A 57,671-nucleotide genomic window follows, 5' to 3' on the forward strand; every position below is an offset into this window, starting at 1 on the left:
ATCTGGCTGCGGGCGCACTGGCCTCTGTCAGGCAGGTGAGGGCACATCCGGAACAGCGTTTCCGGCAAGCCACCAATGCAAGGGTCCTGCGATCCATGCTGAAGAACGCGGGACTTCCGGTTCTTGACACCCCAAGTCATATCCTGCCTGTCATCGTGGGCGACGCACATCTGTGCAGCCGGATCAGCGAACGCCTGCTGTCGGACCATGGCATCTATGTCCAGCCCATCAACTATCCGACCGTACCTCGCGGACAGGAGCGTTTGCGGATCACGCCCACGCCCTTTCACGCCCGGACCGACATGTACCGACTTGTCTCGGCACTGCTGCACGTCGGTTTTGAACTGGGATGGGACGCAACTCCCTCGGCACCGGCAAAGCAGACGGATCCCGCATGGGAAGAATGGCTGGACCGCCAGACCTGCCCGGAGGAGGATCTTTTCGCACCCAGGCAGCGTGGGCACCATCATCTTGTGGCAAACATCTGAAAGCCGCATTGCAAAAAGAAGGCATGTCGACATGGCTGAAGACCACAACGAGAAGAAGGCTGTCATCCGGGGCTTTTTCAACCGCTGCCCCAATTGCGGCGAGGGCCGGATCCTGCAGGGATATCTGGCGGTGATCCCCGAATGCGAATCCTGCGGGCTGGAGTTCAAGCGCTATCCGGCCGCTGACGGACCGGCATTTTTCACGATGACAATCATGCTTTTGCTGCTGATCCCTTTGCTGGGGTATACGTGGGTGGTCTTCCGGCCCAGCCCGCTCATGCTGCTGGCGATCGTTTCGGGGGCCACGGCACTGATCACCATGGTACTGCTGCGCTTCGTCAAAAGCGCCTTCATCGGCTATCTCTGGGCGCATAACGAGCAGGACCGCGGAGCCTGAGAAGGGAGTGTGGCAAGGCGGTTCCGAAGGTGATAGCGGGCGATCAGTCGCCCGATCGCCCGAAGGGTACATAACCGCCATCCCGACCGCCTGAGAGAGATATCGATCGTGAATACGGACAGCGCTCATCGCCTCAACATCCAAGGCGCCGCTTGGATGATCACCGCCATGGCCGCCTTCGCGGTCGAGGACGCCTTGGTCAAGGCCGTGTCGCATCATCTGCCGGTCGGGCAGATCCTGACCCTTTTCGGCATGGGCGGGGCCACGATCTTTGCGGCCATCGCCCATCGTCAGGGCGACGCATTGCTGACCCCCGACGTGTTGTCGACAGCCATGAAGATCCGGGTGCTGTTCGAGATCACGGGTCGTCTCTTCTACATTCTCGCGCTGGCACTGATCCCCTTGGCGACAGCGACCGTCATCCTGCAGGCCACGCCGCTGGTCGTGGTCGCATCGGCCGCCCTGATTTTCGGCGAGCGCGTCGGCTGGCGCCGTTGGACCGCCATTGGCATCGGCCTTGCCGGGGTGCTGATCATCCTGAGACCGGGGACGGAAGGTTTTTCGCCCCTGTCGATCCTGGCCGTGATCGGCATGTTTGGTTTTGCAGGGCGCGATCTGGCAAGCCGAGCTGCGCCGCGCAGTCTCAGCACCGCCATTCTGGGCCTTTACGGCTTTCTGGCCTTGGCGACGGCTGGCCTGATGTTCTCGCTCTGGCAGGGGCAGGCATTCCGTATCCCCGATGGCTGCCATCCTTTTAATGACGGGCGCGATCCTTGTGGGGCTCTGCGCCTATTCATCCCTGATGAAGGCGATGCGAACAGGCGACGTATCGGCCGTGACGCCCTTCCGCTATACGCGCCTGTTGTTTGGCGTCGCCTTTGGACTGATGTTTTTCGACGAAAAACTCACGACCAACATGCTGATTGGTTCAGCGTTGGTTGTGCTGTCGGGACTGTTCATCCTGTGGAGAGGCAAACAAAAGCGCGATTGAAAATAAGCTTTTGCCTAGGTTCACGAGCCATGCGGATGCGCAGGAAAAACCGGGGCATTGGAGCAGGCACTGCAGGATGCACCGACCCCATAGCGCGATTGCCCTTCATGATTTGGGTGGTCTAGGCAGCCTGTTGCCATGGTCGGGCTGGCAAGCGTCGGGCTTTGGCATCCTTCTTTTGGATTGGGGTTCAATTTTGTGGGTCAGTATCCTTGTATTGGCAGGCGAATTCGGCGCATTCCTTCCTGCACTTTTTGCAAGGGCTCCAGAAAGCGCGGCACGAGGTCCTGTGCCTCCACCTGGGCGGCCGATACGCCAATATTGATGGCCGCCACCGCCGGTCCCTGAGCGGAGAAAAGGGGTACTGCGATCGACCGCAGTCCAATCTCGACCTCTTGGTCAATGACGGCATAGCCATCACCACGCGCGGCCTTCACACGCGCCATGATCTCGGTCGGAGTGGTCAGGCTGAAGCGGGTGCGTGGCGTCAGATCGGCGCTTTCCACCAGGGCCTGCGCCTGATCGGACGGCAGGGCCGCCAGCAGCACCCGACCCATCGAGGTGCAATGTGCGGGCAGGCGCGATCCCGGCATCAGGTTGATAGACATGACTCGCCGCTGCGCCGCGCGTGCCAGATAGACGATCTCGGAACCATCGAGGATCGAGACCGATGTCGATTGCCCAACCTGTTCGGACAGCTGATCCAGCCAAGGCTGGACGATCTGCGGCAGCGGCATGGCCGACAAGGCCCCCATGCCAAGGCGCAGGACGCGCGCCGTCAGCGTGAAGAATTTGCCGTCGTAATCGGCGTATCCGGCCTCGTGCAGGGACAGCAGCAATCGGCGGGCGGTCGCGCGATCAAAGCCTGTCACCTTGGACATGTCGGTGATGGACATGCGCGGATGTTCGGGTGTGAACGCTTCGATTACGCACAATCCCTTGATAAGCGAAGCCACGATGTCGGACCTGTTTGCCATGCGAACGAGTTTGATCGCAATGCGAACAAAGATCAAGATGCGAACGATTGCAGTATGCCCCCTGGCGGCATCGGCCTAAATCCAAAGGACAGAATACAGGAGGAGACATGGACAAGCGGATTTCCACGCCGGCTGATGCCGTCGCCGGAATTCAGAACGGGGCAACGGTGATGATCGGCGGCTTTGGCGGATCGGGTGCGCCGATCGAGCTGATGCATGCCCTGATCGACCGATATCTGGCCACGGGCAGCCCCGCGCGGCTGACGATCATCAACAACAACGCGGGCAACGGCCATGTCGGCATCGCCGCCATGATCGAACAGGGGATGGTCGCGAAAATGATCTGTTCATTCCCGCGCTCGGCCGATCCGCGCGTCTTCACTGAGCGTTACCTGTCGGGCCAAATCGCGCTGGACCTGGTGCCGCAGGGCACCTTGGCCGAGCGGATCCGCGCCGGCGGTGCCGGCATCCCGGCCTTCTACACGCCGACGGGTTTTGGCACCGATCTGGCCCAAGGTAAGCCCGTCGCCGAATTCGACGGCCAGTCCTATATCCAGGAACGCTGGCTGAAGGCGGATGTGGCGCTGATCAAGGCCGAGACGGGCGACCCTTTGGGCAACCTGACCTATCGCATGGCCGCGCGCAACTTTGCGCCGCTGATGGCGATGGCGGCCACGCGCACCATTGCCCAGGTCAGTCATCTGATCGAGCCGGGCGGGATTGAACCGGAAACTGTCGTGACGCCCGGCATCTTCGTCGATGCCGTCGTGCATGTTCCGAACCCCGCCCAGGAAGAGGACCTGAACCGTTTAAAAGCGCATTATCCCGAGGTGACAGCATGATCCAGAAGTTGACCAATGCCCAGATCGCCTGGCGCGCCGCGCAGGATATCGAGGACGGCGCCTATGTGAACCTTGGGATCGGTTTTCCCGAAATGGTCGCCCGCTTCCAGCCTGAAGGGCGGCAAGCGATCTTCCATACGGAAAACGGCATCCTGGGTTTCGGCGAAGCGCCGCCCCCGGGGCAGGAGGATTGGGATCTGATCAACGCGGGCAAAAAGGCCGTGACCATTCGGCCCGGCACCGCCTTTTTCCACCACGCCGACAGCTTTGCCATGGTTCGCGGCGGTCATCTGGATGTGGCGATCCTTGGCGCCTATCAGGTGGCGCAGACCGGGGATCTGGCAAATTGGTCGACCGGTCCCAAGGGCGTGCCTGCGGTGGGCGGCGCTATGGATCTGGTCCATGGCGCTAAGCGTGTCGCCGTCATCACCGATCATGTCACCAAGGACGGAAAGCCGAAACTGGTCGACCGCTGCACCCTGCCACTCACCGGCGTCGGCTGCGTGACGCGGGTCTATACCTCGCTTGCCGTCATCGACATCGAGGACGGCCGTTTCGTGCTGCGCGAAAAGTTGGCGGGCCTCAGCCTCGACGAACTACAGGAGCTGACCGGCGCCCCCCTCCATCTGGACGGTGCACCCGCCGATCTAACTGTGCCCGAGGTGTGAGATGATTGAGACAGCCAATGATGGTGTCACGCCGGATTACATTCCGGGGTGACATGCCCGCGAGGGCCCGAATGATGGCACTATGGCGTTCCTCTGAGCATCTAGGCGGTGAGAACAACCACGAGACATCTGGCCTTTGAGGGGCTGACATTTGCCTGCTTCACCAAGTTCTTCGTGACCGTCCGGAGGGGCAAGTATCAAACAAGGCATCCGACGGCCATAAAGCGTCCGAGCCTACCTGCTTGCGTTGAGAAAATCTGCCGATCCTTGTGTTTCACGGACATAGGATCGGCAGAAAATTCATATGCTGATGTCGTTTAGTCGCAGCGCACGCTCATGCCGCCATCGACCACGATTTCGGTTCCGGTGACGAAGCGCGCTTCATCCGAGGCGAGAAACAAGGCTGCATTCGCCGTATCGCGCCCATCGCCCATCCAGCCCATGGGAATGCGTTTGAGGCGCGACTGCAAAAGCGCATCGACGTCGCCTCCGGCGCGTTGGCCGGCCAGCCGCGTCTCGACCATCGGCGTGTGCAACTGTCCCGGCACGACCGTGTTCACCCGCACGCCCCTTGCCGCGAACTCGACCGCCGTGACGCGCGAGAATTGGATGATCGCTGCCTTGGCCGAGGCATAGGCCACCTGTGGCGCCCCGGTATAGCGCAGTCCCGAAGTCGAGGATGTGTTCACGATCGCGCCCGACTCCTGCTGGACCATGTGAGGCAGCACGGCCTTGCAGGTCAGGAACACCGATTTCAGGTTGAAATCCAGCTGTTTGTGCCAAGTGGCATCATCCAGTTCGGTGGCGCCGCCCTTGGCCGATCCGCCGACATTGTTGACAAGGATATCGACCCTGCCGAAGCGCGCGATGCAGGCCTCCACCATGGCGGTGACTGCATCGAAGTCAGTCACATCGCACAGGTAGGGCTCGATCTCGCCGCCCGCCTCGCGGGTGCGGGCGATGGTCTCCTCCATCGTGTCTGATTTCAGGTCGACGGCAAAGATCTTCGCCCCTTCCTCGGCAAAGCGCACGCAGGTCGCGCGTCCGTTGCCCCAGCCCGGCCCGACGCATCCCGCACCGGTGACGATTGCGACCTTGCCTTCCAGACGTCCTGTCATGTCCATTCCTCCTGTGATGTTCACGCGTCGGCCAATTCGGCCGGATGCCCACCCATCGGCGGGATGCGGAATATGTTGATCGTCAATGAAATCAATGTGTAATACCCTAAAATCCCGACCAGATCGACCATGCGCTCTTCGCCCAGAACCTGGATCCCGCGGGCATAGAGGTCGTCGTCGACATCGCGCGTCTCATGGGCGGCGCGGGCGATGTCATGGACGACTTGCTGTTCGGCGTTGGGAAACTCGGGAGGCAGGTTCAGACGGATCGCTTCGATCACGTCAGGCAACAGACCCGCATTCAGGGCATGATCCTTGTGAATCTGCCATTCGTATTCCGATCCGAAGACACGACCGGTGACCAGGATCGCGAGTTCGGACAGGGTCTGGTCGAGCGCGCTGTCATAACGGCAATAGCGCCCCAGATCCTGCGCCCGCGCGGCAAGGTCAGGGCGGTGCAGCCAGACGGCCAACGGGCCGCGTACGCCCCCCCGGGGGCCGCTGGCGATGGCGTCGTGAATTTCCTGCTGACGGGCGGAATATGCGGCGGGGTCGGGCGCGCCGAGGCGCTGTTCGGGCCATTCGGTCATCGTTGAACCTTTTTTCTTTGGTTTCGGGCAAGGCTCAGGTGCGGCTGCCACGCCCCTCTAGGCGGTGCATCCAGCGTCCGAGCGTGGGAATGAAGGGTACAATCAGAAAGATGCGAACCAGATGGAAGGCGGTGATCAGAGCGACGTCCAGATCCATGAACTTGGCCGTCAGGGCCATTTCAGTGACGCCGCCGGGTGCCGCACCCAGAACCATGTCTTCCCAGTGCAGGTTCAGAAGCTGCGAGGCGATCAGCCCGCAGGCTGTGCTGAGCATGACGAAAAGCAGCGTGGATACCGCGATGGCACCCACCGTCCGCCCCGCCGACACGAAGAGCGAACGGCGGAAGGTCGAGCCCAGCCAGGTGCCGAGCAGGATCTGTGCCATCGACAGGATCACGGCGGGGAAGGGGGCCGGGGTCACGCCAGCCGCAGTCATCCCGGCTGATGCGGCCAAGGCCCCCAGAAAAAACGGGTTCGAGATCCGCAACGCCCGGAAAGCCATGGCAACCCCGACCGCGGCACCGAACAGGATGAGGGTGCGCAGCGGCTCGAACGGGCCCGTGGCCAGGGGAGCACTGCGATCTGGCCAGCCGTCGATCGCGTAGATAGCGATCGGTACCAACACCACGATCGACGCGATGCGCAGGGTCTGGGCGAAGATGACAGGACCGGCGGGCAGCGCCAGCCGTTCGGCGATGACCGAAGCCTCGACAGGGCTTGTCGGGATGGTGGACAGGAAGGCGGGCACCAGTGCCATTCCGGATATGCGCGACAGTACCCACGCGGTCAGGCACGCGCAAAATGCGGTCGCCACAGCCATGCCGATCAGCAAGGGGGACAGTTCCAGCAACTTGCCGAAGGCCTCGGGAGAAAAAAACAGTCCCACCTGCGCGGCAACGATGATCTGCCCGACGGGTCGGGTCTTGACCGGTATGACATAGGTGGAAAGCCCTGCGACATAGATCGCTGCCGTCGCGATCAGCGGGCCGATCATCCAAGGCAGCGGGGCGCCGATGGACCACATGATCCAGCCACCAACTGCGGCCGCAAGATAGATCAGCGGCAGGATCGCGGGGTGGTCACTGCGCATGCGCCGCCTCGGCAATCCAATGGGCGAAAAAGGATGACAGGGCGCTGTCGAAGGCCTCGGGCTGTTCGATATTGATGGAATGGCCGCCGTCCAGATCGACGATCCGCAGCCCGGACAATGCGTCGCGCGCGGCGTCCCGGTTCGGCTGGAAGGCCCGCTCGCGCTGCCCATTGACCAGGAGCGTTGGCACCGCCGTTTCGGGTAGACGGTCGATGACCGACAGATGCGGGGTGCCATGCGTCATCAGGCGGATCAGACCGGCGATATTGCAATGGTCGGCATCCTCAGCCAGCAATTGTCGAATGTCAGGTGGAAAGCGCCTTGCATGGGCCGGGTGGAAGGCGAAGCGGCGCAGGGCCGCCGCGCCATTCAGAGCCAGATCGTCGATCCGCGCCTGATGTGCGGCCATCCGCTCGGGCGTCCAAGCGGGACGAAGGGCAGCGTTGGCATTGGTGAAGGCCTGCGCGATGACCCGGTCGGGGTAATCAATGGCATAGCGCAGGGTCAAGCCCGCACCGAAGCTCTGCCCGCAAATGAACCAGCGGTTGATGCCCAGCTTCTGTCGCAGAAGCTCCAGCGATGCGACCATCGCGTCGGGCGTATAGGCGGTGTCCTCGGTCGGGGCCGGGCTGAGTCCATGTGCTGGCAGATCGACCCGGATCAGCCGAAAGTCCCGCGATAATGCCGCATTCGGTCGCCAATGGTTCCTGCTGGATAAAAAACCGTGCACCAACAGCAAAGGCGGACGCCCCGCGGGCTCCGCCTCAAAATGAAGGTCCGTCATAAGCCTCTCCCTTGCGGGTCAGGTTGTGCTTGCCCGGCGCCGCGCACAACTGCCTTTAGGCATGGCTGGCCCTGACCTTTGGTTATGTTACAGCCGCGCCACGCTTTTCTATACCGGCATGGATTTCTTGCCCGCGTGGGCAAGGACGGCCTGCGCATACGCGAAACGGCGACACCGCGGACGGAATATGGCCCCGCTGTGGCGCCGATCGGGCCGACATACTTTTCCGGAGGACCCATGCCACCTGTCACGCTGACTATCCGCGACCAGATCGCCCATGTCGTCATCGACAATCCGCCTGTCAACGCGTTGAACCAAGGCGTCCGACAGGGCCTGTCCGAGGCAGCCGTCACGGTCGCGGCCACCAAGGGATTGAAGGGCGTTGTCCTGTCCTGCGCGGGGCGGACCTTCGTCGCGGGGGCCGACATCAAGGAGCTGGGCAATCCGCTGGAACCTTTTCTGCCGGATGTGCTGGCGGCGATTTCTGAATCGCCCGTCCCTTGGGTGGCGGCGCTGAAGGGCAATGTCCTCGGCGGCGGGCTTGAGCTGGCGATGGCCTGTCATCTGCGTGTTGCAGAACCTGCCACGAAGATGGGGCTGCCCGAAGTGACACTTGGGATCCTGCCTGGTTCGGGGGGTACGGTCCGTCTTCCGCGTCTTGTGTCGATGGATCTGGCCATCGACATGGTCACCGGCGGCAAGCCGATCCCCGCCGCCAAGGCACAAGATGCTGGCCTGAGCGATGCGATCTGCGAGGATGACCTCCTGCCTGCCGCCGAGGCGATGCTGGCCGAGGCGACCCTTGGCACGCCGCTTCTGGAGCGCCCGGTAAAGGATGCCGAGGCCATCGACTGGTCCGCGCGCGAACAGGCGATCGCTCGCAAGAGCCGTGGTGCGGTCGCCCCGCTTGAGGCGCTTGCATCGCTGCGGGACGCCACCCGCCTGTCCCCTGCCGAAGCAATGACCGCCGAACGCGAACGCTTTCTGCGCCTGTCGGTCAGCGACGAGGCAAAGGCACTGCGCCACGTCTTTTTTGCCGAACGCGAGGCGGGTCGCAGCCTGCGCGAAGGGGATGGCGTGCCGGTCGATCTGAACCGCGTGGGTGTGATTGGCGGCGGCACGATGGGTGCGGGGATTGCAACCGCCCTCTTGCTGGCCGGATCGCGGGTCGTTCTGATCGAACGTGACACCGAAGCCGCCACCCGCGCCGCCGAACGTGTGGGCGAAACCCTTGGTGCCAGCGTGAAGCGCGGCGCGATCTCTGAAGACAAGCGGAAGGCCGCGCTCGACGCGCTGTCCACCGGCAGCGACTATGCTTTGTTGAAGCCATGCCCGCTGGTGATCGAGGCAGTATTCGAAGATATGGGCGTCAAGCGCGAGGTCTTTGATCGTCTGGATGCCGTCATGCCTACCGATGCAATTCTTGCGACCAACACTTCGTATCTGAATGTCGATGCCTTGGCCGAAACAACCGCCGATCCGGGCCGCGTGCTGGGACTGCATTTCTTCTCTCCTGCGCATGTGATGAAGCTGCTCGAAGTGGTGCGGGGAAAAGCGACGAGCGCCCGCGCGATGGCGACCGCCGGCGCGCTGGCCAAGCACCTTCGCAAGATCGCGGTGGTGTCCGGCGTCTGCGACGGCTTCATCGGCAACCGCATCATGAATGCCTATCGCCGCGATTGCGAATTCATGCTGGAGGAGGGGGCATTGCCCCATCAGATCGATGCCGCAATGGAGGCCTTCGGCTTTGCGATGGGCATCTATAAGGTCCAGGATATGAGCGGGCTGGACATTGCGTGGGCGCAGCGCAAGGCACGCGCCGCAACCCGCCCGGCGGATGAACGCTATGCCCATATCGCCGACCGACTGTGCGAAGCGGGCCGTCTTGGTCGCAAGGCGGGGCAGGGATGGTACGACTATGCCTCGGGCAAGCCCGAGATCGACCCAGAGGTGACCCGCATCATCGAGGAGGAAAGCGCCAAGGCAGACCGCAAGCGCCGCGACTTTGCCCAATCCGAGATCATGGACCGCATCCTGTCAATCATTCAGGCCGAAGGGCAGGCTATTCTGAACGAGGGAATCGCCGAAAGCGCCGATGACATCGACGTCGTCATGGTCGCGGGCTATGGCTTTCCGCGTCACAAGGGCGGGCCGATGTGGCTGGCCCACCCCTGATATCGCTTATTTCGGGCGCTGCGAGAAGCTGCGCCCGAAGACATCCTCGGCCACGCGGTTCTTCAGGATCTCGATTGATCCGCCCGCGATCATCCAGCCCCGCGTGCGCCGCAAGCAATACTGCACGGTGCTTTCCTCGCTGAAGCCCAGACCGCCCATCACTTGCAGCGCCTCGTTGGCGGCGAAGAACCCTGCTTCGTTGCAGGCCAGCTTAGCCAGCGTCGTTTCCGAGGCCTTGGGCAACCCGGTCCCCGCATTCGCCGCCGCCCGCATCAGCAGCAGCTGCGCCGCCTCAAGCCGCATCGACATATCCGCAAATTTCCACTGGATGCCTTGGAATTCGCACAGGGGACGTCCGAACTGCTTGCGTTCCAGCGCGTGATCGCGGGCGGTGTTGAAGGCATGGCGCCCCACGGCAACGGCGCGGGCGGCATTGCCCAAGCGTTCGACATTAAAACCCGAAATCTGTTTGCGGAAGCCGCCCGGGCCAAGCAGCACATCCTCGGGGTCGACATAGACATTGTCGAAATAAAGTTGCGCCCATTCCTCACCGTTCATGAAGGCCGAGGGCTGACCGACTGTCAGTCCCGGTGCATCCTTGGCGATCAGGACCGAACCGATGCCGTCCAGCCCCGGCCCGAAACGGACATAGACCAGAAAGACCGATGCTTCGGCGCTGTGAGTGCCGAAGATCTTGGTCCCATTGATACGGAACCCGTCGCCGTCCGGCGTGGCCGATGTCTGCAGGTCGGTCACCGCAGATCCTGCCTCGGGCTCGGTCATGCCAAGCGAAATGACCGCCTCTCCGCGCAGGATGGGGCCGAGATACCGCTCCTTCAGCGCGGGCGTCGCGAATTGCGCGAATGTGCGGACGGGGCCGAAGTTACCGGCCTGGATCGCGTCGGCGCTGCGTGGGCAGGCTTCGGCCACCGCCTGGATCGCGATGATCGAATCCAGCAATGTGCCCCCCATTCCGCCGTCCTCCTCGGGCAGGGCAATACCCATCAGCCCCATCTGCGCCATTTGCCTTGCCACATCCCACGGGTATTCGTGGCTGCGGGCGCGTTCTGCTGCACCGGGGGCCAGTTCGGTGCGGGCAAAACGCTGGACGCTGTCTTGGAACATACGTTGTTCCTCGGTCGGTTCGAAATTCATCGGCTTGTCCTTTGTCGGTGCTTTTGCCACAGTTTAAGCTTGGCAAACTGTGGGAAAACTGCCCAATGGCTGTAGATGACGAAGAAAAGGTTATGGGTGGCCGCCGCCTGAACCTCCCGCTGAATCCGATGCGCGCCTTTTCGGTGGCCGCAAGGCACAAGACCTTCACCGCTGCCGCGCAGGAGATGGGGATCAGCCAGGTCGCCATCAGCCGCCAGATCGCGATCCTCGAGGATTACCTGAATGTCCAACTGTTCGAGCGTGGATCGCGTTCGGCTCGGCTGACCGAAGTGGGGCGTGCCTACGGGGCCGAGATATCCGCCATCTTCGAGGATCTGGAGCGCAGCACCCACCGCATGTTGCGCCACGAGACCGAGCGGACCATCCATCTGCGTCTTTACCCCAGTGTGGCGCATTTCTGGCTGCTGCCGCGCCTGCCCGATTTCTATGCCCGCCATCCGGGGCTGCGGGTGCGCATGGACACGACGGTCGCGCCGCTGGACTTCCGTGGCACCCATCTGGATGCGGCGATCCAGCTTGGCGGTGGCCCTTGGCGCGAGGCGCGCAGCCGCCACCTGTTCGATGAAGAGATCGATGTGGTCTGCAGCCCTGCGCAGCTTCAGCGCAGGCCCGTATCGGGGCCTGCCGATCTTGCGGGGGCCGATCTGCTTCATTCGCGTTATCGCCGCCGGGCTTGGCAGGATTGGGCCGAGGCGAACAATGTCGATCTGCCTCATCGCGAGGGGGTTGAATTCGACAGCTCTCTGCTGACCTACAGCGCGGCGCAGCAAGGCCTTGGATTTGCCATAGGCCAGCTGCGCCTGCTTGAGGTGGAGCTCAGCGCCGGCCGGCTGTTCCGGCCGCTGCTGAGGCCCGTGCCGACGGGCGCGTCCTTCCATGTCGTTTGGCCGACGACCTTGTCCGTGGCACCCAAGACCCGCTCCTTCATCGACTGGCTGCTGGATCAGGTCGGCCATCCGCCTGAATTCGTCACGCCGCGAAGATCTGCCTGATCCGGCTTCCGGCATCGGCGCTGGCCGGAAGGGTCCAGACGGCCTCGTCCCATGCCTCGGCGCGGTTACCTGCCAGACCGCGGAACTTGTCGCGTAACGCGGTGTCCGACAGCGGCATCTCGCGGCTGCCCGATGCCTCCAGTCGCGTCTCCTCTAACTGATTGTGCGGCGTGACAATACGCACCCGCGCCGGGCGGTGGCTTGGGTAAAGCTTGTCGATATCGGGCGGAGCGGCGACATGCAGGCGGTCCGCGATCGGCCCCGCCCATGCGCCACGCATGGCATCATCAAACATCGACAGATCGGCGCGCCCGTACCTGACCGCCAGCGCCATGACATAGGGCAGGCTGAGCTGAGCCGAGGCGAAATCGTTCCACCCGACCAGTGCGTGCCGGGCGGCGATCGCATAAGTGTCGATCTCAATGCGCAGGATATCGACCTCCGGGATCTCGTGCTTCTGCACTAGGTGGACCAGAGCCTCGAAGGCGGGTTGCAGATGGCGGCAGCAGGCATGCGGCTTGATGTAGCAATCCTCGATGCGGAAAGAGCCTGAGGGTGGCAGATCAAGGTCTAGGGGCTGTCCAACGGGCCGGTCCGCGAAGGCCCAGGCAAAACCGCTGTCCCGACCGATGATGCCGGTCGGCGCGCTGATCCCTTCGGCGGCGCACAGGGCCGCCATCAGACCCGCCCGCGCGGCCTGTCCGCCGTGCAGTCGCTTGACGTCGCCCCCGCCGCCCAGAAATGCGAAAAGGCCACCCGCCCCCGAGGCGGCTATCCCCAAGGCATCGGACATCTGCCGCCGATCAAGATCCAGCAACAGACCAACAGCGACCGCCGCACCCATTGGACCCGCAACCGAAGTAGGATGAAAGCTGCGCTGCCGCGTCCCCGGATGCATGGCACCTGCCAGCGCACAGACGGTTTCATAGCCCGCGACGACGGCGCGGATCAGAGCCTCGCCCGAGGCTTGGGTCGTCTGCGCCGCCGCAAGCACAGCAGGCACGACCGCGACACCGGGATGGACGGTGCCCTGACGATAACCGTCATCCAACTCGATCCCGTGGGCGGCGGTGCCGGTCAACAGTGCGAAGGCATCAGGCGGCAGGCGCAGATCAGTGCCGGGCAGGGGCAGCCCGCTTGGCAAGGTCGAAGGCTGCAGGACCCGTAGCAGCGCCTGCGAAACGTCTTGGCTCATGCCTCCGGCAATCGCGCCGATGGTGTCATACATGTGCCGTCGCGCGGCATGGCGCGTCGCCGGGGCCAAGTCGGCAGTACGGATGGCTTCGGCCATATCCAGAAGGGCGTCAGTGGCCGGATCGGGGCTAGTCGTGCTGTCTTTCATGTCATCCTCCGCCCGCAACATTGGTCGGGCGGAGGATGTGCAGCAAGCAAGCGTCAGGCAGAGCAGCCTGATCTGAGATCAGGCTTGGACGCCCTCCAGCGCGATGGCGATGCCTTGGCCGACGCCGATGCACATCGTCGCCAACGCTTTTTCGCCTGGCTTCAGCTCCAGCGCGGCGGTGCCAGTGATGCGGGCGCCCGACATGCCGAGCGGATGACCGAGCGCGATGGCACCGCCATTGGGGTTTACGCGCGCGTCGTCATCGGCCACGCCCAGATCGCGCAGGGTGGCGATGCCTTGGGCGGCAAAGGCTTCGTTTAGCTCGATCACGGCAAAATCGTCGATGGTAAGCCCAAGCCGCTTCATCAGCTTCTTGGAAGCCGGGGCAGGGCCGAAACCCATGATGCGCGGCGCGACGCCCGCCGTCGCCCCGCCCAGAACCTTGGCGATGGGCCGCAGCCCGTGCTGCCTGGCCGCATCGGCGGTCGCAAGGATCAGCGCGGCCGCCCCGTCATTGACGCCCGAGGCGTTGCCCGCCGTCACTGAACCCTCGGGGAAAAGCGGGCGCAGTTTGGCCAGCGCTTCGGCCGACGTCTTGCGCGGGTGTTCGTCACGGTCCACGCGCACCGGATCGCCCTTGCGCTGCGGCACAAGAACCGGCGTGATCTCACGCGCAAGACGGCCGTCTTCCTGCGCAGCGGCGGCCTTCTGCTGGCTGGAGAGGGCCATTGTATCTTGCGCCTCGCGCGAGACGCCGAAATCATCGGCGACGTTCTGGCCTGTCTGGGGCATGGAGTCAGTGCCGTAGGTCTTGTGCATCTGCGGGTTCACGAAGCGCCAACCGATGGTCGTGTCATGGATCTCCGCCGCACGGCTGAAAGCGGTCTCGGCCTTGGGCATGACCAGCGGCGCGCGCGACATGGATTCCACCCCGCCCGCGACGATCAGATCCGCCTCACCAGCGGCGATGGCACGAAAGGCGGTAATGACGGCATCCATCCCCGATCCGCACAGCCGGTTGATCGTGGTGCCAGGCACCGTCTCGGGCAGACCCGCCAGCAGCGAAGACATGCGCGCGACATTGCGATTATCCTCACCCGCTTGGTTTGCACAACCAAAGATCACCTCGTCGATGGCGGCGGGGTCGAGGTCCGGATTACGCTCCAGCAAAGCCCGCAGCGGCACGGCCCCCAGATCGTCGGGTCGCACAGCGGACAGGGCGCCGCCATAGCGGCCAATAGGGGTGCGGATGTAATCGCAGATGAAGACGTCGGTCATGGTTTCTCCTCCAGGCGTGGTATTCTGCAGATAGACAGCACGCCGATAGCGCGACAAAGACCAAGTTTGGCCTGATCATTTGTGTCGTCTTGACCCGCCAAGGGATGTCCTGACCCCGCAACTGGGCCATTTCAAGGCTGAATCCCCCAATGTTTATGCTTGCCAAACTTATAATCAGGTTAATTCCAGAGCCTGAACCCTCAGTTTGGCCGGAAGCCGCATCCTGGAGGGGAATCGCGGTCCAAGGGAGGAAAAAATGATCAAATCAAGATTCGGCGCCATTCTTTGCGCGGCTCTGATGGCCGCCCCGGCTATTGCCCAAGATGCAGCTGACTTTCCCTCGAAACCGATCGAGTTCGTGGTCCAGAACGCGCCTGGCGGGGCATCCGACATCTTTGCCCGGACATTGGCACGTTCGGCCGAGCCGATCCTGGGTCAGCCGCTGGTCGTCGTGAACCGCGCAGGCGGCGGTGGCGCGGCGCAGATGGCGGCCGTGAAATCCGCAGCGCCCGACGGCTATACGATTGGCGTGAACACGCTGAGCCATTTCACCGCGATGCTGACCAATCTGAATGGCGTCTTCGCGCCGGAGGATTTCAGCTGGATCGCAATGGTTCAGCAGGATGCTCATGTCCTGTTCGTTCGCGAGGACAGCCCCTATCAGACTTTTGCCGAGTTGGTCGAGGCAAAGGCTGCAGAAGGCACCCCGATCACTGCCGGCGGCTACGGAGCCGTCGGCTCGATCGCCAATATCGCGACCAAGCTAGTCGTGGATGCGGCTGATGCCCAGATGGATTGGGTCGGCTACGACGCCTCGACCGAGGCGATCACCGGGCTACTGGGTGGTCATGTCGAACTGGCTGTGGCCAATCCCGGCGTCGTCGCCGAGTTTGCCGAAGCAGGTCGCGTGCGAATTCTTGGCGTTCTGGCCGAGGAGCGTTCATCGACCTTCCCGGACGTGCCGACCTTCGCCGAACAGGGCTATGACGCCGATGCAGGCTGGCAGCAGATCCGGGGCATCTACGGCCCCGCCGGTATCCCATTGGAGATCCGCCAGAAGCTGGCCGACAGCCTGATCGAGGCGATGCAGTCCGAGGAGTTCCAGCAATATCAGGAGCAGGCCGCAATCACCGGGACCGATCTTGGGCCCGAGGCCTATGCCGAGCGCGTTGATTCGCTGATCAATCTGGCCCGGAACGGGCTCAAGGCGACGGGCGTGCAGGCGCAGTAAGGCGCCTCTCGGCGGCTGCCGGACGCTGAACGCCGGGGCCGCTGAAAAACTTGAAATCCTGGATTATGGAGTGTCTCATGTCTTTGGCATGGTTGAAAAATTCTGTTCTCGGCTGCAGTATTGCGGCCTTCACGCTGGCCAGCCCTGTTTGGGCGCAGGAGGCCGCGACATGGCAGCCCGAGGGGCCGGTGAACCTGGTCCTGCATACCGGACCGGGCGGGGCCTCGGACATCTTCGCCCGCACACTGGCCCGCTCGCTCGAACCAATCATCGGCCAGCCGCTGGTGATCCAGAACGCGCAGGGCGGCGCCGGTGCCAAGCAGATGGCGGTGGTCGGCGCAGCCGAACCTGACGGCCTGACACTGGGCGTTAACACCATGAGTCATTTCACGGCGATGCAGACCAATCTCAAGGGCACATTTGCGCCGGAGGATTTCAGCTGGATCGCAATCTTCCAATTCGATCCGCATGTCGTGATGGCCACGCCTGAATCAGAGCTGACCTCGTTGACAGATCTGGTCGAGAAGGCCAAGGCATCCCCCGACGGACAGATCACCATCGGCGGTTACGGCGCGGCGGGTTCGGTCCAGCATCTGGCAGTATCCATGCTGGCCAAAGAGGCGGGCTTTACTGTGAACTGGGTTGGCTTCGACAGCACCCCGGAGGTCATTACGGCACTGCTGGGCGGCCATATCGATGCTGCCATTTCCAACCCCGGCCCGGCACTGCCGTTTTTCGAGTCCGACCGCGTGGTCGGTCTGGGCCTTCTTGCCAAGGATCGTCTTGAGTCTCTGCCCGAAGTCGAAACCTTCTCGGAGCAAGGATTTGACGTGAACCCGGACTGGCAGCAGCTTCGCGGCTTGTTCGGCCCCAAGGGAATGGATGAGAACCTGCAGGAGCAGATCGCTGCTGCCTTCCACGAGGCGCAGGCTACCGATGAATTCCGTGCGTTCGAGGCGCAGAATGGCGTCGTGGCCTCGGATGCCGGCCCCCAGGGATACCGCGATTACATCACCCAGATGAACGAAGTCGCGGCCGAGACCCTCAAGGATGTCGGTCTGGTCCAGTAAGATTTTTCGTGCGCTCCGGCCCCTCGGGCCGGAACGCTCGTGTGCGAGGAGGAAAAAATGAGCCAAAGCGAAGAGCCGACCGCCCCACTGGTCAAGCATGTGTTATTCCCATTGTTCTGGGCCGAAGTCGTCATCGGCGTTTTGTTGCTGGGAGCGATCGGGTTCTACTTGTCCGAGGCGCTGGCCTTGCCAGGCTCACTTAACCCTTCCGACGTTGGGGCCGGACGATTTCCAACCATCGCGGGCGGTGTGGCCTTCGCCGCAACGGTCGTGATGCTGATCGGTGCCTTTCTTCGCCGAAAGCGCACCCAGCCTGACGATCGGGTCTATGTCGGTCGCCCGCTTTGGGTTCTGATCTGTGCAGGCCTGCTGGTTGGGCAAGCCGAACTGTTCGAAGTCCTCGGCGCAGTTCCGGTCATCCTCATCTCCTCGGTCTTGATCATGCTGACCTGCGGCGAACGGCGACCACTGCATCTGATCCTGACACCGATCGCGATGACCGTCGTCATCTACAGCCTGTTCACCTATGCCCTTGGCATTCAACTTCCCTGAGGTCGCCCATGTTTGACGCTCTCCTTATCGGCTTTGGCACCTTCTCGGACCCCTATGTCTGGCTGGGCCTGATTGTCGGAGCCCTCGCGGGCTATCTGATCGGGGCAATCCCCGGCCTCGGACCCAGCCTGGGCGTGGCACTACTGATCCCCTTCACCTACGGCATGGATCCAGTGGTTGCCATCGTGATGCTTGTCGGTCTTTATGTCGCGGCCGAATATGGTGGCGCGATCACTGCCGTGTTGATCAATACCCCGGGCACGGCGGCTGCTGTCGCGACGGCTTGGGACGGCTATCCGTTGACGCAGCAAGGCAAGGCTGGCGTGGCATTGAACGTGTCCATCATTGGCTCGGGCATCGGGATCCTCGTTTCGGCTGTCCTGCTGGTGCTGACTGCCATTCCGCTTTCGGAGCTGGCGCTGCGTTTTGGCCCGGCCGAGTATTTTGCGCTGGCCCTTGTCGGGCTGAGCCTGGTGTCTGGCCTGTCCGACGGCTCGGCACTCAAGGGACTGATCGCGATGGGGCTGGGCCTGGCCTTCGCGACCGTCGGCCTTGATACGCAAACCGGCATCCCTCGCTTCACCTACAGCCCGGAATTCTTCGAGGGCCTGCCGCTGGTGCCTGTGCTGCTGGGGCTCTACGCACTCTCGGAAGTGTTGTTCATGATCGAGCAGGGTGCTTCGCAGAAGGTCAAGAACAGCAAGATCAGCGGGATCATGGCCGTGCCGATGTCGACCTATCTGGACATGAAATGGCACATCCTGCGCAGCGCCGTTCTGGGCTATGTCATCGGCGTCATTCCGGGTGCGGGTGCCTCGATCGCGTCTTTCGTTTCCTATGCCGTCGCCAAGAAGACCTCGAAATCTCCCGAAACCTTCGGCAAGGGTAATATTGAAGGTGTCGCCGCATCCGAGACCGCGAACAACGCCGCCGTTTCAGGCGCGATGGCGCCGCTGCTGGCCCTCGGCATTCCGGGGTCGGCCACGACGGCCGTTCTGATCGGCGCGCTGATGATCCAGGGCATCCAGCCTGGGCCGCTGCTGTTCACCAAGAACCCGGAAATCCCTTATTCGATCTTCGCCTCGCTGTTCATCGGCGTGCCGGTGATGATCGTGATCGGCCTAGCGGGCGCGAAGATCTGGGCGCAGGTCGCCAACATCCCGCGCCCGGCGATCGCGGCCATTGTCGCCTCGATTTCGCTGATTGGCGCCTACGCCTCCGAGAACTCGATGTACCCGGTCTATGTGATGACAGCCTTTGGCGTCTTGGGATACGTCCTGCGCAAAGGCGGCATCCCACTGGCGCCCATCGTGCTGGCTTTGGTGCTGGGCGAGATGATCGAGACGAACTTCCGCAGGGCGATGGTGATCTCGCGCGGCAGCTATGACATCTTCTATACCCACCCGCTGACGGTGATCCTGCTGGCGATTGCGGTCCTGACCTTCCTCGTGCCCGCCATCGGCCTCCTGCGTCGCCGCAAACGCTCGCCGAGCGTCTGACAGGTTCCTCCCTGAGCGCATGACGGCCCCGCTTCGGCGGGGCCGTCTGCGTTCGAGGGCTACGCATGACGCTGACCCATGAATGATACGCGCTTGGCAAATCTTTCGTTTGTTCAAAGCGCGTACACGGTGGGGTCTAGTTTTGAAAGCCGGTCGGAGGAACCGGTATCGTCTTCAGAGGAGGAGAAGGCATGACGCTTTCCATCACGCGCCGGGCATTCGCGCTGTCGGTCGCCGCGCTTTCGTTTCTGGGCGCCGCGCCCATCCATGCGCAGGACGCTGGCACGGCGTGGAAACCCACCGGGCCCGTCAACATCCTGATGCACACCAAGCCGGGCGGCACCGCCGATATTTTCATCCGCACGCTGGCCGCAGAACTGGAGCCGATGATCGGCCAACCACTTGTGGTGCAGAACCTGCCCGGCGGCAGTGGCGCGCTCCAGATGACACAGGTCCGCAAGGCCGCGCCGGACGGGCAGACGCTGGCCATCAACACGCTGAGCCATTTCACCGGCATGCTGACCAACCTAAAGGGCGTTTTCGCACCCGAGGATTTCAGCTGGATCGCCGGCGCACAGGTCGATCCGATCCTGATGTTCGCACGCGAGGGTGATCCCATCAATTCGATCGACGCGCTGGTTGCACAGGCCAAGGAGCGTGGCGACGGGGTCATCAATATCGGCGGCTTCGGTCCGGTAGGCTCGATGCAGAACATCGGCATCAACATGTTCGAGAAATCCGCCGGCATTCGCCTGAACTGGGTGCCCTTCGAGGCGACCCCCGACATCATGACCGCGCTTTTGGGCGGGCATGTCGATATCGGCGTGTCGAACCTCGGCCCGACGTTGCCCTTCTTTGAATCCGGTCGCCTGACCTCGCTGGCAATCCTCGGCCCTGAGCGTCTGGAGAGCCTGCCCGACATTCCGACCGTCAACGAGGCGGGCTATCCGGTGAATACCGATTGGGTGCAGGTGCGCGGCATCTTCGGCCCCGAGGGCATGGACCCCGAGCTGCAGCAGCAGATCGCCGACGCCTTCCACGCCGCGATGAAGTCCGACAGCTATCAGGAATACGCGAAACGCACCGGGGTCGAGGATTCCGAGATGGGACCAGAAGCCTACTCTGCCTTCGTGACCGAGATCATGACCGTGGCCGAGGATAACCTTCGCGCCCAGAACGTGATCCAGTAACCTCAAGCGAACCCGCCGCCCAGGCTCGGTTCGCCGGGGCGCCGCCACCAAGGATAAGACGCATGACGACAGCATTCGAAGGCCTGAAGGTCATCGACACAACCCATGTCCTAGCCGGGCCCTTTGCAAGTTATCAGATGGCAGTGCTCGGGGCTGAGGTTATCAAGGTCGAGGATCCGAACGATCCTGATCAGGCGCGGCTGCAAGGATCGGACCGGGCGCTGAACGATATGGGCATGGGCACCGCCTTCATGGCGCAGGCCGCTAACAAGAAGGCGGTCGCGCTGGACCTGAAGACCGAAGGTGGGCGCGAGGTGCTGCGCCGGATGATGCAAGGCGCGGATGTCTTCGTCGAGAACTATCGCCCCGGTGCCTTCGAGGCGCTTGGCCTCGGATACGAGGAAATGTCGGCGCTGAACCCGCGGCTCATCTACTGCTCGATCTCGGCCTTCGGGGCCAATGGCCCCAAGCGCGAGCTGACCGGATATGACAACGTGCTGCAGGCCTATTCGGGCATGATGGCGATGACGGGCTTTGATGACGGCAAGCCGCTGAAATCGGGCGCGCCCGTGGTCGATTATGCGACCGGCACCACGGCGGCCTATGCCATTGCGGCCGCTCTCTTCCAGCGCGAGCGGAATGGCGGTAAGGGGCAGTTCATCGATATCTCGATGCTGGATGTGGCGCTGATCCTGTGTTCTTCTCATCTGACCGGTTTCACCTGGAACGGTGCGCATCCCAAGCAGAAGGCGAACCGTTTTCCCTTCGCCACGCTTGGAATGTATCGGGCGCAGGATACGGACCTGATGATTGCCGCGTCGAACCTGCGTCAGCAGCGGCGGCTGTGGACGGCGCTTGGCCGCGAGGATCTAGTCAAGACCGACAATAACCAGCGGCTAGATGCCTACGAAGAAGAATCCGCGATCCTTGCGGGCATCATTGAAACCATGCCCGCCGCCTATTGGGAAGATTTCTTCAACAAGCGCAGCATCCCCGCCGCGCGTATCCGTCGGATGGAGGAGGCGCTTGCCGATCCGCAGGTCGCCGCCCGCCGCGTGATCCAGCAGATCGACGATCCGACAAGCCCGGTTGATGGCATCAGGGTGCCCGTTGCTGGCTTTGACATGTCCGCCAGCCACCCTGCCGTCAGCACGCCGCCGCAACCCGTGGGCGCACAAACCGACGAGGTCCTGCTCGGGCTTGGTTTCGGGGCGGAGGATCTGGAGAGAATGCGCGCCGAAGGGGCCATCGCATGAGCGGCCTGCAGGCGGACGGCGTGCTTGCCGAACTTGCCGGGTCGGCAGGGCAGTGGCGCACACGCGCGCTGACCCCGGACCTGTCGCAGGCCGCGCGCAATGCGGTGCTGGACTGGTTCGCTACGACGCTGCCGGGCTGTGTTCTGCCGCCCGCGACGATCCTTGCCACAGCCCTGTCATCCGAAGCGGGCCCGGGTGGCGCGATCTGCTATGTGGACGGGCGCAGGATGGCACCCCGGACCGCCGCGCTGATCAACGCGACGGCCAGCCACATCGTCGAGTTCGACGACATCTTTCGCGACGGCGGCTATCATCCCGGCAGCCCGACGATTTCGGCGGCGCTGGCGCTGGCCCAGCATCGCGGCGCTTCGCTCGAGGAGTTCCACCGCGCTGTGATTGGCGGATATGAGCTTGGCTGCCGCCTGTCGCTGGCCGTTCAGCCCAGCCATTATCGCTTCTGGCATACGACCGCGACGATTGGCACCATGGGTGCTGCGGCGGCCTCTGCGCTGCTGCTGGGCTGCGATGACGAGGCGATCGCAGCGGCGGTCGCGCTGGCCTCCAGCTTTGCCGGCGGCCATCAGCAGAACCTTCAGGGCGAGGGGATGGCCAAAGCCATCCATCCGGGCCACGGCGCCGAGGCTGGAATGCTGGCCGCCTATGCCGCCGCCAGCGGTGCGACAGCCTCGCCCGATGCGCTGTCGGGAAAGGCGGGCTATGCCGCCGCCACCAGCGACGGGACCGGCAACTGGGACGCCGCGCTGGAGGGGATCGGGACATGGACCCCCATTACCGGGGTGACGGTCAAGAACCATGGTTGCTGCGGGCATATCTTTCCGGCGCTGGACGGGCTGCGCGTGATGCGCGCCGAACACGGCTTCGACCCGGATCAGATCGCGGCGATTCATGTGCAGGGTTACGGCGCAACCAAGTCGATGTGCGACAACCCTGATCCGGGGTCGGCCCAGCAGGCGCGATTCAGCCTGCAATATTGTCTGGCTGCCGATATGATCCTTGGTGGTGTCCGGCTCGCCGCCTTCGCCCCCGAGGCATTGGTCGATTCACGCCTGCGCCGGATCATGCCACGCATCACCCTCTCTGAGGATGCCGAACTGGCGGCTGCCTATCCGCGCCGCCGCATGGCGCGGCTGAGGGTCGAACTGACCGACGGGCGCGTGTTGAACCATTTCCAGCAGACCCGCAAAGGCGATCCCGAAAACCCCCTGTCCCCCGCCGAACGGGTCGCGAAGTTCGATGAACTGGCCGCCGAAGTGCTGTCGGATGCCGATACGCGCACGCTGCGTGATGCCGTTCTTCGGGGCGACAGACTGCCGGATGCAGCCCCGCTGATCCGAGCCTGATTTTTTGTTGGTCAAGCTGTCCGGGATGATCGGTTGAGAGCGGAGGAAGCATTCTTCATCTGGATAGCATGGCCGGGACCGTCTTCGGAGGAGCGACAGCGGCCCGTTGATTTTTGAGGAGAGGAGCCGCCCATGAGCGCCGCTGAATTCATCACCGTATCCAACAAGAACGGTATCGCCACCATCACCCTGAATCGTCCCGATCTGCGCAACGCCATCAACGACCAGATGCGCGCCGAACTGATCGAGGCCTTCAACGAGGCCGGTGCCGACAAGGAGGTGCGCGGTATCATCCTGACGGGCGCTGGCAAGGGCTTCTGCTCGGGTGGAGACATTGGCGGGATGCGTGCGCGCCTGGATGCACCGGCGGGCGAGGTCGCCTTCAACGGCTGGAAGCGCCAACAGAGCACCCATCGCGGCGTCGCGGCCATTCACGGCATCTCGAAGCCGGTGATCGCCGCCGTCAACGGCGCGGCCTTCGGGCTGGGCCTGGACATGGCGCTGGCCTGCGATTTCATCATCGCCGCCGAGGGCGCGAAGATGTCGATGAGCTTCGTCAAGCGCGGCCTCGTCTCGGACGGGGGCGGCATGTACTTCCTGCCGCGCCGCGTCGGGCTGGCCAAAGCGAAGGAGCTGATCCTGACTGCCAAGGTCGTCGAGACGGAGGAGGCGCTGCGGATCGGCATGATCGACCGCGTCGCCACACCAGAGGCCCTGCTGGAGCAGGCTCAGGCCTGGGCCGAAGAGCTGACCATCGGGTCGCCCGCCGCCATCGCGCTGACCAAGGAGATCATCGACCGCACCTTCGAAAGCACGGATGAGCAGGTCTTCTCGATGGGCCGCAAGGCGCAGGCGATCTGTTATACCACGGCCGAACATCGCAAGTCGGTCGAAGACTTCCTGAACAAGACGTCGAAGTGAGGCCTGCCATGTCCGTGATCAACGCTATCCTGAACCCCAAGAGCGTCGTCGTCGTCGGGGCCTCGAACGATCCTGCCAAGCTGACCGGGCGTCCCATCGCCTATCTGCAGAAGCACGGCTATGCAGGCAACATCTATCCGATCAACCCCAAGTCGGACACGGTTGCCGGGCTGAAGGCCTATGCTGATCCGCGCCATCTGCCCGAGGCGCCCGATCTGGCGCTGGTCCTTCTGGGCGCGAACCGGGTCATCGACGCGGTGCGCCAGTTGGCCGAGGCAGGCTGCAAGGCTGCCGTCATCTTGGCCTCGGGCTTTGGCGAGCAGGGCGAGGAAGGCCGCGCCCGCCAAGCCCAGCTGCGCGCGGCGGCGGGCGAGATGCGCATCCTCGGGCCGAACACCATCGGCCTCGTGAACCTGAGCGACCGTATCATCCTGACCGCATCGGGCGCGATGGAGAGTGAGGAGTTCACGGACGGCCCCATCGCGCTTCTCTCGCAGAGCGGAGGCATCATGGGATCGCTTCTGTCGCGGGCGGCGGGACGCGGGATCGGCTTTTCAAAGCTGATCGCCACCGGTAACGAATGCGATTTGGAGGTTTCGGATTTCCTTGAAGCGCTGGCCGACGATCCGGCGACGAATGTCGTTGCGATGTATCTGGAAACGATCCGTAACGTCGACGCCTTCCGGCGCGCAGCTGAAAAAGTACGCGCTGCCGGCAAGCGGATCGTCGTTTACAAGGTCGGTCGTTCGGAATCCGGGGCGCAGTCGGCGGTTTCGCATACCGGTGCGCTGGCCGGGGCCGACGAGGTCTATGACGCGCTCTTCGCACAACTGGGCATCATCCGCGCCGAGACCTTCGCCGATTTGCTGGACATTCCCGCAGCATTGGCTGCCGGACGCATGATGGCCGGCAAGCGCGTAGCCATCGTCACCTCTACCGGCGGCGCCGCAACCGTCGTGGCCGACAATATCGGCCTGTCGGATCTGGAAATGCCCGCACCCGACGCCGATACGGCCGCCAAGCTGCTGGCGCTGGACCTCAAGGAAGCGGTTCTGGACCGCAATCCCATCGATGTGACGCTGGCGGGCTTGCGTCCCGACCTCTTCCGTTCGATCCTGAAGATCCTTGCTGAAAGCTCCTGCTATGACGCGATCGTCGTGGTGGTCGGCTCGTCCTCGATCGGTCAGCCCGAACTGGTCGCGGGTCCGGTGATGGAGGCGATGGCCCTGACCGACAAGCCGCTGATTTCCTATGTCTCGCCAGAGGCACCGGGCATCGTCCGACACCTGAACCGCAATGGCATTGCGGCCTATCAGGCGCCGGAAAGCTGTGCATCGGCACTGATGGCGCTGCAGCCGGTCAAGGCCCTGTCCGCCGCCGCTAAGATGCCGACGGCCGTCGAGACGTCCGACCTACCCTCTGGTGCCTTGAACGAGGCCGATGCCAAGGCGCTGTTCCGCCGCTTCGGCGTGCCCATCACGCGCGAGGCGTCGGGTGCGACACCGGCCGAGGCCGCGAAGGCGGCGGCGGACTTCGACGGTCCTGTGGTCATCAAGATCCTCTCGAACGAGATCCTGCACAAGACCGAGGTCGGCGGCGTCGCGGTGGGCGTGAATCCGAATGACGTGGAGGCCGCCTGCACCCAGATGCTGGAGCGCGTGCGCGCAAAGACCGAGGCCAAGATCGACGGCTTCCTGATCCAAGAGCTGATCTCGGGCGGGGTTGAGATGATCCTTGGTTACAACCGCGATCCGCAGCTGGGGGCCTATGTGCTGCTGGGCGCAGGCGGCGTCACCACCGAGCTTTATCAGGACGTGACGCTGCGCCTGCTGCCGCTTGACCGGCCCACGGCGCGAGGCATGATCGACAGCCTCAAATGCTCGGCTCTGCTGACCGGTTTCCGCGGTCAGCCGGCAGGTGATGTCGAAGCATTGACCGATGCCGTTCTGGCCTTCGCCGAAATGGCGGGCGCGCTGGAAGGCCGCTTGACCGAGGCCGAGATCAACCCCGTCTTCGTACTCCCGCAAGGGCAGGGCGTGCGAGCAGCTGACGGATTGATGGTTCTATCCTGAGCGATCACCGCATGACATGAAGAAGGCGGGGTATTATGCCCCGCCTTCTTGATTTTGGCTCTTCAAGTGCCTGCCAGGTTCGGGCCCAGTTTAGGACTGCAGGGCGGTACCTTCGTGCAGCAGCGCAGCGATGTCGTCCGGTGACAGCCCTGCCTCGGTCAAGATTTCGATCGTGTCCTCGCCCAAGTGTGGGGCAGGGCGGGCGAGGACAGGATTGCCGTCGGTCATCAGGAAGGGCGCAACAGGCGCGGCAAATGGCCGGCCCGAGCCCGGGACCCGTCCTGCGTCCTGAATGACCCCGCGCGATGCCAGTTGAGGATCGGCCAAAGCTTCCTGAAGAGTGCGCACCCGGGCCGCGGGTGCACGGTGTCCATTAAAAAAGATTGCCCAGTCATCGGCGCTGCGGGATTTCAGGATGTCCGTCAGCGCTCGGGCTTCTCCCTCGTGATCGGTAACACTGGCAGCGTGGTCTGGTTTGACCATGTCCGGCCGTCCGAGGGCCAGCCACATCCGACGCTGCTGCCGGTGGTTCGAGGCGCCTAACATCAGCAGGCCGTCCTGCGTGGCATAGGTGCCCATGCAGGCCGTCGGAAAGCGGTTACCCTGCAGCCCGGGGTTTGCGCCGCCCGCCGTGAGCGCAGCGATCGGCGCGGACATCAGCATCAGCGCTGCATCCATCATCGCCAGATCAACATGAGCACCCGCACCCGTCGCCGTCCGCCTGAAGAGGGCTGAAGCGATGGCAAAGGCCGCCATGTAGCCGGTCGCGTAATCCACGACCGGCGCGCCCGCGCGCAAAGGACCGCTTTCTGGAGTTCCCGTCATGGACATCAAGCCCGACATGGCCTGAAACACGTTGTCATAACCGGTCTCGCCACCGCGCGGGCCTTCCTGCCCGAAAGCCGAGATCGAGCAGTAGACAATCCTTGGGTTCAGCGTGGCGATGTCATCGTAACCCAACCCGAGTGCCGCTAGCGATCCGGGTCGAAAATTCTGCACGAAGACATCGGCGCCTTCGATGAGACGGCGCAGCGTGTCTCGTCCCTCGGAGTGTTTGAGGTTCAGCGCGACCGATCGCTTGTTGCCGCCTTGCGCCAGAAACGCTGTGCCCATCGCCATGGCGTTCAAGTTCGGATCGCTGCCCTGCAGGCGCGATTGATCGGGATCGCTCGGATTGTCTATACGGATGACATCCGCGCCCATCACGCCCAGTTGATAGGCGGCGAAAGGACCGGCCAAAACATGGGTAGCGTCGATAACGCGCAGTCCGGCGAATGGCTGGGTCATGTGTGCGTACCCTGACCGAAGCCATACAGCCGTTCGGGGTTTTCAACCAGCAGTGACTGCATGAGGGCCTCGGTCGGCGCGATCCGGGGCAGCAGGTCAAAGAGGTCGCCGTCATCGGGCGGGTCCGCGCGGAAATTCGGATGCGGCCAATCCGTGCCCCACAGGACGCGGTCCGGGAAACGCTGGACCACTTCGCGGGCATAGGGCACGGCGTCGGCGTAGGGGGGGTCCTGCCGCGAGGCGCGCTCGCTTCCCGACACCTTGCACCACAGGTGTTCGTAGTCCAGCAAACGCAGTAGCGCCTGGAACTCGGCCTGATCGCGCGGGCGCGATGCGTCGATGCGGCCAAAATGGTCTATGACGACCGGCACCGGCAGATCGGCCAGCCACGGCGTCATGGGCGCGATCAGACGGTCCTCCATATGGATCTGCAAATGCCATCCCAGATCGGCCAGCCGTGGCGCCAGCGCGCGCAGAGCATCACGATCGGCGCCCGGAGCAAGGTGGCTCATATAATTGAAGCGCAGGCCCCGGAAGCCTTGGTTGTCCAACGCCTTCAGCTGGGTCGCTCCGATATCGGCGGGTGCTAGTGCAATACCCAGATAGCGTCCGGGCCGCGCCGTGATGGCATCGGCAACAACACGATTGTCATGGCCATGACAGCCTGACTGGACGATCACGCAGCGCTCGATCCCCATCTGATCATGCAGGGCGAACAGAGCCTCCTTGGGGGCGTCAGCGGGCTTGAAGCCGCTGGCCGGATCATAGGGAAAGACGTCCTGCGGGCCAAAGATGTGACAATGGCAATCCGTCGCCCCCTTTGGCAGTGTTACCATCGTTTTGCGGGGATCGGGTTTCCAAGTCAGCGCGGCATCCGCCATTGCAGTGCCGGAGAGGGGAGGGGTCATGCGGCGTCCCTTTCGGTTTGCAGAAAGGCCGGGACCGTCCCGGCGAAAGAATGCAGCCATGCAACCAGTCGGGGATGATCTTCCCGCCACATCATGGGCTGGCGCCAGTCCAAGTAGCCAAGCGCGGCTGCCAGCCCGATCTGGACGAGGCCCGGGGCGGGTTCGGGTGGTGCGGCCTCGAACCGAGCCAACGTGCGGGCAATCTTATCGCGCTGATGATCCAGCCAGACTTCCGAAGCCTGGGCGGCATCGCGGAAGCGGCCTTCGTAGACCATCAGCAAAGCGGCTTCGGTTATGCCGTCCGCCAGCCGCGCGCCTGTCATGACGCGGGCCCGTGCCAGCGGGTCGGCGGGAATCAACCCGCCCTGCGCTACGGCGTCCAGCATCTCAATGATGACGCCACTGTCGTAGAACGCCTCGGGGCCGATGATCAGACAGGGGATCTTGCCCAAGGGGTTCTGGCTGCGCAGATCATCGTTCGGATCGCGCGTGTCAGCGGAGCGCAGGGTGGTACGCTCGGATAGGCCCAGAATGATGGCGGCCATGCGGACCTTACGCCCAAAGGGCGAGGTCGTGGTGGTCCGCAGCTCAACTGGCACGGAGGGGTTGTTCCAGAGATCGTTCAGTTCGGACATGGATCTACATCCTCGAGGGCAGGAACAGCGCCATCTGCGGGAACAGATAGAGCAGGAGCAGCATGACAAATCCGGCACCGACGAAGGGCAGAAGGCCGCGGAACACATCCTCGAGCTTCACGCGGCCCCCGGATGCCGCCTGCACGACGAAGCAGTTGATGCCGACCGGCGGCGTAACGGCCCCGATCTCGACCAAAAGAACGACGAAGATGCCGAACCAGATCGGGTCATATCCCAGTTCCATCATCACCGGATGGGTGATGGGTAGGGTGATTGCCAGCAGTGCGGGCGCGTCCATCATCATCCCAAGCGCAAGATAGATGATCGCGACCAGCACGACGATTACCCAGGGCGCGACGTCAAGGCCGATCAGGAACCCTCCCACCGTATTCGCGACGCCCGACAGCGCGAGGAACTTGGAGAACAGCAGCGCCGCGATCAGGATGGCGAAGATCATGGCCGAGGTACGGATCGTCTCGAGCAGGGTGTCGAGGATGCGCACGCCGCGAAATCCGCGATGGCGGATGATGGCCAGCAGGAAAGTCAGCGAGGCGCCGACGGCCCCGGCCTCAGTCGGGGTGAAAATGCCAACATAGAGGCCAGAGACGATGCAAATGATGATCAGCACCAGAGGCCCGGCCAGCTTCAGCGAGGCCAGCTTTTCGCGCATTGTGTAGCGGGTTGTATCGATCGGGGCCAGCGCAGGGTTGCGCCAGACGGTCAGCCAGATCGCGGCGCAAAGGATCAGCGCGAAGACGATGCCGGGGATGAAGCCCGCGATCAGCAGCGCGCCGATCGAGCTGTCGGTCAGAATGCCATAGACAACCATCAGTGCGGATGGCGGGATCATCACCGCCAGCGTACCCGCGATGGCGATGGAGGCCGAGGCAAGGCCCTTGTCATAACCGCGATCAAGCATCTCGGGCAGAGCGAGCTTGGTGAAGATTGTTGCCGTGCCGACGGACGATCCCGACGCCGCGCCGAAGGCTGCCGCCCCCACGGTAGTCGAGATAGCAAGCCCTCCGCGCATGCCCCCCATCCAGCGGCTGGTGGCCTCGAACAAATCCTCGCCAAGGCCCGCGCGCATGGCGAAAAACCCCATCAGTAGGAAGAGTGGGATGACCGAGAAATGGAAAGAATGCGTGGTCTCGAAGAAGACGGTCGACAGAAGCGCAGTCGAGGCCTTGAACCCCACGAGAGAGGCCAGTCCGAACGCGCCCACCAGTCCCAGCACGACCATCACATTGATGCCGATCAGGATTCCGCCGAAAAGACCGGCGGTGCCAATCAGGCCGATGACAAGACTGCTCATTCCAAGATCTCCTTAGAGTCGTTGGGATGGGGGTCCAGGCCGACGGCGGCGCAGACCGCATCGATCAGGAACTGCAACGACAGCAGCGCCATACCGAAGCAGACCGCGTATTTGATCGGCCAGACCGGATAGCGGATCGAGCCGCGCTCGACCTCGCCGATGGAGAGTGACTTGGCAGCGGCCAGCCATCCGGCCCACGCGGCCCATGCGAACAGTACCGCGCCTGCCAGCATTGCCAGCACCATCGCGGCGCGCGCCATCATGGGGCCAAGCCGGTCGGTGATCAGCGTCACCCGAATGTGCCCCCCGTGGTACTGCGTCAGCGCCAGCGAGAAGAAGATGATGATCGGCAGCGCGCCTTCGGTCAGTTCGAACGCGCCCGCGACAGGGCGGTTGAACAAATATCGCGCGACGACATTGACCGTGACCAGCAGCATGATCGCGAAGGTCACGATCCCCGCAATGATGCCGCATAGCGTCAGCAAGCGGCCATAGGCCGACCGGAACCGCAACAGGTTATCCATAATTCCGTTCCCTTTCGGAACCCTGCCCGGCAGGGACAGGGTGGGGGGATGTGCAGGCGAATTGCTTAAAACTGCAGCTTCTCGACGATTGCTTCGGCGGGAAGGCCCGCATCCTCGGCCTTCTGTACCCACTCTTCGCGTACGGCTTGCACGCCCGCATCCTCGATCAGCGGGGTCAGCTCGTCGGCGGGAAATTCGCTGACCGAAACGCCCAGATCACCAGCCCATGCCTCGCGGACGGTCTTTTCGTCCTCGGCCAGCATCTTGGAATATTCGACCATGTAATCCTTGCCCAGTTGGTCGATCACAGTCTTCGTCTCGTCGTCGAGACCGTTGTAGCTGTCGAGGTTCATGGCGAGGATATGGCCGAAGCCCGCGCCGAAAGGCACCTCGCTATAGTGCTTGGCGACCTCGTCATACTTGAAGCCGCGCGCCAGTGCCGGCCCGATGGGGGCGCAATCCACGATCGAGCGCTCCAACGCCTCATACGTATCCGAGGTGTTTAGCGGGACGGGCGTGCCACCCATGGCCTCGATCAGCGCCGGATAGGCGAAGCCGTATGACCGAATGCGTTTGCCTTTCAAATCGGCTAGGCCCGAGATCGGCTCCTTGCACAGCATCCCATAGGCCTCGAGCGCGCGGAAGGAAAAGGCGTGCAGGCTCTGGCTGGTTAGTTCCTCTTCGAACTGATGGTATTCGGCATGCCAATCGACCATAGCCTGCGCGACCTCGTCGGTGTTCATCGGCTGAGGAACGAAAAAGCCGACGGCGTTGTTCAGGGGAAACTGATCCGGGAAGTACGGGGTGACGATGTCACCCATGTCGCCAACGCCGCTGGCCAAAGCATCGGGCGTCTCGCCCACTGCCGCGACCGAGCCACCCCAGAACATTTCGATTTGGTGCTTGCCGCCCGTACGCTTTGCAAATTCCTCGATCAGCCATTTGAGGCTACGGGCATGGGCGTCGCCTGCACCTTCGGGTTTGTAGGTGATGTATGTGAATGTGTCTGCATGGGCCGCCGGCATCGACAGGCACGCCGCCAGCATCGCGACCGAAATCGTCGTTTTCATGATTGTTCCTCCGCTTCCCCCGGCTCCTCCCGAAGGTTCGATGCAGGATGCGGGCCCTGGACGCATAAGGCAAATGCCGTTTCCTTATCCTGCGATGCCGCATCGGCATGGCTTAGCGTAAGGACGCGGCTGCCGGATCATGCAGCGTGGCCCATATGCCGTCCCGCACGAAGGTCATGATGATATCGTGGATCGCGTCTTCGACGATGGCGACGGCTCGCTTGGGCCGCTGTTCGGCTCGTGTGGCAAGACACAGATCCCAACTGATCTGCGGCTCAACGATGGAGCGCGCCTCCAGCAGCCCGGCGCGGATTTCGGTCAGAACGCCGCCGTAGGTCATGACCGAATGCCCGAAGCCTGCCTTCACCAGCGCCTTGAGATGCCACATCCCGTCGACGCGCTGGATAATGTTCGGTTCCAAACCTTGAGCGCGGCAGGCACGGTCGAATACGATACGTAGGTAATTAGGTCGCGACGGCATGATAAGCGGCATGGTCGCCACCTCTGCCAAGGGATAGTGCGGCTGTGTCAGACGTCCGGGTGCAGAGATGACGGTAAGGTTTTCGACCAGCAGATCGCGGCGCAGGATGTCGCTGCGTTCGGGCGGGTCGCGCATCACTGCGATTGCGACATCTCCGGCAAGCAAGGCGCGTTCCAAGCTGCGGCTGAACCCTTCGATGAAGCGCAGCTCTATGTCGGGATAGAGTTGGCCGATCCGTTCTACCAGTGGGGGGATGACCAGTTCACCCGGCGTGGAAGGCATCCCGACGACGACCGTCCCCTTTGGCAGCGAGGAATGGGCACTGATATCGCGATAGCACTGCCCGAAGGTCGAAAAAATTACGTAGCAGTGGCGCAGCAGGATCGTTCCCGCTTCGGTCAGCTCGACGCCGCGTGCGAGGCGCACAAAGAGCGGAGTGCCCAGCTGCTGCTCCAGTGCCACGATCTGGCGGCTGACGGCAGGCTGCGCGATGCGCAAGCCGGCGGCTGCGCGTGTGAAGCTCTTCTCCTCTGCGACTGCGATGAAGTAGCGAAGCGCGCGGGTGTCGGGATGCCACTGGTCATCGGTCAGGCGGAAAGACATCGCGGGACTTTCATTCAGGCTTCGGCAGCCATCTGCTCCTTGATCCATGTCAGGAACTTCATCAGCGGCCCTGACGGAGAGACGTTGCGTGGCCAGGTGATGTAATAAGCCTCGCCTGTATTTAGAGTCAGATCGAAGGGCGCGACAAGCGATCCGTTCTGAAGCTGGCGTTGGACGAAAGGCTTCACGGCGATGGCCGTACCGATGTCCAACAGTGCAGCTTCGTAGGCAAGGGCGGAATTCTCGAAACGCAGCCCTGGGGCCGAATCCACTTTTGCCTTCGATTTGGCAATCCATGCAGCCCAATCTCCGGGGCGGGCCATTGAATGCAGCAGGCGGACCTTGGCCAGATCCTGCGGCATGCGCAGTTGGGCGTTGCTATGCAACAGAGGTGAGCAGACCGGTGTCAGCTCGATATCGACCAACTTCTCGGAATAGAGATCAGGCCAATCGCCACGCCCGGAGCGGATCGCTGCATCAAGGTTCTGCGCGTTGAAATCGACCGGTGCGGTGGATGAAGACAGCCGAACCTCGATCCGGGGATGGGAGTCGTGGAACTGGCCCAACCGCGGGATCAGCCAGCGTTGCGAAAAAGTCGTATAGGATTGGATCGACAGGATGTCTCGACGCCCGCGCCGCGACACCAGGCGCGCTGCCACGGCGATGTCCTGAAAGGCCTGCGTCACCCCTTCGTAAAGTTGCTGGCCTTCACGTGTCACTTCGATGCCGCGGTGCAGACGACGAAAAAGCGCAACATCAAGGTATTCTTCCAGAACACGGACCTGACGGCTGACCGCAACTTGGCTGACGTTTAATTCCTCGGCAGCAAGGGTCAGGCTACTAAGACGCGCCGCAGCTTCAAAAGCCTTCAGCGGGTTCAGCGGTGGCAATTGTTGTGTCATCTCGATCTCCGAACCTCGATCACGCTACTCAGATTAGACAAAAGAAGCCATCAGGATCTGACACGTTTCCATATATGATCGAGATTAGCGCCGTACCTACATGCCGGAGAGGATGGCGGTCTGCAACTTTGCACACGAACGCAGAATTTCTTAAAAGCCCAACCTCTACAGAAACATTGGCAAGATCTGGACATTCGAGCCATACAAATTCATCTTAAATTCGATCTTCTGCATGTCGGAGCCGATCGCAATTTCATCAAAGGACAGCGTTGAATGGGTAAAGAAGCGGAAGATATGCTTGCCCTTGCACGGCAGCGTGGATCACATGGCCGCCAGCAGCAAGAAGGGGTTTTGGTTATCCGTACCATCGCCATGCCAGCCGACACGAATCCAGCCGGGGATATATTTGGAGGTTGGCTGATGTCGCAAATGGATCTTGCTGCAGGTAATATGGCTGGCCGCGTCGCACAGGGGCACTGTGCAACGGTTGCAGTAGAAGGAATGCAGTTTCTTCATCCTGTGAAAGTCGGCGACGAAGTCACCCTTTATGCAACTTTGCGAAAAGCGGGGCGCACGTCCATGTGTATCCATATTGATGTATGGGCGCGCGATCGATATTCAAATAACGCCAAGTCTGTCACCGAAGCAGATTTCGTTTTCGTTGCACTAGATGATCAGGGTGCACCGCGCGCATTTTCAAATAGCACCTAGGCTCAGGACTTCGGTAACGGGGTCGTCTCAGTCAAGCCATTTCACGCATGCGCCGTCGTCCGCGAATTAGCGGTTTCAGGTTTGTTATGATCGTCGCACGTCTGGCACAGCCAACTTCGTCTGAGGTCACCTGGGTGCATGCTTCGGTCCGTGACAGACCACGCAGGCCGCCAACATGATGCTGGTTCAATGCAGGTCCGATGTGCCCATCTCATTGGCGTGCTCGATGTGGTTCGGCAACAGTCCTGACCACGACATCATCGGAACCGCGTCCCATGGGGACCTCGAAGGCCTGCGGTCAGGCAGGCGACGGTGAAGCGCTTGGCCGATCAGGCTGCTTGCGGAACCTCAATCTCGGATCGGAAGGTTGTGCCGTCAGTCCATATCCGGTGCAGGATCACGCTGATGCGCCGGGCAAGGGCGACCATGGCCCGTTTTGCGCCACGACGGCGCGCGACCTGCACTGCCCATGTTCTCAGCCACGTCGAGCGACCACGATGCATCATGACCGTCGCCGCCTGGCACAGCGCACGCCGCAGGTTGACGTCCCCTGCTTTGGTGATCCCGCCGGAGATGTCGCGTTCGCCTGACTGGTTGCGTGAAGGCGTGAGGCCGACCTATGGCCCGACCTTCTTCGACGACGTGAACCGCGAGGGGTCATCAACTGCGGAACGGTAGGTCAGCGCCACGACCGCGCCCACGCCCGGCATCGACATCAGACGGCGACAGACAGGGTCGTCTTGCGCCAACTGACGGACCCGGCGTTCCAATCCTGCAAGCTCCTGTCGAAGGGATGCCCGCGCTCGCAGCATCGGCTCGGTCGCGGCGAACAGCATCGGGTTGTCTACCGTCAGCTCTCGGATGCGGTGCTCGAACCTGCCGCGGGAGATCGCGCCGACCTTCAGCCCGAAGTTCCGCAGCAGTCCACGCAATGCCCTCGGCATCCCGTCGGTCCGTCTTGATCGGCATCGCCTTCAGGGCACCCTTCACCTGCCGGGTCTCCATCAGCACCACACTCAGGCCCGCCTCGGTCATGCCACGATGCAGCCATTGCGACAGGGGGCCGGCTTCGAGACCGACGACGGCGATGGTGCCCTCCAAGTCCCCAATCCAGCGCGCCAGCGCCTCCGGCTCGCTGGCCGCCTGCGCCTCCCTCACGATCTTCCCATGCTCGCTGATGACGCAGATCGCGGTCTTCTCCAGCGACACGTCCAGTCCGACAAACAGCTTCATTCCGCAGTCCTCCCGATGGATCCAATACGGGAATGGCGCCAGATTGCCCTCGGTTTGACAACGGTAACGGGCAGGTCGCAGCGCAGGCCCCGTGACGGCATCTCATTGCCTTTCATAGCCAGAACAGGACGGTTGCGGCCAATGCGATTGCGGAGAGGTAGGTTTCTGGGCACCTGTCGTAACGCGTGGCGACACGTCTCCAGTCTTTCAGACGACCGAACATGATCTCGATACGATTGCGTCTTTTGGTACGCCGCTTGTCGTATTTCACGGTCTTCTTGCGCGACGTCCTGCCGGGGATGCAGGCTTTTATCCCTCTGTCCTGCAATGCTTTTTGAAGCCAGTCAGCGTCATAGCCCCGGTCTGCCAGAAACCAGTCCGCCTTCGGCAGGCTGACGGGCAGTGCTGCCGCACCGATGCAATCGCTGACCTGTCCTGCCGACATGAAGAGGTGAATGGGTCGGCCTTTCGCATCAGTGACGGCATGCAGCTTCGTGTTCATGCCGCCTTTTGTCCGGCCGATCTGGCGATCAGGCCCCCCTTTTTCGCACGCAGGGTGCAAGCCGTGCGATGCGCCTTCAGAGACATGGCATCGATCATGATCGTCTTCGGATCAGCACCCTCGGCGGCCAAGCCGACCATGATCCGGGCGAAGACCCCGTTATCGCTCCAACGCTTCCAGCGATTATAGAGGGTATTCGCTGGTCCATATTCCTTCGGTGCATCGCACCACCGCAAGCCATTGCGATTGATGAAGATAATTCCGCTGAGAACCCGCAAATCATCGACCCGTGGGCGGCCATGGCTCTTGGGAAAGAACGGACGGAGGCGGGCCATCTGCGCCTCCGTCAGCCAGAACAAGTTGCTCATCAGGCGCGCGGATCGCGGTCCGGATCTGGTCCAGCAGGGCGGCATCGGCGGAACCGCGCGCCAGGTCCAGCGTGTCCAGCAGCCCCTGCCGGTCGTCCTGCGCGGGATCTGCGGCCCATTCCTCGCAGGCGTGGGCCAGGGCGATCAGATCTCCGGCCAGGTTGCCGCTGTCCACCGTCGAGACATAGCGCGGTGCCAGGACGCTGCCGTCGGTCGTGTCGTACCAGTTGAACAGATGGCCGTTCAGCTTTTCCAGCCGCGCCACGGTTTGCAGGGTCTGCTGCAGGCGCGTGACGGCATCCCGCAGGCTGATCCATCCGAAATCCCGCGCCGCTACACAGGCCAGCAGATAGAGGCCGATATTCGTGGTCGAGGTCCGCGCCGCCGTCAGCGGCGTCGGCGTTTCCTGGTGGTTGTCGGGGGGCAGGTGGCAATGATCCAGGGTGACGAAGGTGTCAAAGTAATGCCAGGTGCGGCGGGCGGTCAGCCGCAACTGGTCGGCGGCATCGGGCGTCAGGGGCCGCGTGGCGGGGGGCAACGCGCGCCCCGAAGCGCGGGCGATCAGCGGTGCCGACAGCCACAGCAGCAGGAAGGGCAGCGCCAGCGGAACCGAGGCGGGGGCCAGAAGGGCCACCGCAGCGGCGATCCCCAGGCTCAGCACCAGCCCGCCCGCCATCCGGCGTGCCAGCATGCCAAGGTCGGGCCTTGGACCGACCTGATCCTGCGCGGCCGTCGTCCATTCCAGTAGATGACGCCGCGAGATGCGCATCCGCCACAGGGTGCGCAGGATCGCGTCGCCCATCCGCCAAGCCGTGTCGGGCAGAAGGCTGATCGTCAGGCCGACCTGAACCACGGCGGCGCGCGCATCGCCGCGGCATTGCCGCAGATGGCTGGCCATATCAAGCGCCGGGCCGCGCGGAATCATGCCCAGCAGGGTCGGCAGGATCACGGGCAATGCCAGGACCGACAGCAGCAGCAGCGTCGCCATGCCCGCATGCGGCGACAGCCATCCCGCCAGCAGCGCCGCCAGCACGAAAGGCGCCATCAGCGACCGGCGCAGGTTGTCGGCGATCTTGATGCGTCCCAGCATCGGTGTCGCAGGGTCGATGATACGTCCCGCCAGCTGCCAGTCGCCCCGCGTCCAGCGATGCTGGCGTGCGGCCGCCAGGTCATGGCGGGGGGGGAATGCCTCGATCACCTCGATATCCGAGGCAAGGCCCGCGCGGGCAAAGACGCCCTCCAAGAGGTCGTGACTGAGGACGCTGTCGGGTTCGATCCGGCCCTGCATCGCGGCCTGGAAGGCATCGACGTCATAGATGCCCTTGCCCGTGAACGAGCCTTGGCCGAACAGGTCCTGGAACACGTCCGACGCCGCCGAGGCATAGGGGTCCATACCCCCCGGCCCCGATGTCGCCCGCAGATAGGCGGTCGTACCCGCCCCAAGGGCCGGCGTCACGCGCGGTTGCAGGATGCCATGACCCGCGGTCACGACCCCTTGGTCGGGGTCCAGCCTTGGCCGGTTCAGGGGATGCGCCATCTTGCCGATCAGGCGGGCGGCGGCATCGCGGGGCAGGGCCGGATGGGGGGTGAAACTGGTATCGGTCGCCCCCCGCAGCAGGCGGTTCAGCTCGACCAGTTTGCCGCGCTTGCGTTCCCAGCCCATCCAGACCCCTTCATGCGGGTTCCACCGGCGGTGGCGGTGCAGATGGACGAACCGGGGCCCGGCAGGGCCTGCGGCATGGCGTTCGTTCAGGGCGGCGATCCTGTCTGCGGCCAGCGCCAGCAGGTCCGCATCGGCGGGCATCAGGCAATGCGGGGCATCGGCCCCATCCGTCAGCAGGGCGAATGTCAGATCGCCGCCCGTGCCGGACAGGTGGTGGATCTCGAGGCTGTCCAGGTGTCGGCGCAGATCATCGGGATCCGTCATGATGACGGGGACGATGACCAGCGTGCGCAGGTGGCTGGGGATGCCCTTGCGCAGGTCCAGCCCCGGCAAGAGCGCCGCCCCGACCGAACGCGCCACCGTCAGGTCCACCAGGGCGATGGCCAGCCCCGAAAGCGGCAGCGCCATCGCAACCAGCCACGGCCATGTGACACCGCCCCCCATCAACCCAGCCGCCACCGCCAGCAGGGCGGCCGTACCCCCCGCGATCAGTGCCAGATAGCCGGCCAGCCCCGCCGATTTTCCCAGCCTGCGCAACCACAGGCGCGGCGCGGGCCGAAATCCGATGGCGCGTTCCAGTGCCGGCCTGCCCCGGTCGATCAGATGCCATCCGGGGTCCGAGGCCGCCGTCGCGGGCGCGGCCCTGGCCGCCAGTTCCACCGTCATGTCGGCCAGCTGCGTCTCGGGGCTGCCGCTGCCGCGCGACAATTCCTCGATCGCGCTGCGGTAGAGGTTGCGGCTGGCGAAATCCATCGCCGCATGGCCCGGATGGCGACGCAGGCCGGCCTCGACCAGGCTGACATCCTCGAACAGGTCGTTCCAATCCGTGGCCGACAGGCTGCGAAACGCGGTGATGACATTGCGCAGGGTCACGTTCGACGCCCCCAACCGTTCCTGTGCGTGGCGCACGACGCTGTCGATCGAGGCGCCCTGCGCGGTCAACCGGTCCTGAAGCCAGGTGATGGCGGGCGTGGTCCTTGGATCCAGGTTGCGCAGCCGCTCGGCCAGTTGGGCGGCGAACAGCTCGTTCAGCGGCCCGGCGTCGGGACGATCCGAAAACAGGTGCCGATGGCCTTGGGCCGGCTGCAGGAGCCGGTCGGCCAGCAGATCGGCCCTTCGCCGTTCTTCGCGACCGCTGGCCATCTGATCGGTCAGGCGGCGCAGGTTTTCGATCAGGACGATGCGCAGGGTGATGGCCACGGCCCACAGCTCGCCGATGGTCAGGGGTTGGACGGTCTGATAACCTAAACGCCGGTCGGAACAGAGGATTCCTGCAGCTCGTCGACAATTGGGCAATTTGCGTGATCAGGTGCGGATCAAATAGCAGGCCATTACCCCTGCGCAGCAAGAGTGCTGACACATCGCATCGAGGAAACCAGGTGCGCAACAATGGCTGGCCGCCATGCCTGGCAACCACGAATAACAAACCTGCAACGCGAAGGAACATGACCGAGAAACAACCCAGCAACGCTTCATCCTCGATGGGGCGCAGAAATGGATCACCCGGGTCACCTTCTCCGCTGTGGCGATGTCGCTCGTGATCTGCTCTCGCCTCTGCGCGATCGGCTATGCTGACTTGGCACGGGCAGGGCCGGACAGCAGATATTTCGGATAAGCGTTCGAGAAACGTGATGCGGGCCCCAGATGCGTACCGGGTCATCCAGGCGGTCGCGAGTTTCCACCTTGTCCGCGAACCGGTCGACTAGGGCGAACCAATCACCCTGAGCCTTGGATGGTCCGCAGGACCCGCGCAAAAGCCCGCCCTCTAGGTCGGCGGCAAGGAGACGCCCCGGGGCGGGTCACCGTCTTCCTGAGCCTCGAGTTAGACTGTGCCGTCTATGACGATACCCGGTTCTTAGCGGTCATGTTTTTGAGAAAGCCGTGGAGACGAAACCCCGGCGTTCCTCGCGAATGAAGGCTTCCGGTCCGCAAATGCGCCTTATCATCGCGAACCAGCGAGATGCTGGAAACGCGATGAGCAGGTGACATGACGGGTTAGGAAGCAGGTTCAGTTTTGTTTTCGGTAAGTTGATGAGTTTATTGGGTCGCAACCACAAACCTTGTCTCAGGCTCGACCTAACAGCCAGTTAAAAGCAAAACATTTTTTGCTCACCATCGTGCGGAGCATTTTCATAAAGAAACGACATGCGGACATCACCGCAAAACGTGGCCTTTCTGGTCGCGCCGAAAGAGATGTGCGTGCGCCCTATCCCGACAACATCGGGGTCTGGGCCTTTGGCATTGGCCATAACACCGCGGTTGTTTCACCGGTCCCGGCCAGCCAGCCCGTCGCCATGACTGAGGCGGAAAACTCCAGCATCCGGCGGACCAAGGTTGGGGAGCAGCGCACAAACCGGCAGACTCTCGTTATGATCGAGGGACCAATGGGGGGCAGGTCAGAACTAAGTTAAAAGAAATGACCCCAAACCAGAAGACAGATAAAAGCAGAGTGGAGCAAAATACTTTCATACAGGCAATATCGACTTGTTCGGTCAAGTCCGTCGTTTTCGTTTTAACGCTGCGTGGGCACCGATCCGGCCAATATCCCGAACCTGCGTAGCAAGTTTTTGCTCGATCCATTCAATATCGTTGTTGGTTAGAGGCATGCGCTCAATGCTGATGGAACAGTCGGACAGTATTCTCGCAATGTGCGACAAATGCGCTTTTAAAGCTTCTGCCGTTTTGACTTGTACAGCTGACACGGTAACCTCCCATTTGAGACAGTTCTAAACAGACAATGGTTAAGGCAAGGTTAATCCCTCCCCGTGGTTTCGATGGTTCCTTTTTGATCCCATGGTTTGATGGTGCGATCCTTTATCAGGAATGGAAGGATGTCCTATGGGTCAAGTTCGTTACGGAAGCGCCATGAACACATATGCCGTCAGAGCAGCAATACGGCGCTCGTAATCTTCGCTCGCGCCGCGATGATGAGCACTAGGGGATCAACCGGATTTATCTTGAGGAGGGTCTGACTGTGCACAAGCGAAAGGCACGGCGCAAGGCGGCTGGAACACGGGCGCCGATCCTATTCGAGGCGCGGCCGAACGCACCTTGGTCACTGGATTTCGTCCATGGCCAGTTCGTAGGCGGCGAACGCTTCTGGCTGCTCAATATTGTTGGAGACGTCACCCGTGAATGCCTCGCGGCAATCTCGGATACTTCGATCGCGGGGCGCCGTGCCGCGCGTGAACTGTCAGCTCGTATTAAGCTCCCGGGAAAGCCCAGCATGATTGTCAGGGATAATGGGGCGAAACTGACCAGTAACGTGATCCTGCGGTGGTGTCCTGGACATCAGGTTGAACCGCGCCATATCGCGCCGGGCAACCCGATGCAGAACGGCTTCGTCGAGGGTTTCAACAGGCAGATACGCGACGAATTTTTCAACGAGACCATGTTCCGCGACCTAGCCCATGCGCTCGTCATGATCGCCGCATGGGCGCACGAGCATAACAACGACCTCCTGCATTCGGCCTTGGGTTACCAGAGCCCACTCGACTAGGCACAGACCCTGACCACCGCAATCGCTCACACCGCTGCGCGAGATGAAAGCCCTGCGCGTTGGGCGATATTTTAACCCTGACTAACTGGCGTAAACACCAATCGGACTTAGGTCGTTGCTGGATAAATTTCAATGACAGGTCACTGCGCCGCGGGATTTCTATGCAGAATCGCATTCGTACCCTAGTGAAAAATGACAAGCTCTAACACATTTCAGTAGGCCCAATTTGGCGGTTCGCTTTCATCTTATGCGGGTTTCCGGTCGCAGTGATTGGTCGGAGAGCATACGACCACAGTCAGCGCTAAGATACTTGTATCCCTGTTCCTTATGCACCAGGCTCAAAGAGACACCACCAACTCCCATAAACTTTCTTTTAACATCAGTAACTTGCGCTACAAATCACTCTAGTTTTGCAATGTGACGTCAGGTAACAAGAATTTTGAAGAAAAATTCTATGTTGAGAATAAATTTTAGAATACAACCATAGAGGGTCTACGGGGAATCGTATGTTCGTCGTTTTATACTTGTTTTTCGCCTTTGTGGCGGCGCTTTTATTGACGGTTTTGGGGGTTTGCGAAGGTCTGCCGGCCGATACAATCGTACTGAGAATAGTGACGATGTATGTCGCAACCCAAGCTCTGATCATTGCCAGCGTGATTGTTACCGGGAAGGGCTTTGTGGTCCGGGTTCGCTCCGCTCGGGCCTTAGTCCGCAACCTATATCCGTACTTCGCGAGATAGTTCCACTGCGCGCCCTACCTTGCTTGGAACGGCTAGCTACGACCGGCTTAATAGGGCCGCGGTGAAGCTCTACTGGTAACTCATAGTGGTCGCCGAAGCGCAGGCAGTTCTCATCAAATGACTGAACACCGTAGGTGTCGCGGCAGTTGTACTGGTCCCAAACTAGAAATTGCCGGCGGAGGAGGAGACTAGTTGGATTGGTCCTAAACTTCAGGCCCATTGATTTAGCACATTTGCTATGGTTCAGGCTCCGCGAAGAACCTTGACCATGGGATACCTGTTCTTGTTGACGTAGGCACAAATGGCGTGCCTCCGCCCCTTTTTTCCCAAAAGCCACGCCCGACCGCGGGACGAAGAAATACGTGTTCTAAGTGGCAATACTACTATCGATGGAATGATGCGCCGAAGCAATACGGGCAAGCCAAACCACTCTACAATCGTTGGAAGCGGTGGATGGCATAGGAATGCAGACTTGCATCCTTGGCCAGCGGACCCGCAAGAAGCAAGAAGGTCGTTAAAGACGACAAGCTGGGCACCAAAAACGGCGTAACCGCATAGAGATCACGTTCGGCCGCCTCAAGGATTGGTGGCGCGTCGCAACCCTCTACAGCCGAAGTACGGAGACATACTATTCCGCCACCACAGCGGCCGTGCCTGCAACGTTCTGGCTGTAAAACTCAACGAGGTTAAGAGCGAAAGATACGCGTCCTAGAACACCAACACTGTCAAAAACGAAAATTCAGTATAACAGCCCTCGCTAATCATTCTTCAATTATTTCTGCACATAAGCGGAAGTGTGGCTAACTCATTTTCGCAATGTGGGAGGTCACTTCAATTTTCAGAGCGAAGGTGATCGGGATGGTTAAGTCTGATTCTAACAGCGGTTTGAACATCTATGTTCTTGGTCAGCCCAAGCCGCAGGATGGTTGGTTGGTGTCAGATTGGTCCGCGGGCCAGACCTCAATCATGAACTGGTCGGATGACAATGTCCGTACTTCGGCAGACGGCTACGTCGAACTGATTCTGGATCGCGCGCCTGATGGTTCACCGCGACTCTGGGAAGGTGGCGAGATCCAGAACACGACCGCGACTAGGACTGGCACGTGGAGCTGGACGGCTCAAGCGCCCGACATGGCCCCCGGTGCAGTCTTCGGCATGTTCACTTATAAAAGCGACTGGAAGAACGCGCCTTGGACGGAATTTGACTTTGAGTTCGTTGGCGGCGACACGACCAAGGTCGAGCTGAACATCCACATGACCGACACATCTGGCAAGCATGTCACCTTGGCCGCCAATAAAGCCAATAAGACAGTCGTCGATCTAGGCTTCAATGCCTCCGAGGGAGTCCACACTTACGAGGTTTCGGTGTCGGACACAGGCGCGAAATTCTATATCGACGGCAAAGTAGTCGGCGACTTCACCGCTGCAGATATGCCGGGCGGGACATGGAATTTGGCCCCAATGAACAGCTATGTTGATCTCTGGGCGACGCCCGCTTCGATGGTAGGATGGGCAGGAAAATGGGGGGATCCTGGACGTCCCCTAGTGGCAAAGATATTCGACGCAGAGATTAGAAACGGTGAATATGGGAGCAATTATACCACCGCTGCGGATGACGCGGCCGAAACCGTCACCGGTCTGCCTGACTATAACAGCGACGACGCAATGGAAGACGGGCTGGATGGCGCGCCAACGGAAATACCTGAAGATGGCATCGTTGGGGACGACGGAAACAACATGCTTGTCGGAAATGGCGGAGAGAACGCGATTTTCGGACTTGGCGGCAATGACGTGTTGGATGGTCGGTCGGGTGCGGACGCAATGTATGGTATGGCCGGAAATGATACATACTGGGTGGATGATCCAGACGATCATCTTATTGAAAATTCGGGTGAAGGCCATGACCACGTCCATGCGTCCCTGAGCTGGGTTTTGGCGAGCCATCTCGAGGCGCTGACGCTGCAGGACAAGCTGCATATCGATGGAACCGGCAATAACCTAGATAATACTTTGATTGGCAGTGCTGGAAGAAACACGCTTCAGGGATTGAACGGCGATGACGTCCTTAATGGGAAAGGAGGACAGGACATTTTGCTCGGCGGCACCGGCAGAGATACGCTGGTGGGTGGAAGAGGTACCGACATCATGTTCGGCGGTATAGACGAAGACAGCGACACGTTCGTGTTCAATTCTGTAAAGGAAAGTCGTCTTGGTCGCGGCCATGACATTGTTCATGATTTTACTTCAGGGAGTGACAAGCTAGATTTTTCCCAGTTTGACGCGGACAAATTGCTAGCCGGTCAGCAAGATCTGGTTTTTTCCGGATCAACGGCGACTTCAAATGCCATTTGGGCCATCGATGCAGGCACGGATCTGCTTGTCCAGGCTGATATTGACGGAGATACTTTTGTAGACCTTGAAGTTCTGCTGAAGAATATCGTATCGCTCTCAGCTGAAGACCTTTTATTGTAATCTTCTTGATCCTGAGAACTCGGCTGTTTCTGCATGATAGGTTCCAGCTTCATTGAGTTTCACAGCTAGAACGACACAGTCGCGGTCAATGTGGTGGCGGAAAAGTATATCTCCGTATATCGACAGTAGAGGGTTGCGACGCGCCACCACTCCTTGAGGCGGTCGATCGTGATCTCCATGCGGTTACGCCGCTTTTGGTGCACAGCTTGTCGTCTTTCACGACCTTCTTGCTTCTTGCGGGACTTCTGGCTGGGGATACAGGTCTGTATCCCTATGCCTTCCACCGTTTCCAACGATTGTAGATTGGTTTGGCTTGCCCGAATTCCTATCTCGTGCTTGATTTGGGATTCATGGCTCTAACGCTTGGGCCAACGTTCGATCGCCCAGTTGGCCGGGTCGACGCGTTTGACGCCTAGCGGATAGCCCGGCCATTGGTTGGCCTGCATACACTTGTCCCACATCTCGCGGGCGCGGGCGATCTTCTTGCCGGCGATCAGCAGGGTGCCCGCGCCAAGCTCGATGACGCAGACCTCGTGAGGCGCGGTCTTCTCCTGGAAGACGAAGCGGAACACCCGGTCCTCGCCGGTGGCCGCCTGCCAGACCTGGCGGTAGTGCTCGGCCTGCACGTCGTAGCCGTAGTTCAGGATGGTCTTCTGGCAGGCCTCCGGGCTGGCGTTCTCGCAGGTCTTGAAATCGTAGATCGGCAGGCGCGCATCCAGCGGCACATTGTCGATCATCGCGCGGCACCACACGCCCTCAATCTGCGCGATAGCCACCATCTCGGACCGCGCCGGGTCGAGGTCGATCTGCAGGGCGACCAGCTTCGCGGCGGCCTTGTCCGGCATGGCGTGGATCTGCTCGACCTCGGATGCCTTCAGCGGCGTCTGGCCTGCGTCCCGCGCATCGGCGATGAAAGCCTTGGCCTCCCTGGTGCTGGCCGCGCCGTTGCTGGCCAGCATGCTGTCCGAAATCGCGACATCGTGGCCGCCGGCGCCGAGGATCGCCCGGTGTAGGGCCGGACCGATGTCGAAAGTGTTCTTGTTGACAGGCCCCAATCCGGGTTCAGTCGCGGGCTGGCCGTCCAGGCATGCAGCGGCGAATCCGCCAGCATGGTCTTGGTCAGCGTCGAGGACAGTGACGCCTCGGGGCAGGGGTCGCGGTGATAATCCTCCCCGTCGATCTGGTGGACGCCGGCGGCGAGGATGACCGCGATCGGCTGATTCTCTTCGTGGGGCGGCGAACCTGCCACCTTGTTCGGCCCGGGCCGCTTGGGCGCGTCATTAAAAGGCCACGCTCCATAAATGTCAAAACCTCACAGTCGTGTTGTGGACGCCGCGGACCACCAAGGCCTCGCCAGCGGTTTTTGAGGGTATTGGCTGAGGCGGGGCGGGCATCGCAACCGCGATCTCCACTTGATCCGGTGGCGAATGCGAGCGTTGTCCTCGCGGTGGATGGCTTCGGCTAACTCGCACTGGTGGCGTTCCTCCGCTTCGGCAGCAGCTTCCCTACGGGCCTGCTCGATCCGCTCAGCCTCGTCCTTTTCGCGCGCGGTGAGTTGATTGGCTTCACGTGCTGCCCAAGCCTCGGCCTTTCCCCTTTCCCCTTTCCCCTTTCCCCTTTCCCCTTTCCCCTTTCCAGCCTTCCCAGCTTGGCGGCTTTGGCGTTGCGGGTCTGGGAGGCGGTGAACATGTCACACTGCGCCGCCATGATTGCCGCCCGGGCGACTGAGCGTGGCCATGCTCTGGATTAAGGCCGAACGCCACTAGATGGGCCTTACCGTCAACAAGGGTGGGACCAGTAACCCCCATCCCGGCGCTTAGGTCATGGCGGCCGTGGTCAAACCTCTGTCGGATGATCTCGGAGGCCACCGGATGGCCGCGCAGATCGCCGTTCTGGCCCGCGCCCGTAGCGCGCTGGAACGGCGGCAGCGGGACAGGTTAGCGATCGCGCTCTGCGGTTGGCACTGGGATAAGGTCGAGGTGGCTTTCGTAGCCGGTACCGCACCCACTGGTAGGCTGCAGGTTTTGGCGCGACAAGCATCGGAGCCGCTTTGAGCGCCGCCGCCAAGATTGCGGCCGAGCGCCGGAACTACCTGGGGTGGTGCGTGGCGCTACTCAACCTGTGGGCCATGCTGAGCTGCCTGGGGATACTGGACACGATCGATATCACCGGCGTCCTGCTGGTGCTGGCGCAATGACATCAGCATAGAGAGATTTCTGCCATACCGAAAATTTTCTGTAATTTTTACTCATTTAACCATGTGATTTTTTCACATTTGGTGAACTGAATGTAAAGTAGGCGACACAAGGAACTTGTCCGATGCAGGGTAATGACATGGAGCAGGAGCGCATTCGCTTGGTTTACACGTCCATCCATGGAGGAATTGGAGAGCGAGCTCGTCGTTCCCTAATTCAAGAAGCTCTTGAGCTGAACGCAAAACATAGTATTGGCGGTCTATTGGTTGTCGGCGAAGAGGACTTTTTCGGTGTTCTTGAAGGGGCACCAATTGTTGTCACCAATATGCTGCTGAATATTGCTCGCGATCATCGTCACCACAGTATGAACATTCTCCTCGCCGAGACATTGAAAGTGAAAATGTGCGATGATTGGAAAGTTATGGACCTAGCAGAACTGGAAGAGAGTAAAAGGCAACTGGCCCAACATATGGTGGCTGCCGCTGTTACTTCAACGGAAATCGATAGTGAAGAGCTGACGACGATGATCTTGGCACTCACAGCGGCAGCTCAAAGCAGTAAACCGGAACCAAAAGATAAATCGTAAATTTTTTTAACTCTATTTGTGCTGCCACTTAACCATCCTCCAGATGACCGCTCGTTCCAATAGAAATCTTCGAGTCAGATTGGTCGTCGTTAGGTGGCTCTAAAGGCCAGCGCCTAGCATTTTTGCACTATACCGTGTGCCGTTCACGCTAATCCAAACTGCAGGCTTTCATTATGATCGAGGAACCCACGGAGGGGGGCAGGTCAGAGTTTTCTCTTAGAATATTATATCGTTTACATCAAAATCGTGGGCGCCTTTGAGAGAGAAACGAAGGTCGGCTTGTCCATCTAGATCGACGTCTATGAAAACTTCCAGACCATAATCAACGTGTGAGATACTGATATTTCGCCCCAAGATCACATCCCCCTGCGTTTCAAAATCCTGATGCGCGGAGAACATAGGCGACCTTGTAAGTGCAGAGAGGTTCAGAGAGTCGATACCTATTTGAAAGTCAACGATAACATCACCGCTTGAATTATACGGGCTGTCCGAAATCCTGGTAAAGATAAATTTGTCAGCGCCATCGCCGCCTGAAAGCCGATCGTTCCCACTCCCGCCATACAGTGTGTCGTTACCTTTTCTGCCGATGAGAACGTCATTCTGTTGTCCTCCGGTCAGAAAATCATTGCCAGACCCGCCGAAAAGACGATCTGTGCCTCCCCCACCAGACATGCGATCATTGCCGTCGCCGCCAAACATAGCATCGTTCCCAGCTTCGCCGGCCAGATGATCCCGATCTGACCCACCGCTTAGAAAGTCATCATCGATCCCGCCGATAATGCGATCGGACCCACCGTTTCCGAAGATCCTATCCGGCCCCGTGCCACCGAACATCCGGTCGGAACCTTCGCCGCCGATCAAAAGATCTTTGCCGTTCCCGCCTTTGATCTCGTCGTTGCCAAATCCGCCGTGGATCGTGTCCTTACCGCCTCCGCCTGAAAGTCTGTCATTTCCGATTTGACCATCGATGAAGTCATTATCATTATTGCCGTTGACTGTATCATCACCTTGACCGCCGAACACCCTATCACGGCCAGGCCCGGCGAAAACCATATCGTCACCAATATTCCCGTAAATCAGATCTTCCTCAGATCCACCGAAAATCGTGTCATTGCCATCGTCCCCGTGAATTGTATCGTTATCGGAGCCCCCCGCGATAACATCATTGCCTGCGTTTCCATAGATCACATCATGGCCTTTTCCTCCATCGATTGTGTCGTATCCGTATCCGCCGGAAATGGTATCATTGCCGTGGTAACCATCAATGTAGTCAGAACCAGCGTTTCCATATAACTTGTCGTCGGATCTATTTCCAAAGATCCAGTCATTTCCGTTCATTCCTCTAAGCACCTGACCGTGACTTGGGCTTCCTTCGATCTTATCATTACCTTCCGTGCCATCGAACATGTGACCGTTCGGCCTGAAGTAAGTTTCAAAACTCATATCTGTCGGGGTGAAATACGACGGAACAAAGTTGAAAGGATTTTGATATCTGACGTCGATGTTGGACGGAATTCCATCGTTCCAATCCTCAGGCCAGTCAATGAAGTGATTTTCTTCACCTGTCGACGAGTTTCGATCATCGGCCGCTATCGTAGGGGATCTGTGCCTAGCGCCTTCGAGAGAGTAAAAAATGCGATTATCGATGACGAGCCACTGCTGGTCCTTGAACTCAACAACCCTTACGTTCTCCGGAGGACGATAGATGTCCACCTCTTGGCCGTCGACCCAAATGCTGTCATATGTTGGGTCAAAATCGTCCAGTCGACCAATGATGTACTGACCGCTTCCAGCAACATTGTTGAAGACAAACTTGTCTGATCCTTCACCGCCGAAGACGTGATGGCCGAAGCGCACATCATAGATGTCGCCTGGCTGGCGCGACATATCCAATATAAGCGTATCGTCGCCTTGGTTTCCAAAAACGTGTGTCTGAAATCGCTGCGGCAGCGGGGCACCGAAGCCATAAGCATAGATGGTATCGTTCCCATATCCGCCCGCCGCGGACCCGCCATGGACACCTGCATAGATTACGTCATTGCCGGCCCAGCCAGAGATGTCCCGTACGCCATCACCACCATGCAAGGTATCGTTGCCAACCGTTCCTGTGAGGACATCGGTCCAATGTCCGCCGCCATGGTCGTGCCCTCCTGATCCAACGATTGTGCCATTGTCATTATTCGACATGTCCATGTGCCTGACCGTTCCATCATTGCATTTGGGTTCGATGGAAGCTGACACTGGAGTAATTGGAATGTAATGAACGTAAAGATTTGTAATTACTAAAATTTTAAAGAACTCAGCACATATTCCGCGTAGCTCCGCCATATGCTGCACCAACGCAGTCAGATGACATTCTCTTGCAGGATGGGCATGTGCAAAGCAGCGCTGTCCGCGTGAGAAATTATGCAAACTGGCTGGACAAGGCACCACGGTTGCGCGCCGATTTTTCGAAACTCCTAACGCCAAGCGTTAGCATGCATAACGGTCCAGATCGCCATATCTTGGCTTGTGGTCAGCCGCCGTCTGCAAACTGCCGGCGCATGCATGTTCGTTTTATGGTCAAACGAAGCTCTCTGTGGGAGGCAACATCATCGTAGTTCTGCATCAACCACGGCGAAGTAGTGGGTGCTTTCAAAAAGTTCCAAGAAAATTCAACCATAGGCAGAATAACGCCGAAGCTTAATGTTCAGGTAACTTTGTTGTGTTGAAAGGAGTAAACGACCAGAATCTAGGACTTCCATGATGAAAATGTGCTTCTGCAACACCTGTGGGCGACAGCTCGAACCTATGGGAGTTTCGCGTTTGGGTTGTATTTGGTGCTTTTCTAACGCTGGATCCGATTGGGCTATCCATTGGTTGCTGGAGGCTTGTTTGCCTGCAGACCTAAACGACACTGCACGGCCCGTGAGCAGAGGGACGGCACTCCCACTAGTAGTAAGTTAGGCTCCAGCTTCACAACTTAGGCGCCGATAATCGCTCCTGCGGCTCCCGTCGGATTCACCTCTCCAAATACAATTGTCTTGTGAGGCATAGTGCCTGCCAATGCTTGACGTGGTACTGACGAGAAGAGCTCTTCTAAGTCATTTGGTAACTTTTGACTACAGGCCCGCAACAGGGGCCGTCTTGTCCTCTCCGATTGGGTGGAGCGCTCATCTTTGGGTGATCCCATCACGATGTAAGACGTGATGCGATTCACGTGGGTTTGGGTGCCCAAAATCTCCGTATAGAAGCGCTAAAGGTGGCTCCGAAAATCTGAACAGCCGGGATAAGTGGATTTTCCGCGTAACGGCAGCATGATGCTGCGGGCGAGGAGATGACCATGACAAGACGACCGCGCCGGAACCACGGCCCGGCATTCAAGGCGAAAGTGGCGGTAGCCGCGATCAAGGGCAAGAAGACGCTGATCGAACTGGCGCAGGATTTCGATGTCCATCCGAACCAGATCAAGCCGTGGCGCGACCAGCTGCTCGAGGGCGCGACCGGAGCGTTCTGTGATGGCTCGAAGGCTGAGGCGGAACCGGTGATCGACGTGAAGACCCTGCGTGCGAAAATCGGAGAGCTGACGCTGGAGAACGATTTTTTGTCCGTCGCGCTCGGCAAGGCGGGTCTGACGCCGAGCGCAAAAAGATGATCGATCCCACCGCGAAGCTGAGCGTCAGCCGCCAAGCCATCGTTCTGGGGATCAGCCGGGGCAGCGTCTATTACCGCCCGCGATCGATCTCGGAAGCCGATTTGAAACTGATGCATCGCATCGACCAGCTGCACATGGAGTTCCCCTTCGCTGGCAGCCGGATGTTGCAGGGCCTGCTGGTGCAGGAAGGCTTCAAGGTCGGGCGACTGCACGTTGCCACGCTCATGCAGCGCATGGGCAACGCAACTCTCTATTGGAAGCCGAACACTTCGAAACCGGCGCCGGGGCACAAGATTTATCCCCACCTGCTGCGGAAACTGACCATCACCCGGCCCGATCAGGTCTGGGCGATGGACATCGCCTACATTCCGATGGCGCGCGGCTTCATCTATCTCGCCGCTGTGCTGGACTGGTTCACCCGCCGCGTCCTCGCATGGCGCGTGTCGATCACGCTGGAGGCGGATTTCTGCATCGAAGCAGTGGCGGAGGCGCTTGCGCGTTATGGTGCGCCCAAGATTTTCAACACCGACCAAGGCAGCCAGTTCACCTCCGCCGAGATCATCAAGGTTCTGGCCGCCCGTGAGATCAAGATCAGCATGGACGGCAAGGGTGCCTGGCGCGACAACGTCTTCGTCGAACGCCTCTGGCGGACCACCAAATACGAGGGGGTTTACCTGCGGGCCTATGCTAGCGTCTCGGAAGCACGCGCCTCGATCGGTCGTTATCTCGGCTTCTACAACAGCCGGCGCCCACACTCATCGCTTGACGGGAAAACGCCCGACCAGGCCTACTTCAACGAGCCGATGCCCGAAGCGGTGGCGGCGTAACCAAGGCAGAAAACCACTTAGAGAATGCCCGGAACCTGTTCAGACAAACCGAACCACCTCTGGCAGCACGCCCTGGCATGACGGCACCCACAAATGGCTGGCCGCCCATGGCGTTATCGAAGCTTCGGGCATCCGCGCCTCGGGGGTGAGGGACGCCCACCCGGCCAGGTCCGCTTCGGCGCGGTCAGCCGGGCGCTGTCTCTGGCGCATATGAGCGATAAGGCGGAATGGCGCGACGCGGTGATCCGCCAGCGGCTGCTGCTCTTCGTCGAGGGCGCGGCCGTAGGGCCGGCCATCCACATCTACCGCGGCCGGATCTCGGATATCCGCCGTCCCGAAACGGAAACCGCCGATGGCCCCTTCTGCGACCGCAATGCCACGTTCCTCGGCAAATACACCGACCGCGACCAGCAGATGCGCGCCCCCGGCGATCGCGGCTGCGAATACGTCGCGCTTTACGAGACCAGCGGTGCGGAGTTCACAGGATGGCTGCAGCAATAAATGCTAAAATAAGATTAAGTTATTAATAACAATTTTGTAAATCAATTAACCCGCCAGTAACCTTGTGTAGCTACCCCTAACGGAAATGACCTGGCGTCACAGGCCAGGATCATACCACCGACATCTGGGGGCTTCCAACGAATGCATGTCATCACCAGCGCGCATTTCGGCGCGAATATGATCCTGACCAGAGACAGTTTGCGCGAAGGCGAACCATACGCCGAGGTCTTGAAGGAAATTGACTTCTCGTCCTTTAGATACCCCGGCGGGGGAGTTACCGAAGATCAGACATGGGAAAATGGAGGTCTCGACAAGATATTTGGAAATGCCTTGGATAGAGCCGATGACGATTATGTCCTGACGATCAGAGAGGCTTTGAGTTTTTCCGAGGCAGAGGGCAAAGCTGTCACGATCGTCACGCCGACATTTCAGTTCTACAATAAAGACACTGCCGAGTTTGATCACGCAGGCTTTGATAAATATCTCGATAATCTGGAACAAGCTCTCCAAGATTTTCCGGATTCGGATATATCGGACATAGAGATTGGCAATGAATATTGGGGCAGCAAGCATTGGGGATCGTTGAGCGGCGAGGAATATGGAAAAATAGCCAACTTCGAGATACCGAAGATCAGCGAGATGATCGAACGCATTTCGGATCAGAATGGTGAATGGTATCAACCATCCATAGGCATCCAAGCCGGAGTGCAATGGAAGGCCGAGCAGGGCGAGGATGGCCGCTGGACTGCCGTCGGGCCACAGGAGTCACGAGACATTATTTCCCAGATCTCCTTGGACAACCGTGAGCTGGTCGGAACGATATTTCAGCACTCGTACCCCGACGCGAATGCCATAGAACAAAAAATAGATTGGGCCATAAAGCCCATGGAGGTCTTCAACGAATCCTATGGATTTTCTGACGACCTCAAGCTTTACCTGTCAGAGTTCAATATAGGTGAGAACACCGCCATAGGGATCGAGCAGGGATCCGCATGGCTGGAGGCGTTTTCCGGAGCAGTGAATTCCGGCATTGAGGAAATCAGCCACTGGGGAATTGCCTACGAATGGCTGTCAAACAAATTCTACGACACAAAGTTTCCCTATGGCGAGAGTGACGAGGGAGATATTGTCGCCATCGCCACCCCGATGGGACAGGTATTCGACATTGCGCAGACTTATCTGATTGATAAGACCGTCATGAAGGAAGATGAGATCAGGAGTGTTGTCGACTATCCCGACTTGGATCGTGTCAGCGGATTTAGCGAAAGCGATCAGAGCATCATCTTCATGTTCAACGGAGGGACCCAGGTTGCGCCCATCGATCTGGTAGACCTCGATGGTCAGGAACACCTCACTTTCTACGAACTGACACCCGCAAACTCTCCACACTCCCCATGGTTCGATGAATCCGCGACCGAGTTCACAGCGCCAGACGGCATTGCGGATGCTCGCGCGGACACGAAGGTCAGCGCCGGACTGAAACCCGAAGATATACCAGCCGTTTCTCCAGGGGAAATGGTGGTGGTCGTCGTTTCAGATTATGATCGTGACCTGGTTATCGAGGGCGCCCATAACACGACCGATCCGTCCAATGGGATGGTCAACGACTTCATCCAAGGTGGAGCGGGCAATGATATCCTGAGAGGTCACGTTGGCAACGATACCCTGATTGGGGACCGAGGTCACAATATTCTTTCGGGGGGGAAGGGCGACGATCACATCGAAGCTTCACATGACGGCGATGTCATATTCACCGGCGAAGGCGATGACCTGATCGTTGGCGGGGCCGGCGATGATCTGATTTTCTCGGGTATCGGTGACGAGACTGGCGAAAGCAAGCTCGAGGGTGGTGGCGGACATAACAGCTTCATCATCGGCGGGGAGAGAAACCATACCATAACGGACTTTTCTTCGGATGACGTTATCGGGTTGTCGCATCAATTCGACAATATTGAAGATTTTCATGCTGAAATTCAAATCGATGGTGATGATGCGATTATCAACTTGCCGAGCGGTCATTTTGTCAGGCTAGAGAACTATGCTGATCAGGCCGATGAGCTCCAAGACCAGATCTTGGACTTCATGGACAGTGATCAGGCGATCTCGATAACCAGCAAACATTTCAGTTCGCTGAGTGGCGTGCAGATAAAGGAAATCTACAAGACTATTCATGATGGAACAGAGACAGGCAACGCAGATCATTACTTCGATAGCTTGGACGCTACATTGAAGAAGTTTGGTCATGATGAAGAAGGCCACCAGGATGACGGTGGACATGATCCGACGCATCCCGATCCTGGCGATGAGAGCGATGGTCCAGTTTTAGGACTGCCGCCACAAGAAGGTCCGGGAACAGGAAACGAGGATGGAACAGAGGTTCATCATCCTGACGATGATACTGGCGGGGAACCTGATCATGAAGAAGCCCCGGATGAACCTGCCGATGACACGGATCATCTTCCTGGCTTCCCAAGCGAAGAAGAGGTCGACGATCATGACGACATCGAAGAAGACGACCATGATTATCACGACCACTATGATCATGACCACGGCCTTGACGAAAACGAATCTGGAGAGGCCAATTCCCCTACCTGTTTCGTAGCTACCGCGGCTTTTGGCAATCCATTCCATCCCGACGTCAAAGCACTCCGAGCATTCCGTGATAATCACCTTGTTCGCTATTCGATCGGTCGTTTTCTAATTTCTGTTTATTGGATCTTTGGACCGCATTTGGCCTCCTTCACCAAACCGAGACATCCTCATGCAATGGTCGTTCGACTCATGCTATCTGCTTTCGTTTCGACATTGAGATCTCTGAAGCTTACCGCCGGAAAATGAGTGCTATACTGAAAATTTTATCTGGATGTCAGGACTACTGACTTCACTGCACGCTCCCTCATGCCATCCAAGGGGTTCGGACTTACCTACACCCATCTTGGGTACCTAGGTGTTTGATCCCATGACCTGCCACTGGTATTTCATCCATCTGCGACCGGGGCCGGTTGCTGATTTACGCTTTTTGGCGCGGGTTGAGGAATCGCCCGGCGCGCGGAACCCTCATCGCGTGCAGCGGGTCGGGCGATTGCGGTGGTCATGTGCAGGGCCAAGCCTGCAGGGGTCTGGGAGCCGAGGGCCGAGTGGGGCCTTTCGGTGTTGTAGTCGGTGACCCAAGCCACGATCAGGTCGCGGGTATGGGCAAGGTTATGAAACAGCATTTCGTTCAAGAACTCGTCCCGCATCCTGCCGTTGAAGCTTTACACGAAACCGTTCTGCATCGGCTTTCCAGGGGCGATGTAATGCCATTCGACCTTGTGCTCGGCACACCACTTCAGGATCGCGTTCGAGGTCAGTTCAGTGCCATTGTCCGACACGATCATCCCGGGCTTGCCGCGGCGTTCGATCAGGGCCGTCAGCTCCCGGCCCACGCGGCGACCCGAAATCGAGGTGTCCGGGACCGCCGCAAGACACTCGCGCGTGACGTCATCGACTACGTTCAGCACCCGGAAGCGCCTCCCGCAGGCGAACTGGTCATGCACGAAGTCGAGCGACCAGCGCGCATTGGCCCGCGCCTCGATCAGGATCGGTGTCCATGACGTCCTGGATGCTCTCTGACAGGACCGCTTGCATCTGTTCATTGGTCTTGTCGGCAAAGGCCGCAATGTAGGCAGAAAATGACCTGCTGTTCATGGGCGGCCTCAATGCAAAAGACCGCCCGAAGGCGGCCTACGCTACTCTACCCAAGCCCAACTTCGTCGGTGCTTGATGTTGGAAACTTGCTGCGGCGAGATATCGAACTCCACCGCGATAGATTGACCACACTCTCCATCAGCCAGCCGATTTCTGATGTCGCGAACGGTATGCTCATCAAGTTTGGAAGTGGTGATATCACTGCCCCTGCGATTGCCCGACACACGCATATGAAAGTCCCGTTTGGGTTGATCTCTGCCAACTTTAGAAACAGATCACGGTTGTGCCTAGTCTTTCAAAAGATCTGATTTGATCCTGTAGACAGCAAGGCATCTGCACTGGATGACGTTGGCAGCCAGCCCCTTCAGATTGCCGGGGCTGTGCTCCAGATCGCCGGGATAGGCCATGAACACGCCCGGGCCAGGGTTGAATAACTTGCCGAGTTTGATCGTCTGATCGTGTAGGTGCCGGTGGCTGTCCCGCACGCTGCCGTCGAGGGTGGCCTGCCATCTGATCCGCACCTGATCGCGTCGGACTGCCCCGCTGTCGACCAACTGCAAGAAGCCTTCATGCCGCCCGGCGCGCAAGCCGTTCAGCGCCTCGGTACGCCCGATGGTGTCGCCTCTGTCCTTCAGCAGCTTGTTGCGCAACTGCTTGCAACTGATCGCGATGTCGGCGGCGCTGGCGGCCACCCCGGCGCGGTAGGCACGCAGGATGCGCTGTTCGGTCGCTTGGTTCACGCTTTCCAGCGTCACGAAGGGCGCGGTGCCGTCGCGCGGCACGGTGACCAGATCGCGAACACCTTCAGGCGTGACCATGTCTGCCATGACCTTTTGAAAAACGCCCCGGCGGCGGCTGTCGAGGCCGATGAAGCCACCCTCGCGCTTGCCAATCGCAGGATCGACCTTGCCGACGATGGCGCGGGCGGTGTCGCGCGGATGCTGCCCGGCCTCGGCCGCTTCGCGGATGACGATACGGGCCTGCTCCTTCTGTTCCTCGATCACCTTGGTGATCAGCACCGATGATTGTTCGCGAATCCACCTCTCGGCGCGGTCGTGCCGCCCGTTGAAGCTGAAGACGAACCTACTGCCGTCGTAAGGGTCGCGAACGCGGGTCGATGCCAGGATCTGCTGGCCCCCTCGCATGTAGGCGTTGCGCTGTACCTCATAGAGCGGACCAAAGAAGCCTTCCTCAATACGCAGTGCCTCCACCGCCTCCTCGATGTCGCCCGCGCGGATCATCTCCTCCAGCTCCTTCAGCCGGATCGCGCT

Annotated in this window: 44 protein-coding genes and 5 pseudogenes (1 of these 49 running past the window's edge); 26 read left to right on the forward strand and 23 right to left on the reverse strand. The window is 60.6% G+C overall.

Annotated elements, in window-relative coordinates:
• From IE00_RS16900 to IE00_RS20945, 4 genes and pseudogenes are all read left to right on the forward strand, one after another.
• The coding region (locus IE00_RS16900) for an aminotransferase class I/II-fold pyridoxal phosphate-dependent enzyme (protein ID WP_139291510.1) at positions 1–488 on the forward strand (488 nt) is incomplete at its 5' end.
• Positions 489–519: 31 nt separating this feature from the next.
• On the forward strand, positions 520–885 hold the full coding sequence (locus tag IE00_RS16905; RefSeq protein WP_072298372.1) for a DUF983 domain-containing protein: 366 nt from the start codon (positions 520–522) through the stop codon (positions 883–885).
• Between the two features lie 168 nt (positions 886–1,053).
• Positions 1,054–1,134 (forward strand): annotated as a pseudogene (locus IE00_RS20940) (hypothetical protein); the annotation flags it as partial.
• A 508-nt stretch (positions 1,135–1,642) separates the two neighbouring features.
• The gene (locus IE00_RS20945) at positions 1,643–1,876 is read left to right on the forward strand and encodes an EamA family transporter (RefSeq protein ID WP_371328454.1); all 234 of its coding nucleotides are present in this window, start codon (positions 1,643–1,645) and stop codon (positions 1,874–1,876) included.
• 203 nt (positions 1,877–2,079) lie between these two features.
• Here the strand turns inward: IE00_RS20945 and IE00_RS16915 are convergent, their stop codons facing one another.
• Positions 2,080–2,853: an IclR family transcriptional regulator C-terminal domain-containing protein gene (locus IE00_RS16915; protein WP_072298421.1), complete on the reverse strand. Its 774-nt coding sequence runs from the start codon at positions 2,851–2,853 to the stop codon at positions 2,080–2,082.
• 107 nt (positions 2,854–2,960) lie between these two features.
• Between IE00_RS16915 and IE00_RS16920 the strand changes: the two genes are divergently transcribed.
• On the forward strand, positions 2,961–3,695 hold the full coding sequence (locus IE00_RS16920) for a 3-oxoacid CoA-transferase subunit A (protein WP_072298373.1): 735 nt from the start codon (positions 2,961–2,963) through the stop codon (positions 3,693–3,695).
• A complete protein-coding gene (locus tag IE00_RS16925) occupies positions 3,692–4,363 on the forward strand; it encodes a CoA transferase subunit B (RefSeq protein ID WP_072298374.1) in 672 nt (223 codons plus the stop codon). The genes IE00_RS16920 and IE00_RS16925 overlap by 4 nt, the downstream gene beginning before the upstream one ends.
• A gap of 317 nt (positions 4,364–4,680) precedes the next feature.
• On the opposite strand, the gene IE00_RS16930 is transcribed toward IE00_RS16925, so the two are convergent.
• The 4 genes from IE00_RS16930 to IE00_RS16945 are packed head-to-tail and all read right to left on the reverse strand — an operon-like array spanning position 4,681 to position 7,945.
• Complete coding sequence (locus tag IE00_RS16930; protein WP_072298422.1) at positions 4,681–5,481, reverse strand: SDR family NAD(P)-dependent oxidoreductase; 801 nt, start codon at positions 5,479–5,481, stop codon at positions 4,681–4,683.
• Positions 5,482–5,501: 20 nt separating this feature from the next.
• Entirely contained in the window at positions 5,502–6,071 is a 570-nt protein-coding gene (locus IE00_RS16935) for a carboxymuconolactone decarboxylase family protein (protein ID WP_072298375.1), read from the reverse strand.
• Positions 6,072–6,105: 34 nt separating this feature from the next.
• Complete coding sequence (locus IE00_RS16940) at positions 6,106–7,161, reverse strand: AbrB family transcriptional regulator (RefSeq protein ID WP_072298376.1); 1,056 nt, start codon at positions 7,159–7,161, stop codon at positions 6,106–6,108.
• Positions 7,151–7,945, reverse strand: coding sequence for an alpha/beta fold hydrolase (locus tag IE00_RS16945; protein ID WP_072298377.1), 795 nt, complete (start codon positions 7,943–7,945; stop codon positions 7,151–7,153). The genes IE00_RS16940 and IE00_RS16945 overlap by 11 nt, the downstream gene beginning before the upstream one ends.
• Before the next feature lie 237 nt (positions 7,946–8,182).
• Between IE00_RS16945 and IE00_RS16950 the strand changes: the two genes are divergently transcribed.
• Positions 8,183–10,120: a 3-hydroxyacyl-CoA dehydrogenase NAD-binding domain-containing protein gene (locus IE00_RS16950; RefSeq protein ID WP_072298378.1), complete on the forward strand. Its 1,938-nt coding sequence runs from the start codon at positions 8,183–8,185 to the stop codon at positions 10,118–10,120.
• A gap of 6 nt (positions 10,121–10,126) precedes the next feature.
• Here IE00_RS16950 and IE00_RS16955 read toward each other — a convergent pair whose 3' ends face one another.
• Positions 10,127–11,275 (reverse strand): acyl-CoA dehydrogenase family protein, encoded by a 1,149-nt coding sequence (locus tag IE00_RS16955; protein WP_072298379.1) that lies wholly within the window; start codon positions 11,273–11,275, stop codon positions 10,127–10,129.
• Positions 11,276–11,340: 65 nt separating this feature from the next.
• Here IE00_RS16955 and IE00_RS16960 point away from each other — a divergent pair, with 65 nt between their 5' ends.
• Positions 11,341–12,288, forward strand: coding sequence for a LysR substrate-binding domain-containing protein (locus tag IE00_RS16960; protein WP_205949704.1), 948 nt, complete (start codon positions 11,341–11,343; stop codon positions 12,286–12,288).
• Here IE00_RS16960 and IE00_RS16965 read toward each other — a convergent pair.
• Positions 12,266–13,630: an MmgE/PrpD family protein gene (locus IE00_RS16965; RefSeq protein ID WP_072298381.1), complete on the reverse strand. Its 1,365-nt coding sequence runs from the start codon at positions 13,628–13,630 to the stop codon at positions 12,266–12,268. The two genes, IE00_RS16960 and IE00_RS16965, sit on opposite strands and share 23 nt — an antisense overlap.
• A gap of 78 nt (positions 13,631–13,708) precedes the next feature.
• Positions 13,709–14,908, reverse strand: coding sequence for a 3-oxoadipyl-CoA thiolase (gene pcaF, locus IE00_RS16970; protein ID WP_072298382.1), 1,200 nt, complete (start codon positions 14,906–14,908; stop codon positions 13,709–13,711).
• Positions 14,909–15,164: 256 nt separating this feature from the next.
• Between pcaF and IE00_RS16975 the strand changes: the two genes are divergently transcribed.
• The 9 genes from IE00_RS16975 (at position 15,165) to IE00_RS17015 (ending at position 26,060) form a co-directional block, all read left to right on the forward strand.
• Positions 15,165–16,139 carry a tripartite tricarboxylate transporter substrate binding protein gene (locus IE00_RS16975; RefSeq protein ID WP_072298383.1) on the forward strand — a complete coding sequence of 325 codons (975 nt, stop codon included), beginning with the start codon at positions 15,165–15,167 and terminating at the stop codon, positions 16,137–16,139.
• 77 nt (positions 16,140–16,216) lie between these two features.
• Positions 16,217–17,209, forward strand: a complete 993-nt coding sequence (locus IE00_RS16980) for a tripartite tricarboxylate transporter substrate binding protein (protein ID WP_072298384.1) — start codon at positions 16,217–16,219, stop codon at positions 17,207–17,209.
• A 57-nt stretch (positions 17,210–17,266) separates the two neighbouring features.
• Positions 17,267–17,761 (forward strand): tripartite tricarboxylate transporter TctB family protein, encoded by a 495-nt coding sequence (locus tag IE00_RS16985; protein ID WP_072298385.1) that lies wholly within the window; start codon positions 17,267–17,269, stop codon positions 17,759–17,761.
• Positions 17,762–17,769: 8 nt separating this feature from the next.
• Entirely contained in the window at positions 17,770–19,260 is a 1,491-nt protein-coding gene (locus tag IE00_RS16990) for a tripartite tricarboxylate transporter permease (protein WP_072298386.1), read from the forward strand.
• A 191-nt stretch (positions 19,261–19,451) separates the two neighbouring features.
• Entirely contained in the window at positions 19,452–20,450 is a 999-nt protein-coding gene (locus IE00_RS16995; protein WP_072298387.1) for a tripartite tricarboxylate transporter substrate binding protein, read from the forward strand.
• 62 nt (positions 20,451–20,512) lie between these two features.
• Positions 20,513–21,706 (forward strand): CaiB/BaiF CoA-transferase family protein, encoded by a 1,194-nt coding sequence (locus IE00_RS17000; protein ID WP_072298388.1) that lies wholly within the window; start codon positions 20,513–20,515, stop codon positions 21,704–21,706.
• Positions 21,703–23,067, forward strand: coding sequence for an MmgE/PrpD family protein (locus IE00_RS17005; RefSeq protein WP_072298389.1), 1,365 nt, complete (start codon positions 21,703–21,705; stop codon positions 23,065–23,067). Before IE00_RS17000 ends, IE00_RS17005 begins: the two co-directional genes overlap by 4 nt.
• A 132-nt stretch (positions 23,068–23,199) precedes the next feature.
• Complete coding sequence (locus tag IE00_RS17010) at positions 23,200–23,988, forward strand: enoyl-CoA hydratase/isomerase family protein (RefSeq protein ID WP_072298390.1); 789 nt, start codon at positions 23,200–23,202, stop codon at positions 23,986–23,988.
• 8 nt (positions 23,989–23,996) lie between these two features.
• Positions 23,997–26,060, forward strand: coding sequence for an acetate--CoA ligase family protein (locus IE00_RS17015; RefSeq protein ID WP_072298391.1), 2,064 nt, complete (start codon positions 23,997–23,999; stop codon positions 26,058–26,060).
• Positions 26,061–26,150: 90 nt separating this feature from the next.
• Here IE00_RS17015 and IE00_RS17020 read toward each other — a convergent pair whose 3' ends face one another.
• The 8 genes from IE00_RS17020 to gcvA form a co-directional block, all read right to left on the reverse strand.
• Positions 26,151–27,347, reverse strand: coding sequence for a CaiB/BaiF CoA-transferase family protein (locus IE00_RS17020; RefSeq protein WP_072298392.1), 1,197 nt, complete (start codon positions 27,345–27,347; stop codon positions 26,151–26,153).
• Positions 27,344–28,183 (reverse strand): amidohydrolase, encoded by an 840-nt coding sequence (locus tag IE00_RS17025; RefSeq protein WP_240493977.1) that lies wholly within the window; start codon positions 28,181–28,183, stop codon positions 27,344–27,346. Before IE00_RS17025 ends, IE00_RS17020 begins: the two co-directional genes overlap by 4 nt.
• A 68-nt stretch (positions 28,184–28,251) precedes the next feature.
• The gene (locus IE00_RS17030; RefSeq protein WP_072298394.1) at positions 28,252–28,890 is read right to left on the reverse strand and encodes a glutathione S-transferase family protein; all 639 of its coding nucleotides are present in this window, start codon (positions 28,888–28,890) and stop codon (positions 28,252–28,254) included.
• Between the two features lie 4 nt (positions 28,891–28,894).
• Positions 28,895–30,202, reverse strand: coding sequence for a TRAP transporter large permease (locus tag IE00_RS17035; protein ID WP_072298395.1), 1,308 nt, complete (start codon positions 30,200–30,202; stop codon positions 28,895–28,897).
• Positions 30,199–30,726: a TRAP transporter small permease subunit gene (locus IE00_RS17040; protein WP_072298396.1), complete on the reverse strand. Its 528-nt coding sequence runs from the start codon at positions 30,724–30,726 to the stop codon at positions 30,199–30,201. The genes IE00_RS17035 and IE00_RS17040 overlap by 4 nt, the downstream gene beginning before the upstream one ends.
• A 65-nt stretch (positions 30,727–30,791) precedes the next feature.
• A complete protein-coding gene (dctP, locus tag IE00_RS17045; protein WP_072298397.1) occupies positions 30,792–31,796 on the reverse strand; it encodes a TRAP transporter substrate-binding protein DctP in 1,005 nt (334 codons plus the stop codon).
• 112 nt (positions 31,797–31,908) lie between these two features.
• Positions 31,909–32,880, reverse strand: a complete 972-nt coding sequence (locus tag IE00_RS17050) for a LysR family transcriptional regulator (protein WP_072298398.1) — start codon at positions 32,878–32,880, stop codon at positions 31,909–31,911.
• Positions 32,881–32,894: 14 nt separating this feature from the next.
• Positions 32,895–33,782, reverse strand: coding sequence for a transcriptional regulator GcvA (gcvA, locus tag IE00_RS17055; RefSeq protein ID WP_072298399.1), 888 nt, complete (start codon positions 33,780–33,782; stop codon positions 32,895–32,897).
• A 273-nt stretch (positions 33,783–34,055) separates the two neighbouring features.
• Here gcvA and IE00_RS17060 point away from each other — a divergent pair, with 273 nt between their 5' ends.
• Entirely contained in the window at positions 34,056–34,493 is a 438-nt protein-coding gene (locus IE00_RS17060; RefSeq protein ID WP_083554490.1) for an acyl-CoA thioesterase, read from the forward strand.
• Between the two features lie 329 nt (positions 34,494–34,822).
• Here IE00_RS17060 and IE00_RS17065 read toward each other — a convergent pair.
• From IE00_RS17065 to IE00_RS17080, 3 genes and pseudogenes are all read right to left on the reverse strand, one after another.
• Positions 34,823–35,726, reverse strand: a pseudogene (locus IE00_RS17065) (IS110 family transposase).
• Between the two features lie 112 nt (positions 35,727–35,838).
• Positions 35,839–36,596, reverse strand: a protein-coding gene (locus tag IE00_RS19560; RefSeq protein ID WP_139291511.1) for an IS5 family transposase whose coding sequence is annotated in 2 segments (ribosomal slippage) — positions 35,839–36,260 and positions 36,260–36,596 — 759 coding nt in all. Because the reading frame shifts where the segments join, the coding sequence is not laid out codon by codon here.
• A complete protein-coding gene (locus IE00_RS17080; protein ID WP_072298402.1) occupies positions 36,508–39,459 on the reverse strand; it encodes a hypothetical protein in 2,952 nt (983 codons plus the stop codon). Before IE00_RS17080 ends, IE00_RS19560 begins: the two co-directional genes overlap by 89 nt.
• Positions 39,460–41,197: 1,738 nt before the next feature.
• Between IE00_RS17080 and IE00_RS17090 the strand changes: the two are divergent.
• The 3 genes and pseudogenes from IE00_RS17090 to IE00_RS17105 form a co-directional block, all read left to right on the forward strand.
• Positions 41,198–41,833 (forward strand): annotated as a pseudogene (locus IE00_RS17090) (integrase core domain-containing protein); the annotation flags it as partial.
• Between the two features lie 966 nt (positions 41,834–42,799).
• Positions 42,800–43,172, forward strand: a pseudogene (locus IE00_RS17100) (hypothetical protein).
• Positions 43,173–43,356: 184 nt separating this feature from the next.
• Complete coding sequence (locus IE00_RS17105) at positions 43,357–44,970, forward strand: family 16 glycosylhydrolase (protein WP_170864196.1); 1,614 nt, start codon at positions 43,357–43,359, stop codon at positions 44,968–44,970.
• Between the two features lie 356 nt (positions 44,971–45,326).
• Here IE00_RS17105 and IE00_RS17115 read toward each other — a convergent pair whose 3' ends face one another.
• Entirely contained in the window at positions 45,327–46,025 is a 699-nt protein-coding gene (locus IE00_RS17115) for a PD-(D/E)XK nuclease-like domain-containing protein (protein WP_072298408.1), read from the reverse strand.
• Positions 46,026–47,020: 995 nt separating this feature from the next.
• Here IE00_RS17115 and IE00_RS20260 point away from each other — a divergent pair.
• Together IE00_RS20260 and IE00_RS17130 are read left to right on the forward strand one after the other, a co-directional pair.
• Positions 47,021–47,167, forward strand: coding sequence for a hypothetical protein (locus IE00_RS20260; RefSeq protein WP_170864197.1), 147 nt, complete (start codon positions 47,021–47,023; stop codon positions 47,165–47,167).
• Between the two features lie 122 nt (positions 47,168–47,289).
• A complete protein-coding gene (locus tag IE00_RS17130; protein WP_072298411.1) occupies positions 47,290–47,751 on the forward strand; it encodes a BLUF domain-containing protein in 462 nt (153 codons plus the stop codon).
• Between the two features lie 216 nt (positions 47,752–47,967).
• Here IE00_RS17130 and IE00_RS17135 read toward each other — a convergent pair whose 3' ends face one another.
• On the reverse strand, positions 47,968–49,944 hold the full coding sequence (locus tag IE00_RS17135; protein WP_170864198.1) for a calcium-binding protein: 1,977 nt from the start codon (positions 49,942–49,944) through the stop codon (positions 47,968–47,970).
• 1,129 nt (positions 49,945–51,073) lie between these two features.
• Between IE00_RS17135 and IE00_RS17150 the strand changes: the two genes are divergently transcribed.
• The 3 genes from IE00_RS17150 to IE00_RS17160 all read left to right on the forward strand — a co-directional run bounded on the left by IE00_RS17150 (position 51,074) and on the right by IE00_RS17160 (position 55,551).
• Positions 51,074–52,212, forward strand: a protein-coding gene (locus IE00_RS17150; protein ID WP_240493979.1) for an IS3 family transposase whose coding sequence is annotated in 2 segments (ribosomal slippage) — positions 51,074–51,337 and positions 51,340–52,212 — 1,137 coding nt in all. Because the reading frame shifts where the segments join, the coding sequence is not laid out codon by codon here.
• A gap of 210 nt (positions 52,213–52,422) precedes the next feature.
• A complete protein-coding gene (locus IE00_RS17155; RefSeq protein WP_139291514.1) occupies positions 52,423–52,713 on the forward strand; it encodes a hypothetical protein in 291 nt (96 codons plus the stop codon).
• Between the two features lie 141 nt (positions 52,714–52,854).
• Positions 52,855–55,551, forward strand: a complete 2,697-nt coding sequence (locus IE00_RS17160; protein ID WP_072298416.1) for a calcium-binding protein — start codon at positions 52,855–52,857, stop codon at positions 55,549–55,551.
• A 140-nt stretch (positions 55,552–55,691) separates the two neighbouring features.
• On the opposite strand, the pseudogene IE00_RS17165 reads toward IE00_RS17160, so the two are convergent.
• Positions 55,692–56,336 (reverse strand): annotated as a pseudogene (locus IE00_RS17165) (integrase core domain-containing protein); the annotation flags it as partial.
• Between the two features lie 351 nt (positions 56,337–56,687).
• A protein-coding gene (locus IE00_RS17170; RefSeq protein WP_072298417.1) for a hypothetical protein crosses the window boundary here: on the reverse strand, positions 56,688–57,671 show its 3' portion. It continues 93 nt past the right edge of the window; the window shows 984 of its 1,077 coding nt (coding positions 94–1,077); the start codon falls outside the window, past its right edge — the gene reads right to left on this strand; it ends in the stop codon at positions 56,688–56,690.

Source organism: Paracoccus sp. SM22M-07 (genome assembly GCF_001887735.1).
Classification (GTDB): domain Bacteria; phylum Pseudomonadota; class Alphaproteobacteria; order Rhodobacterales; family Rhodobacteraceae; genus Paracoccus.

Bases quoted from the DNA above. Each gene is read 5' to 3' on its own strand.
- IE00_RS16905 (WP_072298372.1), top strand. From the start codon at position 520: ATGGCTGAAGACCACAACGAGAAGAAGGCTGTCATCCGGGGCTTTTTC.
- IE00_RS20945 (WP_371328454.1), top strand. From the start codon at position 1,643: ATGACGGGCGCGATCCTTGTGGGGCTCTGCGCCTATTCATCCCTGATG.
- IE00_RS16915 (WP_072298421.1), bottom strand. From the start codon at position 2,853: ATGGCAAACAGGTCCGACATCGTGGCTTCGCTTATCAAGGGATTGTGC.
- IE00_RS16920 (WP_072298373.1), top strand. From the start codon at position 2,961: ATGGACAAGCGGATTTCCACGCCGGCTGATGCCGTCGCCGGAATTCAG.
- IE00_RS16925 (WP_072298374.1), top strand. From the start codon at position 3,692: ATGATCCAGAAGTTGACCAATGCCCAGATCGCCTGGCGCGCCGCGCAG.
- IE00_RS16930 (WP_072298422.1), bottom strand. From the start codon at position 5,481: ATGACAGGACGTCTGGAAGGCAAGGTCGCAATCGTCACCGGTGCGGGA.
- IE00_RS16935 (WP_072298375.1), bottom strand. From the start codon at position 6,071: ATGACCGAATGGCCCGAACAGCGCCTCGGCGCGCCCGACCCCGCCGCA.
- IE00_RS16940 (WP_072298376.1), bottom strand. From the start codon at position 7,161: ATGCGCAGTGACCACCCCGCGATCCTGCCGCTGATCTATCTTGCGGCC.
- IE00_RS16945 (WP_072298377.1), bottom strand. From the start codon at position 7,945: ATGACGGACCTTCATTTTGAGGCGGAGCCCGCGGGGCGTCCGCCTTTG.
- IE00_RS16950 (WP_072298378.1), top strand. From the start codon at position 8,183: ATGCCACCTGTCACGCTGACTATCCGCGACCAGATCGCCCATGTCGTC.
- IE00_RS16955 (WP_072298379.1), bottom strand. From the start codon at position 11,275: ATGAATTTCGAACCGACCGAGGAACAACGTATGTTCCAAGACAGCGTC.
- IE00_RS16960 (WP_205949704.1), top strand. From the start codon at position 11,341: ATGGCTGTAGATGACGAAGAAAAGGTTATGGGTGGCCGCCGCCTGAAC.
- IE00_RS16965 (WP_072298381.1), bottom strand. From the start codon at position 13,630: ATGAAAGACAGCACGACTAGCCCCGATCCGGCCACTGACGCCCTTCTG.
- pcaF (WP_072298382.1), bottom strand. From the start codon at position 14,908: ATGACCGACGTCTTCATCTGCGATTACATCCGCACCCCTATTGGCCGC.
- IE00_RS16975 (WP_072298383.1), top strand. From the start codon at position 15,165: ATGATCAAATCAAGATTCGGCGCCATTCTTTGCGCGGCTCTGATGGCC.
- IE00_RS16980 (WP_072298384.1), top strand. From the start codon at position 16,217: ATGTCTTTGGCATGGTTGAAAAATTCTGTTCTCGGCTGCAGTATTGCG.
- IE00_RS16985 (WP_072298385.1), top strand. From the start codon at position 17,267: ATGAGCCAAAGCGAAGAGCCGACCGCCCCACTGGTCAAGCATGTGTTA.
- IE00_RS16990 (WP_072298386.1), top strand. From the start codon at position 17,770: ATGTTTGACGCTCTCCTTATCGGCTTTGGCACCTTCTCGGACCCCTAT.
- IE00_RS16995 (WP_072298387.1), top strand. From the start codon at position 19,452: ATGACGCTTTCCATCACGCGCCGGGCATTCGCGCTGTCGGTCGCCGCG.
- IE00_RS17000 (WP_072298388.1), top strand. From the start codon at position 20,513: ATGACGACAGCATTCGAAGGCCTGAAGGTCATCGACACAACCCATGTC.
- IE00_RS17005 (WP_072298389.1), top strand. From the start codon at position 21,703: ATGAGCGGCCTGCAGGCGGACGGCGTGCTTGCCGAACTTGCCGGGTCG.
- IE00_RS17010 (WP_072298390.1), top strand. From the start codon at position 23,200: ATGAGCGCCGCTGAATTCATCACCGTATCCAACAAGAACGGTATCGCC.
- IE00_RS17015 (WP_072298391.1), top strand. From the start codon at position 23,997: ATGTCCGTGATCAACGCTATCCTGAACCCCAAGAGCGTCGTCGTCGTC.
- IE00_RS17020 (WP_072298392.1), bottom strand. From the start codon at position 27,347: ATGACCCAGCCATTCGCCGGACTGCGCGTTATCGACGCTACCCATGTT.
- IE00_RS17025 (WP_240493977.1), bottom strand. From the start codon at position 28,183: ATGGTAACACTGCCAAAGGGGGCGACGGATTGCCATTGTCACATCTTT.
- IE00_RS17030 (WP_072298394.1), bottom strand. From the start codon at position 28,890: ATGTCCGAACTGAACGATCTCTGGAACAACCCCTCCGTGCCAGTTGAG.
- IE00_RS17035 (WP_072298395.1), bottom strand. From the start codon at position 30,202: ATGAGCAGTCTTGTCATCGGCCTGATTGGCACCGCCGGTCTTTTCGGC.
- IE00_RS17040 (WP_072298396.1), bottom strand. From the start codon at position 30,726: ATGGATAACCTGTTGCGGTTCCGGTCGGCCTATGGCCGCTTGCTGACG.
- dctP (WP_072298397.1), bottom strand. From the start codon at position 31,796: ATGAAAACGACGATTTCGGTCGCGATGCTGGCGGCGTGCCTGTCGATG.
- IE00_RS17050 (WP_072298398.1), bottom strand. From the start codon at position 32,880: ATGTCTTTCCGCCTGACCGATGACCAGTGGCATCCCGACACCCGCGCG.
- gcvA (WP_072298399.1), bottom strand. From the start codon at position 33,782: ATGACACAACAATTGCCACCGCTGAACCCGCTGAAGGCTTTTGAAGCT.
- IE00_RS17060 (WP_083554490.1), top strand. From the start codon at position 34,056: ATGGGTAAAGAAGCGGAAGATATGCTTGCCCTTGCACGGCAGCGTGGA.
- IE00_RS17105 (WP_170864196.1), top strand. From the start codon at position 43,357: ATGGTTAAGTCTGATTCTAACAGCGGTTTGAACATCTATGTTCTTGGT.
- IE00_RS17130 (WP_072298411.1), top strand. From the start codon at position 47,290: ATGCAGGGTAATGACATGGAGCAGGAGCGCATTCGCTTGGTTTACACG.
- IE00_RS17135 (WP_170864198.1), bottom strand. From the start codon at position 49,944: ATGGACATGTCGAATAATGACAATGGCACAATCGTTGGATCAGGAGGG.
- IE00_RS17155 (WP_139291514.1), top strand. From the start codon at position 52,423: ATGAGCGATAAGGCGGAATGGCGCGACGCGGTGATCCGCCAGCGGCTG.
- IE00_RS17160 (WP_072298416.1), top strand. From the start codon at position 52,855: ATGCATGTCATCACCAGCGCGCATTTCGGCGCGAATATGATCCTGACC.